The 57,078-nt window shown below is 62.5% G+C and carries 54 protein-coding genes and 2 tRNA genes (2 of these 56 cut by a window edge); 30 read left to right on the top strand and 26 right to left on the bottom strand.

The annotated features are described in order from the left end of the window. Positions 1-1,211: the 5' portion of an ATP-binding protein gene (locus FQV27_RS12490; protein WP_147098953.1), read on the bottom strand. Its footprint begins 142 nt before the window's first position; 1,211 of the gene's 1,353 nt are visible here — the first part of the coding sequence; it begins with the start codon at positions 1,209-1,211; its stop codon lies beyond the left edge, outside the window. Positions 1,212-1,272: 61 nt separating this feature from the next. On the opposite strand from FQV27_RS12490, the gene FQV27_RS12485 reads away from it, so the two are divergent. The 8 genes from FQV27_RS12485 to FQV27_RS12450 all read left to right on the top strand — a co-directional run bounded on the left by FQV27_RS12485 (position 1,273) and on the right by FQV27_RS12450 (position 9,829). Beyond that, entirely contained in the window at positions 1,273-2,112 is an 840-nt protein-coding gene (locus tag FQV27_RS12485; RefSeq protein ID WP_147099017.1) for an MBL fold metallo-hydrolase, read from the top strand. Between the two features lie 60 nt (positions 2,113-2,172). Continuing rightward, positions 2,173-2,247 (top strand) — tRNA-Asn (locus FQV27_RS12480). A 398-nt stretch (positions 2,248-2,645) separates the two neighbouring features. Next, on the top strand, positions 2,646-3,641 hold the full coding sequence (locus FQV27_RS12475) for an ABC transporter substrate-binding protein (protein WP_147098951.1): 996 nt from the start codon (positions 2,646-2,648) through the stop codon (positions 3,639-3,641). A 75-nt stretch (positions 3,642-3,716) separates the two neighbouring features. Continuing rightward, positions 3,717-4,601: an ABC transporter permease gene (locus FQV27_RS12470; RefSeq protein WP_147098949.1), complete on the top strand. Its 885-nt coding sequence runs from the start codon at positions 3,717-3,719 to the stop codon at positions 4,599-4,601. Next, positions 4,594-5,658, top strand: coding sequence for a quaternary amine ABC transporter ATP-binding protein (locus tag FQV27_RS12465; RefSeq protein ID WP_147098947.1), 1,065 nt, complete (start codon positions 4,594-4,596; stop codon positions 5,656-5,658). Before FQV27_RS12470 ends, FQV27_RS12465 begins: the two co-directional genes overlap by 8 nt. Positions 5,659-5,806: 148 nt before the next feature. After that, on the top strand, positions 5,807-6,478 hold the full coding sequence (locus FQV27_RS12460) for an ABC transporter ATP-binding protein (RefSeq protein WP_147098945.1): 672 nt from the start codon (positions 5,807-5,809) through the stop codon (positions 6,476-6,478). Further along, positions 6,475-8,799: an FtsX-like permease family protein gene (locus tag FQV27_RS12455; protein ID WP_147098943.1), complete on the top strand. Its 2,325-nt coding sequence runs from the start codon at positions 6,475-6,477 to the stop codon at positions 8,797-8,799. Before FQV27_RS12460 ends, FQV27_RS12455 begins: the two co-directional genes overlap by 4 nt. Before the next feature lie 10 nt (positions 8,800-8,809). Continuing rightward, on the top strand, positions 8,810-9,829 hold the full coding sequence (locus FQV27_RS12450; RefSeq protein ID WP_147099015.1) for a lipocalin-like domain-containing protein: 1,020 nt from the start codon (positions 8,810-8,812) through the stop codon (positions 9,827-9,829). Positions 9,830-9,847: 18 nt separating this feature from the next. On the opposite strand, the gene FQV27_RS12445 is transcribed toward FQV27_RS12450, so the two are convergent. The 9 genes from FQV27_RS12445 to FQV27_RS12405 form a co-directional block, all read right to left on the bottom strand. Then, positions 9,848-10,537, bottom strand: coding sequence for an ABC transporter ATP-binding protein (locus tag FQV27_RS12445; RefSeq protein WP_147098941.1), 690 nt, complete (start codon positions 10,535-10,537; stop codon positions 9,848-9,850). Then, positions 10,534-11,283: an ABC transporter ATP-binding protein gene (locus FQV27_RS12440; RefSeq protein WP_147098939.1), complete on the bottom strand. Its 750-nt coding sequence runs from the start codon at positions 11,281-11,283 to the stop codon at positions 10,534-10,536. The genes FQV27_RS12445 and FQV27_RS12440 overlap by 4 nt, the downstream gene beginning before the upstream one ends. After that, on the bottom strand, positions 11,276-12,259 hold the full coding sequence (locus FQV27_RS12435) for a branched-chain amino acid ABC transporter permease (RefSeq protein ID WP_147098937.1): 984 nt from the start codon (positions 12,257-12,259) through the stop codon (positions 11,276-11,278). Before FQV27_RS12435 ends, FQV27_RS12440 begins: the two co-directional genes overlap by 8 nt. Position 12,260: 1 nt before the next feature. After that, positions 12,261-13,181 (bottom strand): branched-chain amino acid ABC transporter permease, encoded by a 921-nt coding sequence (locus FQV27_RS12430; RefSeq protein WP_147098935.1) that lies wholly within the window; start codon positions 13,179-13,181, stop codon positions 12,261-12,263. A gap of 66 nt (positions 13,182-13,247) precedes the next feature. Next, positions 13,248-14,399 (bottom strand): ABC transporter substrate-binding protein, encoded by a 1,152-nt coding sequence (locus FQV27_RS12425; RefSeq protein ID WP_147098931.1) that lies wholly within the window; start codon positions 14,397-14,399, stop codon positions 13,248-13,250. Positions 14,400-14,449: 50 nt separating this feature from the next. Next, on the bottom strand, positions 14,450-16,090 hold the full coding sequence (locus FQV27_RS12420) for an AMP-binding protein (RefSeq protein WP_147098929.1): 1,641 nt from the start codon (positions 16,088-16,090) through the stop codon (positions 14,450-14,452). Between the two features lie 375 nt (positions 16,091-16,465). Next, on the bottom strand, positions 16,466-18,553 hold the full coding sequence (locus tag FQV27_RS12415; protein WP_147098924.1) for a S8/S53 family peptidase: 2,088 nt from the start codon (positions 18,551-18,553) through the stop codon (positions 16,466-16,468). 2 nt (positions 18,554-18,555) lie between these two features. Next, positions 18,556-19,662, bottom strand: a complete 1,107-nt coding sequence (locus FQV27_RS12410; protein WP_147098919.1) for a phosphatase PAP2 family protein — start codon at positions 19,660-19,662, stop codon at positions 18,556-18,558. A gap of 20 nt (positions 19,663-19,682) precedes the next feature. Next, on the bottom strand, positions 19,683-21,293 hold the full coding sequence (locus tag FQV27_RS12405) for a hypothetical protein (RefSeq protein WP_222611696.1): 1,611 nt from the start codon (positions 21,291-21,293) through the stop codon (positions 19,683-19,685). Between the two features lie 166 nt (positions 21,294-21,459). Here FQV27_RS12405 and FQV27_RS12400 point away from each other — a divergent pair, with 166 nt between their 5' ends. Next, positions 21,460-21,672 (top strand): hypothetical protein, encoded by a 213-nt coding sequence (locus FQV27_RS12400; RefSeq protein WP_147098914.1) that lies wholly within the window; start codon positions 21,460-21,462, stop codon positions 21,670-21,672. Positions 21,673-21,902: 230 nt separating this feature from the next. Here the strand turns inward: FQV27_RS12400 and FQV27_RS12395 are convergent, their stop codons facing one another. Continuing rightward, the gene (locus FQV27_RS12395) at positions 21,903-22,388 is read right to left on the bottom strand and encodes a hypothetical protein (protein WP_147098912.1); all 486 of its coding nucleotides are present in this window, start codon (positions 22,386-22,388) and stop codon (positions 21,903-21,905) included. 232 nt (positions 22,389-22,620) lie between these two features. Here FQV27_RS12395 and FQV27_RS12390 point away from each other — a divergent pair, with 232 nt between their 5' ends. Next, on the top strand, positions 22,621-23,817 hold the full coding sequence (locus FQV27_RS12390; protein ID WP_147098910.1) for a winged helix-turn-helix domain-containing protein: 1,197 nt from the start codon (positions 22,621-22,623) through the stop codon (positions 23,815-23,817). A gap of 486 nt (positions 23,818-24,303) precedes the next feature. Here the strand turns inward: FQV27_RS12390 and FQV27_RS12385 are convergent. Both FQV27_RS12385 and FQV27_RS12380 read right to left on the bottom strand, forming a co-directional pair. Next, a tRNA-Thr gene (locus FQV27_RS12385) sits at positions 24,304-24,378 on the bottom strand. A 255-nt stretch (positions 24,379-24,633) separates the two neighbouring features. Continuing rightward, positions 24,634-25,206, bottom strand: coding sequence for an SH3 domain-containing protein (locus tag FQV27_RS12380; RefSeq protein ID WP_147099012.1), 573 nt, complete (start codon positions 25,204-25,206; stop codon positions 24,634-24,636). A gap of 389 nt (positions 25,207-25,595) precedes the next feature. On the opposite strand from FQV27_RS12380, the gene FQV27_RS12375 reads away from it, so the two are divergent. Next, positions 25,596-26,585 carry a 2-hydroxyacid dehydrogenase gene (locus tag FQV27_RS12375; protein WP_147098907.1) on the top strand — a complete coding sequence of 330 codons (990 nt, stop codon included), beginning with the start codon at positions 25,596-25,598 and terminating at the stop codon, positions 26,583-26,585. A gap of 113 nt (positions 26,586-26,698) precedes the next feature. Here the strand turns inward: FQV27_RS12375 and FQV27_RS12370 are convergent, their stop codons facing one another. Then, positions 26,699-28,348, bottom strand: coding sequence for a D-alanyl-D-alanine carboxypeptidase family protein (locus FQV27_RS12370; RefSeq protein WP_281290025.1), 1,650 nt, complete (start codon positions 28,346-28,348; stop codon positions 26,699-26,701). A 221-nt stretch (positions 28,349-28,569) separates the two neighbouring features. Between FQV27_RS12370 and clpS the strand changes: the two genes are divergently transcribed. From clpS to FQV27_RS12355, 3 genes are read left to right on the top strand one after another with little or no spacing between them, the layout of a single operon-like run. Then, positions 28,570-28,887: an ATP-dependent Clp protease adapter ClpS gene (clpS, locus tag FQV27_RS12365; RefSeq protein WP_147098906.1), complete on the top strand. Its 318-nt coding sequence runs from the start codon at positions 28,570-28,572 to the stop codon at positions 28,885-28,887. 3 nt (positions 28,888-28,890) lie between these two features. Beyond that, positions 28,891-29,874: a class I SAM-dependent methyltransferase gene (locus FQV27_RS12360; protein WP_147098904.1), complete on the top strand. Its 984-nt coding sequence runs from the start codon at positions 28,891-28,893 to the stop codon at positions 29,872-29,874. Next, positions 29,871-30,674 carry an SDR family NAD(P)-dependent oxidoreductase gene (locus FQV27_RS12355; protein WP_147098900.1) on the top strand — a complete coding sequence of 268 codons (804 nt, stop codon included), beginning with the start codon at positions 29,871-29,873 and terminating at the stop codon, positions 30,672-30,674. The genes FQV27_RS12360 and FQV27_RS12355 overlap by 4 nt, the downstream gene beginning before the upstream one ends. 4 nt (positions 30,675-30,678) lie before the next feature. On the opposite strand, the gene FQV27_RS12350 is transcribed toward FQV27_RS12355, so the two are convergent. Further along, positions 30,679-31,089 (bottom strand): hypothetical protein, encoded by a 411-nt coding sequence (locus FQV27_RS12350; RefSeq protein ID WP_147098898.1) that lies wholly within the window; start codon positions 31,087-31,089, stop codon positions 30,679-30,681. A gap of 186 nt (positions 31,090-31,275) precedes the next feature. Between FQV27_RS12350 and hemF the strand changes: the two genes are divergently transcribed. Continuing rightward, positions 31,276-32,139, top strand: coding sequence for an oxygen-dependent coproporphyrinogen oxidase (gene hemF, locus FQV27_RS12345; protein ID WP_147098896.1), 864 nt, complete (start codon positions 31,276-31,278; stop codon positions 32,137-32,139). A 22-nt stretch (positions 32,140-32,161) separates the two neighbouring features. On the opposite strand, the gene FQV27_RS12340 is transcribed toward hemF, so the two are convergent. From FQV27_RS12340 to FQV27_RS12330, 3 genes are read right to left on the bottom strand one after another with little or no spacing between them, the layout of a single operon-like run. After that, on the bottom strand, positions 32,162-33,466 hold the full coding sequence (locus tag FQV27_RS12340; RefSeq protein ID WP_147098894.1) for an MATE family efflux transporter: 1,305 nt from the start codon (positions 33,464-33,466) through the stop codon (positions 32,162-32,164). Positions 33,467-33,473: 7 nt separating this feature from the next. Then, complete coding sequence (locus tag FQV27_RS12335) at positions 33,474-33,974, bottom strand: PaaI family thioesterase (RefSeq protein WP_147098891.1); 501 nt, start codon at positions 33,972-33,974, stop codon at positions 33,474-33,476. A 1-nt stretch (position 33,975) separates the two neighbouring features. After that, the gene (locus tag FQV27_RS12330) at positions 33,976-34,416 is read right to left on the bottom strand and encodes a PaaI family thioesterase (protein ID WP_147098887.1); all 441 of its coding nucleotides are present in this window, start codon (positions 34,414-34,416) and stop codon (positions 33,976-33,978) included. 140 nt (positions 34,417-34,556) lie between these two features. Between FQV27_RS12330 and FQV27_RS12325 the strand changes: the two genes are divergently transcribed. The 7 genes from FQV27_RS12325 to FQV27_RS12300 all read left to right on the top strand — a co-directional run bounded on the left by FQV27_RS12325 (position 34,557) and on the right by FQV27_RS12300 (position 41,595). Continuing rightward, entirely contained in the window at positions 34,557-34,937 is a 381-nt protein-coding gene (locus FQV27_RS12325) for a MerR family transcriptional regulator (protein ID WP_147098883.1), read from the top strand. A gap of 143 nt (positions 34,938-35,080) precedes the next feature. Next, a complete protein-coding gene (locus FQV27_RS12320) occupies positions 35,081-35,467 on the top strand; it encodes a MerR family transcriptional regulator (protein WP_147098880.1) in 387 nt (128 codons plus the stop codon). A 35-nt stretch (positions 35,468-35,502) separates the two neighbouring features. Further along, a complete protein-coding gene (locus FQV27_RS12315) occupies positions 35,503-37,278 on the top strand; it encodes an acyl-CoA dehydrogenase C-terminal domain-containing protein (RefSeq protein ID WP_147098876.1) in 1,776 nt (591 codons plus the stop codon). 47 nt (positions 37,279-37,325) lie between these two features. Continuing rightward, positions 37,326-37,454 carry a hypothetical protein gene (locus tag FQV27_RS19280; protein WP_281290024.1) on the top strand — a complete coding sequence of 43 codons (129 nt, stop codon included), beginning with the start codon at positions 37,326-37,328 and terminating at the stop codon, positions 37,452-37,454. 90 nt (positions 37,455-37,544) lie between these two features. Further along, complete coding sequence (locus FQV27_RS12310) at positions 37,545-38,171, top strand: glutathione S-transferase family protein (protein ID WP_147098874.1); 627 nt, start codon at positions 37,545-37,547, stop codon at positions 38,169-38,171. Between the two features lie 11 nt (positions 38,172-38,182). Beyond that, positions 38,183-39,394, top strand: a complete 1,212-nt coding sequence (locus tag FQV27_RS12305) for an acetyl-CoA C-acetyltransferase (protein ID WP_147098872.1) — start codon at positions 38,183-38,185, stop codon at positions 39,392-39,394. A gap of 14 nt (positions 39,395-39,408) precedes the next feature. Then, a complete protein-coding gene (locus FQV27_RS12300; protein WP_147098870.1) occupies positions 39,409-41,595 on the top strand; it encodes a 3-hydroxyacyl-CoA dehydrogenase NAD-binding domain-containing protein in 2,187 nt (728 codons plus the stop codon). Positions 41,596-41,663: 68 nt separating this feature from the next. Here FQV27_RS12300 and FQV27_RS12295 read toward each other — a convergent pair whose 3' ends face one another. Together FQV27_RS12295 and FQV27_RS12290 are read right to left on the bottom strand one after the other, a co-directional pair. After that, the gene (locus FQV27_RS12295; protein WP_147098868.1) at positions 41,664-42,782 is read right to left on the bottom strand and encodes an MFS transporter; all 1,119 of its coding nucleotides are present in this window, start codon (positions 42,780-42,782) and stop codon (positions 41,664-41,666) included. Further along, complete coding sequence (locus tag FQV27_RS12290) at positions 42,727-43,164, bottom strand: MerR family transcriptional regulator (protein ID WP_147098866.1); 438 nt, start codon at positions 43,162-43,164, stop codon at positions 42,727-42,729. Before FQV27_RS12290 ends, FQV27_RS12295 begins: the two co-directional genes overlap by 56 nt. 299 nt (positions 43,165-43,463) lie before the next feature. Here FQV27_RS12290 and FQV27_RS12285 point away from each other — a divergent pair, with 299 nt between their 5' ends. From FQV27_RS12285 to FQV27_RS12265, 5 genes are all read left to right on the top strand, one after another. Beyond that, positions 43,464-44,645 carry a toxic anion resistance protein gene (locus tag FQV27_RS12285; protein ID WP_147098864.1) on the top strand — a complete coding sequence of 394 codons (1,182 nt, stop codon included), beginning with the start codon at positions 43,464-43,466 and terminating at the stop codon, positions 44,643-44,645. A gap of 65 nt (positions 44,646-44,710) precedes the next feature. Beyond that, positions 44,711-45,703, top strand: a complete 993-nt coding sequence (locus tag FQV27_RS12280) for a DUF2927 domain-containing protein (RefSeq protein WP_246133089.1) — start codon at positions 44,711-44,713, stop codon at positions 45,701-45,703. 182 nt (positions 45,704-45,885) lie between these two features. Further along, the gene (locus tag FQV27_RS12275; RefSeq protein ID WP_147098862.1) at positions 45,886-47,040 is read left to right on the top strand and encodes an SPFH domain-containing protein; all 1,155 of its coding nucleotides are present in this window, start codon (positions 45,886-45,888) and stop codon (positions 47,038-47,040) included. Positions 47,041-47,129: 89 nt separating this feature from the next. Next, positions 47,130-48,410 carry a TFIIB-type zinc ribbon-containing protein gene (locus tag FQV27_RS12270; RefSeq protein ID WP_246133088.1) on the top strand — a complete coding sequence of 427 codons (1,281 nt, stop codon included), beginning with the start codon at positions 47,130-47,132 and terminating at the stop codon, positions 48,408-48,410. Positions 48,411-48,432: 22 nt separating this feature from the next. Next, complete coding sequence (locus FQV27_RS12265) at positions 48,433-49,344, top strand: carbohydrate kinase family protein (protein WP_147098861.1); 912 nt, start codon at positions 48,433-48,435, stop codon at positions 49,342-49,344. 73 nt (positions 49,345-49,417) lie between these two features. Here FQV27_RS12265 and FQV27_RS12260 read toward each other — a convergent pair whose 3' ends face one another. The 6 genes from FQV27_RS12260 to FQV27_RS12235 form a co-directional block, all read right to left on the bottom strand. Continuing rightward, complete coding sequence (locus FQV27_RS12260; RefSeq protein ID WP_090524829.1) at positions 49,418-49,738, bottom strand: DUF6280 family protein; 321 nt, start codon at positions 49,736-49,738, stop codon at positions 49,418-49,420. Between the two features lie 222 nt (positions 49,739-49,960). Further along, on the bottom strand, positions 49,961-51,043 hold the full coding sequence (gene dinB, locus FQV27_RS12255) for a DNA polymerase IV (protein WP_147098858.1): 1,083 nt from the start codon (positions 51,041-51,043) through the stop codon (positions 49,961-49,963). Continuing rightward, positions 51,040-51,768, bottom strand: a complete 729-nt coding sequence (gene ygfZ / locus FQV27_RS12250; RefSeq protein ID WP_147098856.1) for a CAF17-like 4Fe-4S cluster assembly/insertion protein YgfZ — start codon at positions 51,766-51,768, stop codon at positions 51,040-51,042. The genes dinB and ygfZ overlap by 4 nt, the downstream gene beginning before the upstream one ends. Further along, a complete protein-coding gene (locus FQV27_RS12245) occupies positions 51,765-53,504 on the bottom strand; it encodes an ABC transporter ATP-binding protein (protein WP_147098855.1) in 1,740 nt (579 codons plus the stop codon). Before FQV27_RS12245 ends, ygfZ begins: the two co-directional genes overlap by 4 nt. Positions 53,505-53,545: 41 nt before the next feature. After that, entirely contained in the window at positions 53,546-54,463 is a 918-nt protein-coding gene (locus FQV27_RS12240; RefSeq protein ID WP_342779887.1) for a TIGR02186 family protein, read from the bottom strand. After that, entirely contained in the window at positions 54,460-55,371 is a 912-nt protein-coding gene (locus FQV27_RS12235; protein WP_147098853.1) for a sulfite exporter TauE/SafE family protein, read from the bottom strand. The genes FQV27_RS12240 and FQV27_RS12235 overlap by 4 nt, the downstream gene beginning before the upstream one ends. Positions 55,372-55,515: 144 nt before the next feature. Here FQV27_RS12235 and surE point away from each other — a divergent pair, with 144 nt between their 5' ends. From surE to FQV27_RS12220, 3 genes are all read left to right on the top strand, one after another. Continuing rightward, positions 55,516-56,307: a 5'/3'-nucleotidase SurE gene (surE, locus tag FQV27_RS12230; protein WP_147098851.1), complete on the top strand. Its 792-nt coding sequence runs from the start codon at positions 55,516-55,518 to the stop codon at positions 56,305-56,307. After that, positions 56,304-56,969 (top strand): protein-L-isoaspartate(D-aspartate) O-methyltransferase, encoded by a 666-nt coding sequence (locus FQV27_RS12225; protein ID WP_147098849.1) that lies wholly within the window; start codon positions 56,304-56,306, stop codon positions 56,967-56,969. Before surE ends, FQV27_RS12225 begins: the two co-directional genes overlap by 4 nt. 67 nt (positions 56,970-57,036) lie before the next feature. Beyond that, positions 57,037-57,078 carry the 5' portion of a M23 family metallopeptidase gene (locus tag FQV27_RS12220; RefSeq protein WP_147098847.1) on the top strand. It continues 930 nt past the right edge of the window, so 42 of the gene's 972 nt are visible here — the first part of the coding sequence; its start codon is at positions 57,037-57,039; its stop codon lies beyond the right edge, outside the window.

The following is a 57,078-nucleotide window of genomic DNA, read 5'->3' as shown; positions in this document are numbered from 1 at the left end:
CCAGGATCAAGCCTGCTGAACGGGCGCAATGCGTCTTCGTGGCGATCCTCGGGGATGCCCGGTCCGTCATCCTCGACGCTTATCCGGACGGCGCGGGGCGTTGTGGAAAGCTCGACGCGCGTGTGATCGCCATAGCGGCCGGCATTCCCGATCAGGTTCTCGATCGCGCGGCGCAGGGTATCGGGCCGGAATGTCGCCGCATCGGCCTCGGCGACGCCGTTGCTCAGCAACTCGATCGAATGGCCACCACGTTCTGCATCCTCGATGATCCGCCGAAGAAATGGCAGCAATGCCGTCTGCTCGGCCTTGGTGTCGTCCTGGGCGGCGTCGCGGGCGAATGCCAGAAATGCGTTTATCATCCGCGACATTTCGTCGAGATCGCGGCGCATCGCGGCGATCTCCTCGGCGTCGGGTTCGATATCGGGCGACATCATCGACAGCGAAAGCTGCAAGCGCGTCAGAGGCGTGCGCAGATCATGGCTGATCCCGCTCAGCATCATGCCGCGCTGCTCTGCCAGCCGCTCCAGCCGGTTGCGCATGTCCAGAAAAGCCGCGCCCGCGCTTCGGATTTCGATTGCACCACCGGGACGATACGGTGTCAGCCGTCCGCGCCCGTAATCCTCGGCGGCCTGTGCAAGGCGGCGGATCGGTCGCAACTGGTTGCGCAGGAATATCCCCGCAATCACGGTCATCAGCGCGGCCGTGAAACCCAGCAGCACCAGCAGCTGATGCGGGTTGGACGCGCTGACCCGACCGCGCGGAAAGGTGAGTGTATACGGGCCATAAGGACCTTCCAGCCCAAGCCGCACCTGCTTCAGATCCTTCAGTTCGACCGCGGTCAGCCCCGGCAGGCTCGCGCGCAGCTCATCCGCAACGATCCGGCCCGAGACGTCGTAGAAAACCCGGCTTTCATGAACGACGGGACCGGGCATCGCGAATTCGAACCCGAGATTGCTGGCAATGTCCGTGCCGGCAAACACAGCCGATGCGAGATCCGTGCTTTGATCCACGCTGCGCGTCACGAAACCCGCCTCCAGCGCGACCGAGGCCGTCATCTGCCGGGTCACATCCTCGAAATGGCGTTGCAGGAACATGACTGTCACCACAAGCACCAGCGTGAAGACCGGAAGCAGCAGAATCAGGACCGCGCGACCATACAGCCCGCGCGGCATGAAACGTTTCAACCAGCCGAAATCGGGTCCGAAATGCATGGCGCCCCCAGTTTGACGCCGCTAGGTTAGACGCCGATCCGGACAAGGGAAACCCGTGACAATGCTGCAAACGATCCTCGCGCCGAACCCGTCGCCGCTGACCGGACCGGGCACGAATACCTTTCTGCTGGGGGAGCGCGATATCGCGGTGATCGACCCCGGCCCGGACATCGCCGGCCACCGCGAGGCGATCCTTGCAGCAGGCGCCGGCCGCATCAGCCATATCCTCGTAACACATGCCCATCTCGACCACTCTGCGGGGGCGGCAGCGCTTTCAGCGGCGACCGGCGCGCCGGTGCTGGCTTTCGGAACCGCCGACGCCGGAAGATCGCCTTTTATGGAAAGCCTCGTGACCACTGCGGGCGGCGGCGAAGGGCGCGATACCGCCTTCATGCCCGACCGCCGGATCACGCATGATGAAGAAATCGCCGGGCGGGACTGGAAACTTCGGGCCATCCACACGCCGGGACATATGGGCGGGCATCTGTCCTTTCTGTGGGAGGATACGCTTTTTTGCGGCGACGTGATCCTTGGCTGGTCGTCGACGCTGATTTCTCCGCCGGATGGCGACCTGCTGGATTACTTCCGCAGCCTGGATCGGATCGAAGCGCTGCGGACGTCCGGTCTGCTGCCGGCCCATGGCGATCCGATCGAGAGCCCGGCCGCACGCATTGCCGAACTGCGCGAACATCGGCAAGAGCGCAGCGCCCAGATCCTGCGCGCGTTGGCGAACGGCCCAGCCGATGCAGCAAATCTGGCACGACGCATCTATGAGGTGCCGCCCGCGCTGTTACCCGCGGCAGCGCGCAACGTCCTTGCGCATCTGATCGCGCTGACCCAGCTTGGCGCGACCACGACCCCCGGCCCGATCACCCCGGAATCGCAATTTTCACTTCGGTGAATTTTTTGCGTCAAACCCTCTGGACGGCCACGGAATCGGCAGCTATATCACCCCCCGTGTTCCGGCGTAGCTCAGCGGTAGAGCAGTTGACTGTTAATCAATTGGTCGTAGGTTCGATCCCTACCGCCGGAGCCAAAAATCCCTAGAATTGCCAAGAATTCCTGAGGTAAGTCGCGTGCCAGGCTGGCGCGTTCCGTGTCGGAATCTGAATTCCTGTCGGGCCGTTCGGTGGGCGCGGCGGCGGTCAAGTGGCGAGGCACCCTTTCCCTTCGCCTTGAGGCCTATGAATTGCGGCGGAGAGCGCCGCCCAGACTTGAGCGAGAACGACGATCGGACCTGTTCCGGCGCGCCGATATCCATTAATTATCATTTAATATCATATAGATAAATCTTATTCGCCGGGGCAAGGTGGCAAAAAACCGCTGCTGCCGTTATGCTCCGCGCATGCGAATGTCGGCTTGCGGCTGCATCCGGCCCTGACGGTTGGGGCCTTCTGGCGCGCCGACGACGAAGAAAAGTGAAAGGTATCCACCATGAATTTGATGAAACCCGGACTTGCCCTTCTGGGGCTGATCGTTGCTGCCCCGGCTGCGTATGCGCAGGATGAATGCGGCAGCGTGTCGATCGCCGAGATGAACTGGGCATCGGCCGGTCTCGCCGCATGGGTGGACAAGATCATCCTCGAAGAAGGCTATGGCTGCGATGTGGAGCTGGTGACCGGCGATACGGTCCCGACCTTCACCTCGATGAACGAAAAGGCGCAGCCCGATGTCGCGCCAGAGCTTTGGGTGAACGCAGTCAAGGTCCCGCTTGACGCGGCCGTCGACGAGGGACGCATCGTCATCGCGTCAGAGATCCTGACCGATGGCGGCGTCGAAGGCTTCTGGGTTCCGACCAAGATCGCCGAAGAGAACGGTATCAAGACAATCGAAGATGCGCTTGCCCATCCTGAACTGTTCCCCGGTGCCGAAGACGAAAGCCGTGGCGCATTCTTCAGCTGCCCGTCGGGCTGGGCCTGCCAGATCATCACCGAGAACCAGACCCGCGCGCTTGATATCGCGGACAAGGGCTTTGATCTTGTCGATCCCGGCTCTGCCGCAGGGCTGGACGGCTCGATCGCGCGTGCCTTCAACCGCGACGAGGGCTGGCTTGGTTACTATTGGGCACCGACCGCCATTCTCGGCAAATACGAGATGACGCGGCTGGATCTCGGCGTCGAAAACGACAAGGAGGCATGGGACAGCTGCACTGTTGTCAATAACTGCCCCGATCCGAAGCTGAACGAATGGCCTCGCTCTGACGTGTTCACCGCCGTGACCAAGGAATTCGCCGAATCGAATGCCGTCACGATGGACTATCTGGGCAAGCGCGCGTGGTCGAACGACACCGTGAACGAATTGCTTGCATGGATGGGCGACAATCAGGCGACCAACGAAGACGGCGCGTGGTACTTCCTTGAAAACTATGCCGATGTCTGGACCCCTTGGGTCAGCGAAGACGTCGCGACTGCGGTCAAGGACGCCATCTGATTCCGGACATATCGACCGGCCCGGCATCGCTGCCGGGCCGTTTTGCGTTTCTGACGACAGCATAAAAGAAGACATATGGACCTTATCGACTTTCCCTCCATGAGCCGGGGTGATCTGCGCGGATTGCGCATGGCCATCGATTCCGGCTTTCGCGACTTCACGCGCGCCTATGGCGAGACGCTGGAGAACATCTTCCACCCCATCCAGGTTCTGCTGGTCTTCATCGAGAATCTGCTGATCGACACGCCATGGGTCATCGTGATGGCCGCACTCGCCGCGCTTGTCTGGCTGCTGAGCAGAAGCTGGAAGATCGTTCTCGGCTCTGTCATTTCGCTGTGCCTGATCGGCTATTTCGGCATGTGGGACGACACGATGAGCACGATCGCAATGGTTGCCGTGTGCACGCTCATTGCCGTCGTGCTTGGGATACCGATCGGCATCCTGATGGCACGGTCGGACCGGGCAAATGCGCTGATTACACCGATCCTCGACATGATGCAGACGATGCCGAGCTTCGTTTATCTGATCCCGGTCGTGATGATCTTCGGCCTTGGCAAGGTGCCGGGTGTTATCGCAGTGGTGATCTATGCGATCCCGCCGATTATCCGGCTGACGAATTTGGGTATCCGGCAGGTGCCGGCAGATGTACTGGAAGCGGCCGAGGCGTTCGGTTCCTCGGGTGGGCAGAAGCTGCGCGATGTGCAGCTTCCGCTGGCGCTGCCGACGATCATGGCAGGCGTCAACCAGACCATCATGATGAGCCTTGCAATGGTTGTCGTCGCCTCGATGATCGGGGTGAAAGGCCTTGGACAGCCCGTGCTGCAGGCAATCAACAACCAGTATTTCACGCTCGGCGTGATGAACGGTCTGGCCATTGTCGCGATTGCAATCATCTTTGACCGCTCGACACAGGCCTATGGCAAGCGGCTGCAAAAACATCTGGAGGCCGTCCATGGCTGATGCGATTCATGACATCGAAATCCGCAACCTTTACAAGATCTTCGGACCCGACGGCGCATCCCTGGTCGATAAAGTCAAAAACGGGATGAGCAAGGAAGAGATCAAGTCCCGCTACCAGCATGTGGTTGGTCTGAACGATGTGAACCTGACCATTCCGGCCGGTCAGATTCAGGTTGTCATGGGGCTTTCCGGGTCGGGGAAATCGACGCTGATCCGCCATATCAACCGGCTGATTGAGCCGACCGCAGGATCGGTCATGTTCGACGGCAAGGACATCGTCCAGATGTCGCAGACCGAACTGCGCAACTTCCGCCGGGAAAAGACCGCGATGGTGTTTCAGAAATTCGCGCTGTTCCCGCATCGCACGGTGCTGGAAAACACCACATACGGTCTCGATATCCGCAAGCTGCCCGGCAAAGAGGCCGAGGAGCGTGCGCGACGCTGGATCAGCCGCGTCGGGTTGGATGGTTTCGAAGACAGTTATCCCAACCAGCTTTCCGGTGGCATGCAGCAGCGCGTCGGCCTTGCGCGCGCGCTGACAAACGATGCCGAGATCCTGCTGATGGACGAGGCGTTCTCGGCGCTCGATCCGCTGATCCGCACGGATATGCAGTCTGTCCTTCTCGATCTGCAGGCAGAGCTGAAGAAGACCATCATCTTCATTACCCATGACCTTGACGAGGCGCTGAACCTCGGCGATCGCATCGCGATCCTGCGCGACGGAGAGATCATCCAGCAGGGCACGGGCGAACAGATCGTGCTGCGCCCGGCGAATGATTATATCAGCAGCTTCCTGCGCGATGTGCGCCGCGGCCACGTGATTACCGTTCGCACAATCATGCGCAAGGGCGAGCGCAGCGACACGCCGGTGACGCTGCCGCATACGACCCTGCTGGAAGAGGCGGCGCGCGCGATGACCAACGAAAATACGAACCGCGCCAATATCACGGACGCGAAGGGCAACCATGTCGGAAGCGTCACGCTGGCAAAGACAGTTGCCGAGATGATCGCGCCCGACGACACCGAAGAAGTGTCGCTGGAAGAAGCGGTCGCCTGATGCAATCCGCAGGCGGCGGCCTACCCTGCCGCCGCCTGCGATCGCCGCGCCCCGCCCCGCCAAGGCTGGCATCGCGCGCCCATCGCTGGCAGGCTGGTGCAACCTCGTCCCGTGACGACCGCACCTGCATCAGGAACTGCCCCGCAACATGACCACGCCCGCGCTTGACGTATCGCATCTGCGCAAAAGCTTTTCGCGCCCCGGCTCGGATATCGAGGTGCTGTCGGATACCAGCTTCACGCTTGAGCCCGGCGCGACACTGGCGCTGACCGGCGAAAGCGGATCGGGCAAAAGCACACTTCTGCACCTCATTTCCGGGCTGGACCGACCTGACAGCGGCGACATCCGGGTCGCGGGGCAGAATATCACCGCCCTGCCCGATCATGGCCTCGCCCGGCTGCGGCGCGAGCGCATCGCACTGATATTCCAGCAATACAATCTGATCCCCAGTCTGAACGTCGCAGACAACCTTGCCTTTCACGCCCGCATGGCCGGGCGTCGCGATGACGCTTGGACAAATGCGCTGACGGAGCGTCTCGGACTTTCGGGGCTTTCGGACAGAATGCCTGACGAGCTTTCCGGCGGTCAGCGCCAGCGGGTCGCGATCGGGCGCGCAATGGCACTGCGCCCGGCCCTGCTTCTGGCAGACGAGCCGACCGGAAACCTTGATGAGGGCAGCGCCGATGTCGTGATCGCGGCGATGCTGGATCTGGTGGCCGAGACAGGCTGCGCGCTGCTTCTCGTGACCCATTCCGAACGCATCGCCAGCCGGATGAGCCGTCGCCTTCACCTGAGCCACGGGAAGGTGCGACCGGCATGATCGCCGCGATCCTCTTGGCGTTCTGGTCCCATTGGCGACGAAACAGGTTGCAACTGGCGACGCTGATCACGGGAATAGCGCTGGCAACAGCGCTGTGGACCGGGGTGCAGGCGATAAATGCCGAAGCACGGGCCAGCATGACATCCGCTGCCAGCGCCAGCCGGATCGTCGGCCTGCCACGGTTAGAGCCGGTCGAGGGCGAAACGCTGACCTGGAAGGATTTCGTCGCGTTGCGGCGCGCAGGTGTCCTCGTCAGTCCGATCATCCGGGGCGACTACCGCCTGCAATCCGGCGAGCATCTGCGACTGACCGGCATCGACCCGCTGAGCGCGCCGTCAGACCTTTGGCCGGGGGGCGACTTCATGGGCTCGGCGGGCGCTGCGGACAGCGTTTTTGTTCCGGCGAACACTGCACCCGAATCGGACCTTGTGGCTGATCCGTCAGTGCCGAATGGGCAGGCCGTCGCGGATATACAGATCGCGCAGCGCTTGCTTGGCAGAACAGACCTCGACGCGCTGCTGCTTCTCTCGCCGCAACCGCTTGGCGCGCCCGATCCGCTTGGCGTGACGCCGCATCTCGCCTATGTCCTGCCCGCCGAAACGGCAGTGCCTGCGGCGCTGACCGACAGCTTTCGGCTGAACCTCAGCGCCTTCGGCGCGCTTTGCTTTATCGTCGGGCTGTTCATCGTGCGCGGCACCGTCGGGCTCGCAATCGCGCAGCGACGTCAAAGCATAAGGACGCTGCGCACGCTCGGCGCGCCGGCGGGATTGCTGCGCGCGCTGATGCTGGCAGAGATCGCGATCATCGCGACCCTGTCTGGTCTTCTGGGCGTTCTGCTTGGATATGGGCTGGCGAGCTGGCTGATGCCGGGCGTGTCGGTGACGCTTGACGGGATCTATGGGGCCAGCGTCGGCACGCATATTGCGCTGCGGCCCGTCTGGTGGCTTGGCGGGCTGGCAATGGCTGTTCTCGGGACGCTGCTGAGCGCGGCAGGTCCGATGCTTGCTGCGTCTGATCGCGCGGTCCTGAACGAAAAGCCGCGCAGCTTCGGATATTGGTGGCCGGCGGCGGGGCTGGCGCTTTTCGCGGCGGCAGCGGGGCTGGTCATCTGGGGGCATGGGCTGCTGGCGGCATTCGCAGCCATTGCTGCCTTGCTGTTGGGCGGGGCCGCGACGATGCCTGCAACCATCCGCGCGCTGCTGCGCGCGGCCAGACCGCTTGCGACCGGGCCGCTTGGCGAATGGATGCTGGCCGAAACCGAAACGCAGATCCCCCGCATGTCGCTGGCCATGACCGCGCTGATGATGGCGCTAGCTGCCAATATCGGCGTTTCCACGATGGTCGGCAGCTTCCGCGAGAGCTTTGCCGAATTCATAGATCAGCGTCTCGCGGCGGAAATTTATGTCGCGACGCCCGGCGGTGCAGGCGACATTCGCGCCGAATTGTCGCCGGATGAAAGACTGCTTCCGCTGCGTTCGCTGAAATCCGTGGTGGCGGGCCAGCCTGCGGAAATCAACGGGGTCATCAACGATCCGACCTATCGCGAATGGTCGCTTCTGGAAGCGGTTGATGATCCGTGGTCCACATTGTCCGGGGACGGAGCAATTATCAGCGAGCAGCTTTCATATCGCGCCGCACTGTCGATTGGCGATGTGATCGCGCTGCCGGATGGCCCTGCGACGGTCAGCGGCATCATCGCCGATTACGGAAATCCGCTGGGAAAGGTCTATGTCTCTCACCAGAGACTGGACCGTATCGCGCCCGGCCTTCCGACACCGCGCCATGCGATCCGGACGAGCGACCCGGCCTCACTTCGCGCGCGCATGATCGCGGCCGGGATTCCGGCTGAACGCATCGCCATGCAAGCCGACATGAAAGCCACCTCGATGCGCATTTTTGAACGGACCTTTGCAGTGACCGCTGCACTGAACGGGTTGACCCTTGCGGTCGCTGGCTTTGCGGTGCTGACCTCGCTTCTTGCGGCGGCCGATGCGCGGCTGCCACGTCTCACGCCGCTTTGGGCGATGGGGATTGAGCGCCGTCAGCTTGCAAGGCTGGAACTTCTTCGCGTCGCGCTGACCGCCGCCGCGACCGCATTGCTGGCGCTGCCACTGGGTATCCTGCTGTCCTGGCTGCTGCTGGCCATCGTGAATGTCGAAGCGTTCGGTTGGCGACTGCCTTTCCGCGCAGATCCTGCGCACTGGCTTTTGCTGATCGGCGTGGGTATCGCTGCTTCGGTCCTGTCGGCGCTTTGGCCCGCGCATCGCCTGGCACGGATCTCGTCGCGCGCACTGAGCGAGGTGCTGAGCCGTGACGGATAGACGCGCCTTCATGATCGCGATGCTAGCCGCGCCGGCGGCATCCGCGCAGGGCTTTGCCGGGCTGGGTTCGGATGCGGAAGGCTTCGCAATGCCCGACCCGAAACGGCCGATCCTTTTTCCGCGCGACCATGCGCCGCATCCCGGCTATCGCGTCGAATGGTGGTATCTGACGGCACCGCTGATCTTCGATGACGGAACGCCGCTTGGCATCCAGTGGACGCTGTTCCGCTTCGCCCTTGATCCGCCGAACCTGCTTCAGGACAGCTCTGCGCGGCACGTGTGGATGGGACATGCCGCCGTCACGACGACCGAAACGCACCGCGTTGCCGAACGTTTCGCGCGTGGCGGAACCGGCCAGGCAGGTGCGACCGGGCAGCCGTTTTCGGCATGGATCGACGACTGGCGCATGTCGGGCCAAACGCCTGACGCAATCACGCTGAGCGCGGCGGGCACGGATTTTCGCTATGAACTGGGCCTGACCGCGACCGGGCCGCTTATCCGCCACGGTCGGGATGGCTATTCGGTCAAATCCGGCCTCGGTCAGGCGAGCTATTACTATTCGCAGCCCTTCTACAACGCCAGCGGCACAGTAGATCTGGGTGACGGGCCGCGCGCCGTATCGGGCCACGGCTGGCTGGACCGCGAATGGTCAAGCCAGCCTCTTGCGAAGGATCAGCAGGGCTGGGACTGGTTTTCGCTGGCGCTCGACGATGGGCGCAAGCTGATGGCGTTCCGCCTGCGCGGGCAGGAAGACTTCCGGTCTGGCACGCTGATCGGGGTGGACGGGCGCACGCGCACACTGACGAATGATGAGATCGCGGTGACGCCGGAACAGACCCATCGGGGGGTTCCGGTCGAATGGCGACTGCGCATCCCGGCTGCCGATCTCGACCTTCTCGTGTCGGCACTGAACCGCGATGCCTGGATGGAGACGCGCGTTTCTTATTGGGAGGGGCCGGTGACAGTGTCGGGCAGCGAGACGGGGCGCGGCTATCTCGAAATGACGGGTTATCGCTGGCAGCCGGAGTGACGCGATCACACGCCCCGCTCAGACCCCGAGGTAGCGGTCGGCGAGATCGGGCGTCAGCGCGCCGACATCACCCTGCCAGACACTTTCGCCGCGTTCCAGAATAACTGCATGATCGGCGACCGAGGCGATCTCGCGCAGCGACTTGTCAACCAGCAGGATCGACAGGCCCTGCGCTTTCAGCTCTCGGATGCCGGCCCAGATCTCTTGCCTGACGACAGGCGCAAGGCCTTCCGTGGCCTCATCCAGCACCAGAAGCCGCGGATTGGTCATCAGTGCGCGACCGATGGCCAGCATCTGCTGCTCTCCGCCTGACAGCGTGCGCGAAACCTGCCCCATGCGTTCGCCGAGCCGCGGAAAAAGCGCGCAGACACGCGTCATATCCCACGCGCCTGGCCGGGCGGCAGCGATCAGGTTCTCCGCCACAGTCAGCGGCGCGAAACAGCGCCGCCCCTCGGGAACAAGCCCGATGCCAAGGCGCGCCATGGCAGGCGCGCCAAGCGCCGCGCCGTTCTGCCCCGCAAACCGCAAATGCCCGCCGGTCAACGGCATCAGCCGGCTGATGCAGCGGATCGTCGTCGTCTTGCCCATGCCATTGCGGCCCATCAGCGCGACGACCTGACCCTCTGCCACGGCGAGCGACACACCGAACAGCGCCTGCACCGCCCCGTAAGACGCCGTGATGCCGTCCAGTTCCAGAAGCGCGCTCATGCGTCATCCCCCAGATAGGATCTGCGGACCTCGGGATCGCGGCGGATCTCGTCCACGCTGCCTGACGCGATGATGCGGCCATAGACAAGAACCGAGATGCGGTCGGCCAATGCGAAAACCGCATCCATGTCATGTTCAACCAGCAGGATCGGCGCCTCGGCCTTCAGCGCAGAGAGCATCGCCGTCACCTGACCCCCGCCTTCAGCACCCATCCCCGCCATGGGCTCATCCAGAAGGAAGGCGCGGGGCTTCAGCGCAAGCGCCATTGCGATTTCCAGCTTGCGGCGCTCTCCATGCGACAGCTCGGCGGCCCTTGCCTGCGCGCGTTCGTGCAGTCCCGCCTTCGCGATATGATGATCTGCCGGCGCCGTCAGCTTGGCATCGGACTGCGCCGGGCGCAGAACGCGGAAAACATGGCCCGACGCACCCGCCACAGCGAGCATCACGTTCTGGCGCACGGTAAAATCCGGGATCACCGACGAGACCTGAAAGCTGCGCGCCAGCCCCAGCCGCGCGCGCCCCGCCGCGTCGAGGATGTCAATCGCCCTGCCCTGAAACCGGATCGAGCCGCTATCCGGCCGAAGCTCTCCCGTGATCTGCTTTATCAGTGTCGATTTTCCGGCTCCGTTCGGGCCGATCAGCGCATGGATCTCTCCGCCGCGCAGGGTCAGGCTGACATCATCGGTCGCTTTCAGCGCGCCAAAGCTTTTTGACAGGCTCTCGATTTCCAGAACCGGTTCAGGCATGGCGCTTCCTTCCGCTGAGCATTCCGATCAGCCCGCCGGGCGCGAACAGAACGATCACAAGCAGCATCAGACCCAGCAGGGCCTGCCAATGTTCGCTGACCCCGCCCAGAAGATGTTCGAGCAGAATGAAAATCGCGGCCCCCGCGACCGGCCCGCACAATCTGCCGACACCGCCGAGGATCACGAAAACCATGATCTCACCCGACATATGCCATGACAGCATCGACGGGCTGACGAAGCGGTTCAGATCGGCATAAAGCGCGCCGGCCAGCCCCGTGATCATGCCGGACAGCACGAAAGCCGTCAGGCGGATCGCGTAGGGCCGGATGCCGGCCGCAGTGCTGCGCTGGCTGTTCTGGCGAACCGCCTGCAGGGCCAGCCCATAGCGCGATTGCGTAATGATTGCGGTCAGGATCAGTGCCAGCGCCAGCAGGGTTGCGCAAATCGCGAAATACTGGATCGGCGCAAACGTGTTCAGGCCGGGAAAGGTGTTGCGGACATAGAAGCTCAACCCGTCCTCGCCGCCGTAACGCGGCCAGCTGATCGCGAAATAGAAGATCATCTGCGCGAACGCGAGCGTGACCATAATGAAATAGACGCCCGACGTGCGCAGCGACAGCGCCCCGATCAGCAGCGCGGCAATCCCAGACGCGATCATGGCGACAGGCCATATGGCCAGCATGCTCGTGGTGCCGGCGAAGGACGCGACTAACGGCGCACCACTGGCCGCGTGACTGGCCAGAATGCCCGCCACATAGCCGCCTATGCCGAAAAACGCCGCATGCCCGAACGAGATCATCCCGCCATAGCCAAGGGCGAGGTTCAGCCCCACGCCAGCCAGGGCGAAAATCGCGGCTTTGGTCGCCAACGTGACCGTGAAGCCCTGCCCGGCGACATGTGCGACGACAGCGGTGACCACCAGCGCCGCGAAAATCGCCAGATTGATAAGCGCCTCACGGTCGAAAACCTGCCTCATGTCACGCCCTCGCCCCGAAAAGGCCCTGAGGGCGCAAGATCAGCACCACAGCCATGAGGATATAAATCAGCATCGAGGCCAGCGACGCGCCGATCGTATTTGCGCTCGACGCATCCATGAACCGCGCCAGCACGCCCGGCAACAGCGCCTTGCCAAGCGTGTCCGTCATGCCGACCAGCAGCGCCCCGATCAAAGCCCCCTTGATAGATCCGATCCCGCCGATCACGACAGTCACGAACGCGAGGATCAGCACAGGCTCGCCCATGCCGACCTGAACCGACTGGATGGACCCGACAAGCGCCCCGGCAAGCCCGGCCAGCGCCGCGCCCAGCGCGAAAACGATTGTGTAAAGACGCGAAATATCCACGCCGAGCGCCGCGATCATTTCGCGATCGGCTTCACCGGCACGGATGCGGATGCCAAGGCGTGTGCGCGTTATCATCAGCCAGAGGCCCACCGCGACAGCCCCGCCGACAAGGATGATGACCAGACGGAACAGCGGATATTGCAGCCCGCCCGGCAGCGTCACCGCGCCCGTAAGCGCAGGCGGAAGGCTGAGATAAAGCGGAAACGACCCGAACAGCCAGCGCGTGCCCTCGGAAAAGACGAGTATCAGCGCGAATGTCGCCAGCACCTGATCCAGATGGTCGCGCGAATACAGACGCCGTATGACCAGTATCTCGATCAGCGCACCTGCGGCTGCAGCGGCGATCAGGCTGGCCAGAAGCCCCAGCCAGAACCACCCCGTCGCAGCCGCGATCCATGCGCAGGCAAATGCGCCGACCATGTAAAGCGAGCCATGCGCCAGATTTATCAGCCCCATGACGCCGAAAACCAGCGTCAGCCCCGCCGCCATGAGAAACAGCATCATTCCGTATTGCAGACCGTTCAGCGCCTGCTCGGCCACCAGAAGCACCGGCAATCCTTCCGAGATTCATCAAACTCCGTTCCGGGCCGGTATTCCGACCGGCCCGGTCGCGGGGCGGTGCTACATCTTGCAATCGGCCGCGTAGGCATCGGCATGATCGGTCAGCACCGGCTCGACGATCTTGTTGGTCAGGACATCGCCTTCCTTGACCACCTCGCGGATGTAGAAATCCTGTATCGGATGCTGGTTCGGACCGAACGAGAATTTGCCGCGAACGCTGTCGAAATCAGCCTCGGCCAAGGCTGCGCGAAACGCGTCGGCATCCGTGATATCGGCCTTGGACATCGCTGACAGAAGCAGGTTCGCGGTATCATAGCCCTGCGCTGCATAGAGAGACGGCAGCCGGCCGTATTCGGTCTCGAAACCCTCGACGAAGGTGGCGTTGGCCGGATTGTCGAGGTCCTTCGACCAGTTCGCCCCGTTCATCACGCCAAGTGCCGCATCCCCGGCGGCAGGAAGAATGTCCTGGCTGAAGCTGAAGGCCGGGCCGATCAGCGGGATGTCCACACCGGATTCCGCATATTGCTTCATGAAGGCGATGCCCATGCCGCCGGGCAGGAAGAAGAAGACCGCATCCGCGCCGCTGTTGCGGATCTGGGCGATCTCGGCCGCGTAATCGGTCTGTCCGACCTGGGTATAGACCTCGTTGGTGATCTCGCCGTCATAGAAACGCTTGAAGCCAGTCAGGCTGTCCTGTCCCGCCGGATAGTTCGGCGCCATGATGAACACCTTTCCGATTCCGGCCTTCTTGGCATAGGCGCCAGCCGCTTCGTGCATATTGTCGTTCTGATACGAAACCGCGAAATATTTAGGGTCGCAGCCCGCCCCCGCCAGCGCCGAAGGCGCCGCATTCGTCGAGAGATAGAATTTGCCCTGAGCCGTCGCCGCCGGCACGACCGCCATGGCGAGGTTCGACCACACGATGCCGGTCAGCAGATCGACCTGATCTGACTGGATCATCTTGTCGGCGATCTGTACGGCAATATCCGGCTTCTGCTGGTCGTCTTCGACAAGCAGCTCGACCTCGGATGCGGCGTCGCCCGCCTGTTTCAGTGCCAGCATGAAGCCGTCGCGGGTGTCGATCCCCAGCCCCGCACCGCCGCCCGACAGCGTGGTAATCATGCCGACCTTGACCGGCGCGGCACCCGCTGCCCCGGCAAGCATCAGCGCTGCCACGGCAACCCCGAATTGCAGCCTTTTTCGTGCGTTCATGATTTTTCTCCCTGATCTTGTTTTATCTTATGGATCACAACTGTGCCGATTTACGCGCTGTCTTCAAGCAGTCGAAATCGTTGGATCTTGCCGCTTTCTGTCTTGGGCAGCTTGTCTGTAAAGACGATGCGGCGCGGATATTTATAGGGCGCGATGGCCGCTTTCACATGATCCTGCAGGATCTTCGCCATGGCCCGCCCCGTCTCGGCACCGTCGCGCATGACGACATGTGCCTCGACGATCTGGCCGCGTTCGGGACATGGCGCGCCCACCACGGCGCATTCCAGCACCTCGGGATGGGACAGAAGCGCGGCCTCGACCTCTGGCCCGGCGATGTTATAGCCCGAGGACAGGATGATCCCATCATTGCGTGCGGCGAAGTGGAAATAGCCTTCTTCATCCTGCAAGAATGTATCGCCGGTCAGGTTCCATCCATCCAGGACATATTCGCGCTGCTTCACCGGATCGGACATGTAGCGACACCCGACCGGGCCGCGAACCGCCAGCCGTCCCAGCTCGCCGCGCGGCAGTTCCGCGCCATCGGGTCCGATGACGCGCGCCTCATATCCCTGCAGCGGCCTGCCCGTGCATCCCGGCCGGGAATCGCCGAAGCGGTTGGAGATGAAGATATGCAGCATCTCGGTCGAGCCGATCCCGTCCAGAAGCGGCTTGCCGGTCTTTTCGACCCATTCCTGATAGACCGGCGCGGGCAAGGTTTCGCCGGCCGAAACCGCGGCGCGCAGGCTGGACAAGTCGGCACCTTCGTCCATTGCCTGCATCATGACACGATAGGCGGTGGGTGCGGTGAAGCAGATCGTCGCGCGATGCTTTTCGATTATCTCGATCATATTGGGCGGCGACGCGGTTTCCAGCAATGCCGCCGAAGCACCGAAGCGAAGCGGAAAGACGGCCAGCCCGCCAAGTCCGAAGGTGAAAGCAAGCGGCGGAGAGCCGACAAACACGTCGTCTGACTGAACGTTCAGCACCTCTGCCGCATAGGCATCGGCGATAATCAGCAGGTCGCGATGGAAATGCATCGTCGCCTTCGGCTCTCCCGTGGTTCCAGAGGTAAAGCCCAGAAGTGCAACATCGTCGCGACCTGTCTGCACGGCGTCATAGCGCACCGGCTTCGTCAGCGCGCAACGGTCCAGTTCGGCATCGTGATTGGCGGTGCCGTCAAATCCCACGACAGTTTCCAGAAAGCGGCTGTCCTTCGCGGCACGGGTGAGTTCGTCCATCAGACGGGTGTCGCAAAGCGCGTGACTGATCTCTGCCTTGTCGATAATCTTCGAAAGTTCTCCCGTGCGCAGCATCGGCATCGTATTGACCACCACCGCACCGGCTTTCGTCGCCGCCAGCCAGCAGGCCACCATCGCAGGATTGTTCGGAGATCGGATCAGCACGCGATTGCCGGGCTTCACGCCATAGTCCTCGGTCAGCGCATTGGCGATGCGGTTGGTCCAGTCCGTCAGCTCCTTATAGGTGCGGATGCGCCCATTCCCGATCAACGCCGTATGATCGCCGAACCCCTTGTCGACCATTCGATCCGACAGTTCGACCGCCGCATTCAGAAACTGCGGGTATTCGAACCTGCCAAGGCGAAGCTCCGGCCAGCAATCGGCAGGCGGCAGGTTATCGCGCGCGAAACTGTCGACATGGCCCGACGGGCCAAGCTGAGGCATATGCGTCATCTTCCTCCTCCTCGGCCGTTTGGCGGTTTTAGAACCGCGAAGGGCCACGCACGAGCCTGCCACATGCTTGAAATTTATCAAACCCAAAAATTTTGAATACGAATAATATTGACTGACGCGCAACCAGCAGTCGAAGCGCCGCGCAGCTTGACTCGAATCAGCGGCATGGCCCATGATGACTGCCGACCCGATTTAGCGTTATTTAAGTTTTACAAGGATCTGGACGCGCTGCGCCAGAAAAGGGGCTGTGAGTTATCGCACGCCCCTGAAGCGATTCTGCCCGCGCCAAAACCTCGCCGGGTGGATAGGTGCGCCGCCTTCGCGGTTGGGATTGCCGCAGCGGCGCACCGCCTCTTTCCGGCAGACGCGCGACATTCAGCCCCAGTCCGTCGGCACCAGCCCCTGCCCCAGACGCGCGCGCTGCAGCACGATTGAAACCGGACGGTCTTTCTTTTCCTCTGGCAGTGGTGGAAGCGGCTTCAGCCCATCAGTCATGCCCCGTCCCTCGGCAATGTTCGCGGCCATCCAGCGGGTCGCGATCGCGGTGGCGGCGCTGGTTCCCTGAAGCCTGACGCCCGATCCGCTTATCAGCCCGATCGAGGGAAGCCCCGGCCGGAACTGGCCCTGATCGGCCGCTGCGGCAAAAGCGGGCGATGCGCCCCAGGCGACAACCTTTCCATTGATGCGCTGCACGCCACCCGCCCCGCTATAGCGGCTCGGGATCGCGCTGTGCTGATCGAAACCTGCCACGCGGGTAACGGACGGGGCCGAGGAGATGCCGTTGAACAGGCCATATCCGCGCAGCATTCCAGGTTCATCGTCGTCCTGCCCCTGCTGATCCGCGCGGGGGCGGTCGGGCGCGATCAGGTGGCTTTGACGGCCACCGCTGCGCAGGACACCGGGATCGTCGTCGCGCTGCAGCCAGATGTTGACTGCCTCGTCAGCGCGCAGGAATGGCGCCTCGATCTGAATACGCCATTCGCCAGCCGGTGAACGTCGCCGCGCGCCATGCGCGTAACTCGTTGGGATCAGCGCCAGCATGACACGCCAGCGCTCACGGAAATGCCGGTCGACCGAGAGCTGGCCGACAATATCGCCGCCAATGGCCACATCGGCAAAATCGCGCGGATCGCCGCCCTCATGTTGGCCCGGCCGCAGTTCGATCACCGCCGGGCCGTCGGTCGCAAATCCCGGCGGCGGCGTGACCGTGACGCGGAAGCCCTTCGTGTTGAAACCCTGCGGCAACCAGATTTCAAGATAGCTTGAGGTCATGTCGTCCGGCGACAGCCACCAGCCGATCTCTTGGCGGTCATCGACCAGATCGTCGCGGGTGATCTGGGCGTGCATGCGCTTGGCGAAGTTATTCCCCATCGGCATATTCAGCGATGTCGCGGGCTGGATGGCCTTGCGCCGGCTGACCAGCTCATCAAAGGCGCGCTCCATCGTGGCGCCGCCATCATGTCGGTTCGCGCTCCAGCCATAGCTGAAATTCACGATCAGCGGCAGTTCCTTGGGACCGGGGGCATAATGCCCCGCGATCAGGCGCGCGCGGTGAAAGATATAGTGCAGCGCGCTGAGCATATACATCTCTTTGCCGAAGCCGGACGTGTCCCATGCGACGGTATTGGGAAGCTGCACCGCGATGATCGCGATATCCTCATCGACCTTTTGTCCCGGCAGGCATGGGTCATTTCCGGAACATATCCCGGCGATATGCGCGCCATGACTGGCCCTGCCGCGAAGATGCAGGCCAAGATCCGGCAGGGCAGAATCAAGCGCGCCCGCAGCAAGGTAAAGTGCCGCTTCGCTGAGATGATCCGCCCGCAGAGCGTCGATCTGCGTATTCATCAATTCGCGTCCGAACGGCACGGCAGAGCGCCCGGCCCCGGCTGCCCCCGATTGCAGCCAGCAATGACTGATCCGCGTCTTACCGTGCTGGTTCAGGAACGCGCGATGCGCAAACGGAATGCCGTCATCAATCACCCCGACGATCACCTTAGGCGGTCGCGATGGTTCGGCCCAGTCCGCCAGCCCGAGCGTTTCGTCATAGTCGCTGACCCAGCTTCGATCCGCGACCGGATAGTTAAGGCGATAGCGCGCGCGCAGACCGTCGCGCGCAGGCCCCGGCCCGGATTGTGTCAGGCTGATGCCGGGGGCCGGACCCTCGCCATCTGTCTCGGGCATTTCTTCCCCGTTGCGGTGAACGACGAAGGGCACGGCGGCAAGATCTTCGCCCAGCATATTCCACAGCGGCGGCAACGCGATGGCATTCGGCGGCCGCGCCGCTATTCCATCTGGCGACAAGCCGCCTTCGGCGAGCGCGGCGTAATAGCGATCTGGCCCGTCGGCGATGCTGGGAAAGGCAAAAGGCCGACCGAGATCGCGCGAAAAAATCCAGCGCTCATACGGTCCGGTATAATGCGGAAGATTGCGCGCGGCAGGTCCGCGATCTCGCTCAGCCATCATCAGCCCCCTTGTGGTGCGGGGCCCTGCCGCTCTGCGACTGCGCGCGACCAAAGCCAGCCGAAAGCAGGGCCCGCATCCGCGGCCTCTCCCTCGGCGGCATAGGTCAGGCCACGTTCCGCAGCGCGCGCCTCGTCACTGAAATCGAGGTGGAAGAAGTCATGATCGGCAGCGATATATGTTGCCTCGCGGATCGCTGTCTGCTGGCCGCAACGGTTCAGCACGGCTTTGCCGACCGCCGAGCCAAGCGTCGCACCGCACCAGCTGTCGATGGGATAATGCACGCCCGCGACTGTGCGGTTCACGGCCACACGCTCTGCCAGGCCATAGATCAGCGCGCGCCGTGCGGCTTCATCGGCAAGCGAGCCCCAGCTTTTGACAAGATGATCCAGCACGGTCGCAACCGCATAGGCTTCGGTCGCGTGGGCCGACGGAAACGCAGGGTGGCCGGGTGTCGGCAGCATCGGCTGAACCCGTGCATCTATCTGATCGGGCCGCCTGACCGCGAGCGCGGCCTTGGCGACCATGGCGACATGCGCAGCCACAACCTGCGTCGCGGTAATCAGTTCGAACGTGTGCTTGTGCTGCCCGGAATGCAGCCCAAGAAGCATCGCGAAATAGGGCGTCGGAAAGCCAAGCTGCGACACGATCTCGGTGCCTCTCTCTTCGCGCAGGGCGGCATAGTCGCGGACATAGCGGCACTGGTCCTCGATAACCTGCGATGACGGCCGGTGCAGGACCGCGAGGGGCGCGCCGTCGAAGGACAGACTGACGCGATCAGGCGCCGCACCCGGAACCTGCCATGCCAGCCCGCGCATGAATTCCGACAGATAGAGCGAGCCGCGCACCCAGACCGCCCAGCCAGACATGTTCGCGGGATCGTTCATTTGCAGCACATCGCTTGCAGGCGGGGGCGCTATTCCGGCCAGATGGCCCAATGCCTCGGACGTGGTCAGAAGACCCATCGTCGTTGCTGCGTCATAGGACCCGGTATCACCCTGCCCCAGAAACCCGCCAAGGCCGGTGAAATTCGCAAGCCCGCCGAAGCCGCCGAAACCTCCGAAGCCACCAAACCCACCGAAGCCGCCAAATCCGCCTGATGCCGACATGATACCGTTCCTTTCTCTGTTTACAGAACACCCGCGGCCTTCAATGCCTCGATCACATTTCGGCCGGTCGCCGAGGATGCCGCCGGATGATCGCGTTGATAGTTTTCAAGCCGGAATTCCGGGAAGCGGCGCATCATGTCGCTGGCGGCCTTCCGGCTGCCTTCGATATCCCCGGTGAAATGAAGCGCCGCGATGCGGGTGCGCAATGTGGACAAGTGCCGCTCATTCGCCATCAGCGACCGGTCGGCCAGTTCCAGCGCCCGCGCGTAATCGCACGCAGCCAGATGGGCCGAGGCCGACAGGCTGTCGTAGTAATATCCGAAAGGATCGATCGGAGAGAGATGGCGCGCCCTGTCCGTTGCGCGGATCGCCGCGCCGCCATCATCCTGAAATGCCATCAGCGTTCCGCGCAGCAACCAGGACAGGCTTTCATTCGGATTGATGTCCAGCGCCGCGTTATATCGCGCCTCGCCGCGCCCGAGATCACGCAGCAGATTGACATGCACGAAGCCGTTTATGGTCAGCCCGAAGCTTGAATTCGGGTCCAGATCAAGCGCGCGCCGCGTGCTGTCCAGGGCAAGCTGGGTATCGCGGCTAATATCGGTGGTATAGTTCTTGAAGACATTCAGCACGTGCCATTTGCCCAGCCATGCGTGAATATCGGCCGAGTGCGGCATCCGCGCCGAAGCCTCGGTCAGCAGGTCATAAGAGCGCAGGAAGTCGCGCATGGGCGAGCGGTGCATCAACGAGACGCCAGCCAGCAGCAACTGGTGATCGGCAATCTCTCCGACGCGCCGATCGCTGGCATGCGCAACGGCAGCATCCGCAATGCTTCGCCCCGCCGAGACGACGACATTCACCAGTTTCTCGGGAAGGTCGTCAACAAAGCTCTGCTCGGGGCTGGTGATATGGCGGTTCCACAGGATCGCGCCGCTTCGGGTATCGACAAAATCGAAATCCATGACCAGATCGCCCTTCGCGTGGCGCATGGTCCCGGTAATCATGTAATCGACATCCAGCGTTTTGCGCACATCGGCAATGTCGATCATCCGCGTTGCCATTGCCCGCGCTGACAGATGCGAGATCACCGTGTAAAGCGACGAGCGCGAGAGCGAGCGGCATATCTCTTCGGCCACCCAGTCACCAAGCGTCCGCAACACAGCGTCGCCGCCCAGCACGGTCATCGGCAGCGCGGTGATCCGGGGTCGCGGTCGTGTATGATTTGACGCGTCCTGACAAAGCGCCAAGATGCGCGCGGGGTTACTGGAATGGCTTTCGCGCCAGCTGTCGAATCCCGGCGTGTGCACATTCAGATCGTCAAGAAAGACACCGCGTCGCGCATCGCCCACCATCCGGACATGATCCAGCACAAGTTCGACATCGGTGCTGGTGGTGTGAAACAGGCGGTCGAAATCATCGCCAAGCAGCTTTCGAAGATCAGACAGCGCCCGCCTGAGATTCTGGTGCCCGCTGTCATAACCAGCATCGCCCCAAAGCGTATTCTGCAGGAAGCTCCGCGAACGGCGGCCAAGCGGTGCCGTCGCCAGCAACACGATCAGCGCGCGATGCTTCGCGCCACGCACCTCGACACCCCCCTCGCCCGCGATTTTCACGGCGCAGGTTCCGAACATGGATATTTCCATTTGACAGGACATTACGGGGCGGCCCTCAACAAAGGTTAAGAAAGCTTACGCCACTCAAATCATTACGCAAAGCTGCTCACACCTTATTCACACCGGGTGTCGGGAGGATTTGCGGGAAACTGGGGCAATCGACCTCTAACGGAAGGACCACGACATGAGTGGCGCAGAATCGCACCTTAACATCAGGTCCATAAATGACTTCTATGAACGCTGGCCGAACCTGCGCGAACACCCGCTTCAGCTTCTGGAAAACGATCAGCTTCCGGCCGATCTGCGCATGGTGCTGAACTGGATGGTGGTCGTGATCGACCGTGTCGGCCCGGCGGATCTGGACAGATCGAGCCCTGACGACTTTCCGAATCGCTAGAATACTTTGGGATTTCCGCGCAATGCGCGAATGTTCGGGGGAGCCGCGCGATGGGATCTGCCTTGAATGGCCGGTAATTGGCCTGCCCATCGCGCGGTGCCCGACGACGAAATTTTTCTGGTACTCAAAACCACCGGGATCACCTTTGCCCGAACCCGATAGCTAAAGCTTACGTCAGGTCGCCGAGGAGTGTGCGTGAAACTGCCGTGAAAATTTCGGGCGTCAGATTTTCACCGGCCCCACAGCTGATCGACAACCTGATCTTTGCCCGAAGCGACCCAGTTCGGCTGCACGTAAACCACGTCATCGCGCGCGACAAGCTCGGCTGCAATCGCGGACAACTCGCGATCCACCTCCTCCTCGGCGCCTGCTGACAGAAGCGCATCATAACTGAGACGGTAGATCAGCGCGCCGCCCGGCCTGATATCCGGCGCCCCCTGAAGGCCCAGCATATCTGCATCGCGAAACGGAAGCAGCGGCGGGGTATCGCCGGATGTTCCGCGCAGTTTCACAATGATCTCGCCGGACACCTGTGTGCTTCCCGCCGGAATCGGCAGCAGCTTCGACGCCGCTTGCTGCACCCCATCAGCGGGTGCTGGCTGCGCTTGCGCGACATCCGACACTGTCCAAAGCGTCAGAACGGCGGCCAAAGCCGCCGTTCGACAAACATCAGGAGGAACAGACATGACGAAAACCTGCCCGAATTCACTTGCCACTGTGAACTCTTGGAAAACGGTAACTCGTTAACTGGCTCGGCTTTGAAAGATTTCGCCTGCCTGTTTTCATTAAGCCACATCGCGTCACGATCCGCCTGTGAGTTCGGTGTGAAATTCGCGGATGACCCGCCAGGCTCCACGGCAGGGCAGATTGCCGCCGATGCCGAAACCGGGCAAGCATGTGCCGCATGCGGGTTCCACATGGACATCAACTGCAGGAGAGCATCACCGAATGAGCCGTATCTTCGTGGAAAACCAGCTGGCGCGGCGCATATTTCTGGACCGCCACCTGCTGCTGCGCCCCGGACCGGGAACCGGCAAGGGCCGCGACCTAGAGGAGGTTCTTCATCGTCTGGGCTTTGTTCAGGTGGACAGCGTTAACACGCTTGCACGGGCGCATGACCTGATCCTCTGGTCACGCCGTGGCCGCTATCGCCCGCAGGCGCTAGACCGGCTGATCGCGCGCGACCGAAAGGCTTTCGAACACTGGACCCATGATGCCGCGGTCATCCCGATGGAGTTCTATCCGATGTGGCGAGTGAAATTCGCGAGGGATGAGGCGCGGATGCGCCAGCGCTGGCCACAATGGCAAGGCGAAGCCTGGCATGCCGAGATCAAGAACGTGCTGCGCCATATTTCGGACAACGGTCCCGCAGGCTCGATCGAGCTGCGCGGCGATCAGCCCAAGGGATCGTCGGGCTGGTGGGATTGGCACCCATCAAAAGCGGCACTCGAATTCCTCTGGCGGTCGGGTCGTCTTGCGATCTGCCATCGCGAGGGCTTTCGCAAATTCTATGACCTTTCCGAGCGCGTTATCCCGGACCACCAGCGTCTTGCCCGTCCTGACGAGGTCGAGATCATCGACTGGGCAATGCGCGCAGCGCTTGAGCGGCTGGGATTCGGGACCAGCGGCGAACTCGCCGCGTTCTTCGAGATCGTCACCCGCGACGAAGCGCGCGAGTGGTGCGCAACGGCGCTCGCGTCAGGCCGGATCGTCGAGGCAGATATCGAACTGGCCAATGGCGCGCGACGTCGCAGCTTCACCACGCCTGATATTCTGGACGGCGCGACGTCTCTGCCAGCGCCAGATGCGCGCGTCCGGCTGCTTTCGCCCTTCGATCCGGCACTTCGCGACCGCGCCCGCGCCGAACGGCTTTTCGGTTTCAGCTACCGGATCGAGATTTTCGTGCCCGAGGAACAGCGCCGCTTCGGCTACTATGTCTTTCCGGTGATGCAGGGCGACCGGATGATCGGCAGGATGGACGTGAAGCGAACGGGTAAACTGCTGAATACAAGCGCCTTCTGGCCAGAGAAGGGTGTTCGAATGGGCAAGGCGCGCAGCGCCGGTCTGCAATCCGAACTGGCCCGCGTCGCGACACTTGCAGGGGTGGATTCTATGGAATTCGAACCCGGCTGGCTGCGAAGCTGAGCGCCGAAGATAGCCCCGGCGCACGCATCGCGATGCTGCACTGCGGAATGCTGCTTCGTCAGTCTTGGCTTGGGCCCACGATCCACACCAGTTCTCCCTCATATTCAGGGTGAAGCGGATCCGGCTACGCGCTCAATGTCAGGGGATTGCGCTATGTGCGCTTCCCGACGTCTGGTCGATACCGAGAACTGCACGGTCGCCAAAGCTGGAAGAGCGAACGACGCTCTGGAGCGGCAGAAACTCTTTTTGATCGAAAAGGCCACGAGAGAGCTTCCGAGCTGGCAAGCCAGGGGGATGGTTTGGAACGCTCCGCTTTCCATCAAGACATTGCAATATTTACAATAATTTCAATAATTCAGAGCAGCAGACAATGCTCAGACCAGCCTCGCAGAGCCTCTGAGATACCGCCGAAACAATGGGTATGGAACTATAAGAACTGACTTTCCCTTCAAGGTTTCAGGGATTTTACAGGTCTGAATGGTGAAATGGTGCTGCCGGAGAGATTTGAACTCTCGACCTCTCCCTTACCAAGGGAGTGCTCTACCCCTGAGCTACGGCAGCGCCTGCGATCTTCTGACCGTGGGGGGCGATGTAGACGAGGGGCGCGCGCTTCGCAAGAGGGTTTCGCAAGTTTTTCGGGCGCGCGAATGGCCGCCGGATTCCTGCCGGTTGCTGCCCCGGAAGCGCGACGCTCGCGGCCCCCGAGACATGACGATAACCAAGCTGTTTGCCGATCTGCACCTGGGCAATACGGCTGAAACGAAAGCGCCGCAGACCGGCAGGTCCGCGGCGCTCGCTTGCAATTTCCAGTCGCGATCAGTCGCGGACTTCTGCCGCATCGACACCCCAGATCGCGCTTTTGGGCACCCAGCCTTTCGCGCCACCGCCAGAGATGCGGCACCAGTCCGGCTCGCATTCGCCAAGCCGGACAATCGCCCCGCCCTCTGCCATCGCGATCACGCCAGCATTCAGGTCCGGTCGCGCGCGAAGCTCGACCATGTCCGCTTGCACGATGGCGGTGCGGACGCCTGACAGCAGGCGATAATGAACCCAGCCGCCAGCCCCGTCACGATCCTCGACCCGGCGCCAGTGGCCGAACTCTCCGACGACGCGCAGCGGCATACCCGCATGACGGAAGACCCAGTCGATACGATGCGAAAGCGATGGGCCGCGCCGTGCATTCCCTTCATCGCCCTTCAGCGAAACGAAGCGCGGAAGCGGCAATCTTGTGACCGGGCCGCGCGCGACCTCCGCGACCGGCGCGGCAGGCTGAACGGCGGCCAGCTGCGTCGGGCGGGCCGCCGGGCGCGGGCTCTCGGCAAGCGCTGCCTGAACCGGCGCGGCGGGCGGCGCCGCATCGCTGCTGGCAGTCGCTGCCGGCGATGTCATCGCTGCCGCATTCTCGGGCGTGGCACCGTCATCATTGCTTAGCGCATGCGCCGGCGCGAAGACCGCGAATGCGATTGCAACTGCGCCTGCCCCAAGAACTGTCCTGGCAGGCCAGCCGATGCCGCGCCAGATCGCGCCGAGATCGGTTCGCTCGCCACCATGTACGAATCTGTTCCGCTTCGCCGTGCCAATCGCACGACGCAGTGACGGAGAGATATGTGCCATCTGCTCTACCTGCCCTCGATAGCGGTCGTTGCCGCCGTTTTGTTCCGCGACTTGCGCCGCCTGCCTCTGCCGCGACGTTGCGCGGCTTTCGGGGTCTTGTGCCTGTGCCCCTATCAGGTGCAATTTGCCCCAAGGCGCGGCGACTTGAAAGGGAGGAAGCGTTCATGACTACCGATTCCCGACTTCGTGTGGCCGTTACGCGACGCCTGCCCGATCCTGTGCAGGATCGTATGGCTGCGCTTTTCGACGTGACGCTGAACGAGGACGACCATCGCTTTACCCGCGCCGAACTGTTGGAAGCGATGCGCGACAGCGATGTTATCGTGCCCACCCTGTCCGACCGGATCGACGCCGATCTGCTGGCCGAGGCCGGGGACAGATTGAAGCTGATCGCGAATTACGGCGCGGGCGTCGATCACATCAGCCTGGGCGCGGCGCATGAGCGCGGGATTTCCGTGACCAACACGCCGGGCGTTCTGACAGAGGATACTGCCGATATGGCGATGGCGCTTATCATCGGTGTAACCAGACGACTGGCCGAGGGCGTCGCGGTGATGCAGTCGGGTATGTGGGATGGCTGGTCGCCAACGGCCTTTCTGGGCGGGCGCATTGGCGGACGCAAGCTGGGCATTGTCGGGATGGGCCGTATCGGACAGGCGATCGCGCATCGCGCCCGCGCCTTCGGGATGGAAGTGCATTATCACAGCCGGACGCGCCTGAGCCCAGACATTGAACAGGCCCTGTCGGCAAAATGGTGGGAGAGCCTGGACTGGATGATGGGGCAGATGGATATCATCAGCGTCAACGCCGCGCACACCCCAGCGACCTTCCATCTGCTGTCGGCCCGCCGCCTCAAGCTGCTGAAGCCGAGCGCGGTGGTCATCAACACATCGCGTGGCGAAGTGATCGACGAGAATGCCCTGACACGGATGTTGCGCGCGGGCGAAATCGCCGGCGCCGGCCTGGACGTGTATGAACACGGACAAGAAGCCAATCCCAGGCTGCGAAACCTGCCGAATGTCATGCTTTTGCCGCATATGGGCAGCGCAACGCTGGAAGGCCGGATCGAGATGGGCGAAAAGGTCATCGACAATATCGAGAGTTTCAGCCGTGACGAGCGGCCCGCCGACCTTGTGCTTCCCGACATGCTGTGACGCGCCTGTTGCACCTTATCGGCGCCTGATCCTGCAGATCTTCACAGAAGCGAAAAAGCCACGCCGTGGGGCGTGGCTTTCGTCATTTTGAGTGGTAGTCAGATAACGGCGCGCTACGGCGCGGTCACGTCACAGCGCTGATCCTGCGCGCTCAGATTCGCGCAGGCCTTTGCGGCGGCGGATTGGGACAACCCGACAAAAGTCGCCTCATAGCCCTTGGAGGATTCACGGATGTGGCGGAGCGCACCGTCAAGCGCGTCGGATTCCTGCATGGCAACCTGGATCAGCCGCTCGTCGGCCTGATCGCGGTTTCTGTATCGGCCAAGCGAAACCCCCCATGCCTGCCCACCCGAGGATGAAGCACGCGCGACCTTTTCGGTAGGCTTGCGCTCTGGACCCGAGCCGCCGCCCTCGCCAACGATGACCGTTTCGGAGCGGCGCTGCGGCTTCGGCGAAGCCTCGAGCGCAAGATCATCGGACGCGGCTGCTGGAACGATATTTGCCGTGCTTGCGGCGGCAGCCGTCTGCGTGGCGACCGCGCGGCCGCGCGGTGCCGCGACCGGACGCGCCGATACCGAAAGCCCGCCGCTGACCGACGACGCAGCGGGCGCAGTATCGGCAAGCGCCGTCTTGACTGCCTCATCCGCCGCGCTGGCACGACCGCCGGGGCGACCGGGCGGTCGGGCGCTGCTGGCCAGCCGAACACCGGCGCTGCTTTGCTCAGCGCCAGTTGGCTGCCGTGCGGGCGGCTCGCTCGCCGCGAGGGCCATCGCCTCGTTCAATGCCGAATTGAGGCTTTTCGAAGCAACAGACGCCTTGGCGACGGAAGCCGGCACAGCAGCCTTGGCCGTCGGCCTGGCGGAACTTTTTTGTGCCGCAGCGACCGTAACCTTACGGCTCGACTTGTGCTCGACGATATATTGCGGCGGGGCGGGCTTTATTTCCTTCACCCGCGTCGGCGCCTTGCCAAAGCCCATATCCAGAAGCTGTGCCATGACCGCGTTGCGCTGCGCGGTCGAGGTGCCGCCCAGAACCGTTGCGATTATGCGCTTGGACCCCCGCTGCGCCGAGGCGGTGAGGTTGAAGCCAGCGGCGCGGGTATATCCCGTCTTGATCCCGTCAGCGCCGGCATAGTTGTCAAGAAAGGTCCGGTTCGTCGATCGAACCGTCGCGATCCCGGCATCTGCGGAACGGCGCGAGAAGATCGAGTAATATTGCGGGAAATCATAGAACAGACGACGGCCGAGCGTCGTCATATCGCGCGCAGTCGAGAAGTGCCCGGATTCCGTCAGCCCGTTGGCGTTGCGGAACTGGGTATTCCGCATGCCGAGCGCTTGCGCCATGCCGGTCATCTGGGCCGCGAATTGCGGCACCGATCCGGCAAGGTTCTCGCCGATCACGGTTGCCGCGTCATTGGCGGATTTCACCGCAGCCGCGCGGATCAGATAGCGCAGCTCGATCTGCTGGCCGGCCCTGAGGCCCAGACGCGAAGGCGGTTCGGCCGCGGCGCGCGAGGACACGGTAAAGCGCGTATCCAGACGCACCTGCCCACGTTCGATCGCGGTAAACGCCATATAGAGCGTCATCATCTTGGTAAGCGAAGCCGGATGCAGCCTTGTATCGGCATTCTGCGCATGGATCTGCTTGCCTGTTCGGCCGTCCATGACAAATGCCGCGAAGGGCGCGGCCTGCGCTGCGAGGGGAATCAGGAACGCGAAAAACGTCAGCAGTCCTGCGCGGAACAACGTGCGGAATCTGGTCACTGTCTCGATCTCTTCTGCCTGTTGCGGTCCATTTTTTAGCAGACCGTCGTTAATTTTCTGACAATAGCACAGAGATTCCGGTGCGGGAACCTTGCATTTGACGTATTTTCACATCCGCGCGACTTGCTCGGCCGGAAACCGCTTTATCTGCCGGGGTTACATTCGCGATGAAACGCCTTATATTTGCGCCTAACAGTCAGCTTCACCCGATATCGACCGCCATGCCCCAGGATCCCGTCCACCGCGAGGAGACCGACCTCGCCGTTAAACCGCGCACCAAGACGCAGCGTCCGCCGATGTATAAGGTGCTGCTTCTGAATGACGACTTCACACCGATGGAGTTCGTTGTTCATGTGCTTGAAAGGCTGTTCGCGATGACCCATGCACAGGCCATGGAAATCATGCTGACGGTCCACCGCAAGGGAATTGCGGTCGTTGGCGTTTTCTCGCACGAGGTTGCAGAAACGAAGGTCGCGCAGGTGATGGAACTGGCGCGACGCCAGCAGCATCCGCTGCAATGCACGATGGAAAAAGAATAGCTCATGCGAACTCCGCGGCTGGAACTCGCCTTCCCGGACGGTGCGACGGGGCGCATGCTGGTCATTGGCGCAGACGGGGCCGAGGATCTGACACCATTCGACAAGGCTGAAACGCTGATCGTCGAGACGATGGCGCAGCATCACGGCGCCCTGAAGGCGCGCGGGTTCGATGTCGCGACGCAGATCAACGGCGAATTCGACACAATTCTTGTGACCTTGCCCCGCGCACGCGATGCCGCGAAAGCCCGGATCGCGCAGGCAGCCGCCCATCTTGGACCGGGCGGCGCGCTTTGGATCGACGGGCAGAAGACCGACGGGATCGAGTCAATCCTTAAGGAAATCAAAACTCTCGGTGGAATATCTGATCTTCACTCGAAAGCCCATGGCAAGATCGCCCGTGTCGAGGACCCATCGGCAATCCCCGCAGACTGGGCGGGGGCAGAAATCGAGGTCGCACCCGGATTCATCACACGTCCCGGCGTGTTTTCCGCCGCGAAAATCGACCCCGGCTCTCAGGCGCTGGCGGATGCGTTACCGGCGAAACTGCCGACGCGTATTGTCGATCTCGGCGCTGGATGGGGGTGGCTATCAGCGCAGATCCTGAAGCGGCAGGGCGTCGATCAGCTGCATCTGGTCGAGGCCGAGCTGACGGCGCTTGACTGCGCGAAGGCAAATATAGACGACGCGCGCGCCCGTTTTCATTGGGCTGATGCCCGCAGCTTCCGGCTGACAGAGCCGGTGAACGGGGTCATCATGAATCCGCCATTTCATCAGGGACGTGCCGCCGATCCCGGTCTGGGCAGCGCCTTCATCGGTGCCGCAGCGTCGCTTCTGACCGGAGCCGGCCGGTTGTGGATGGTTGCCAACCGCCACCTGCCCTATGAAGCAGAACTTGCGCGTCACTTTGCCGAAATGTCAGAGATCGGCGGGGATAATCGCTTCAAGATCCTGACAGCATCCGGCGCGCGGAACAGGAGAGTGAAATGAGCAATTCCGTCTCTGGCAAGACTGCCATTGTCACCGGGGCCGGTCGCGGCGTCGGTCTGGCAGTGGCGCGCGCCCTGTTCGAACGGGGCGCAAATGTGATGTTCGCCGATTGCGACGAAGCATCGCTTGATAACGAAATGGATCGTTTCGGCGAGGATCCGCGCGCCAGAAGCTTCTGCGCCGACATGTCCCAGCGTCTGTCGATGGCGAACCTGCTTTCCGCGACGCTCGACGCATTCGACCGCGTGGACATTCTGGTGAATGCGCATCGGCTGGTGAAGCGCAATAATCCGCTTGAATGCAGCGAGGCTGATCTGGAGGAGATGCTGCGCCAGAACCTGCTGGCGGGGTTGCGCATGTCGCAACTCGTGGCCAAGCGCATGATCCAGCAGTCGAAGGAAAGCGACAGCACCGAAATGGCGGGCGCGATCGTCAATCTGACGACGCTTGCTGCGCAGCGTCCCCACCCCGACCTGCTGGCCTATTCCATCGCCTCTGCGGCGCAGGATCAGGCCACGCGCGCGATGGCACTGGCACTGGCGCCGCACCGCATCCGCGTGAACTCGGTCGCCTTCGGCTCTGTCATGACGACTGAGCTGAAAGCGACATTGAAGGACGATCCGGGCCTGAGGGACGGCATCATCAAGGGCACCCCGATGGGCCGCATCGCGGAATCCGAGGAACTGGCCGATGCCGTGCTGTATCTCGTCGGCGACGGGGCCAGCTTCGTGACGGGACAGATCATCAATGTCGATGGCGGGCGCAGCCTTCTTGACCCGGTGCAGGCTGCGATCTTCTGACAGATCAGCCGTCATCCTCTGGATAGGCGCTGCGGCATGCCGAGACGACCTGGCGCGCGCGCTCTGTTTCGGTGTTAAGTTTCCCGGCAAGATAATCGCGCTTGCGCTTCTCGGCGGCGGGGTCGATGGGGACGCGGTACCGCTCGGTATCGACGACATCGCGCCAGCAGCTGTATTCGACAAAGCGGATATCGCCTTCGCGGTCGCGGACGGGCCGGCGGCAGAAACCCAGCTCGGCCCTGACAACCTGACGTTCCTCCCAGGCATATCCGCGCGCCAGATTGCCCTCGCTCTCGGCCAGAAGGCCGCGCAGGGTGCGATATTCGCGCGTGTTGCCGCTTATGCAGCGCTCCTGCGGGGTGCCGCAGGCCGCAAGCAGCGACAGTGGGACGAGAAGGGCAATCTGACGAAACATGCTGACCTCGGCATTGACTGAACGCAGCCTAGCGGTCGTCGCTGGCAGCGGCAATTCAACTTTCACTTGCGGGGCAGATCGCCGCACCCCGCAGGCCGGCAGTTGCGGGCAGGCAGCGCCGCCTTTAAGTCGGACAGCGCGCATAGCACAGCGCAACCCGGGCACCGGATACCGAAGGTGAGCAATATGACTGAGATGACCGCCGAACGCCGCGAAGCCGCTGACTGGTTTCGCACGCTGCGCGATCGTATCACCACCGCCTTCGAGGCGCTTGAGGATCGCGGTCCCGGCGACCAGCCGTCCGGACGGTTCGAGGTCACGCCGACAGAACGGGCCGGAAACGGCGGCGGCGGGATCATGTCGGTGATGCGCGGCGGACGTGTCTTCGAGAAGGTCGGCGTCAACTGGTCCGAGGTCCACGGGACGCTGCAACCGCGCGCGCAGGCCGCAATGGCCGCGCGCGGTGTGCCGGGAATGAAGGATGATCCGCGCTTCTGGGCCTCGGGTATCAGCCTCGTTGCGCATATGCAGAACCCGCATTCGCCCGCCGTTCACATGAATACGCGCATGTTCTGGACGCCGGGCGCGTGGTGGTTCGGGGGCGGCGCTGACCTGAACCCTTGCCTTGAATATGCTGAAGATACGGCACATTTTCACGCAACGCTACAGGATGCCTGCGCTCCGCATGACGCGTCCTATTACGCTCGCTTCAAGGCATGGGCAGACGAGTATTTCTTCATCCCCCATCGCGGGCGTGCGCGCGGCGTCGGCGGGATATTCTATGACGATCTGAATACCGGCGACTGGCGGGCCGATTTCGCGTTCACCCGTGCCGTGGGTGAAGCCTTCCTTCCCGCCTTTCTTCCACTGGCCGAGGCCCGCATGACACATGACTGGGATGAGGCCGACAAGGATGCCCAGCTGATCCATCGCGGGCTCTATGCGGAATATAACCTCGTCTATGACCGCGGCACGAAATTCGGGCTGGAGACAGGCCACAATGCCGATGCCGTGCTGATGAGCCTGCCACCGCTGGCGAAATGGGTCTGAACACCCGGTCAAGGGCTGGCCTTCATCCGTCGGCGGAGGATTCGACCTCTGGGTAGAAACGCGCCATGGTCAGGGCGCGAACCGTGTTCAGCAGCATCAGCGACGCCCAAAGCCCGGCATTGCCAAGAAGGCCCGGCAGAACCAGCAGCGCAGCCGCGTAGATCGCCACCGACTCGATCATCGCGCGTCGCATCCGGTGTGTCAGCGTCGCGCCGATGAAGATGCCGTCGAACATCCAGCTAGCGATCCCGATGGCGGGTGCGACAACCAGCCAGGGCAGATAGCGCCGCGCTTCGACCCGCACCTCGGGCGAGGTGGTCAGCAGGTCGATGAGCATCGGGCCGAACGCCAGGAAAAGGACGCTCAGCAGCAGCGCGCCGCCAACCGCCCAACGCGAGGATACAATGACAGAGCGCCGCAGAAGATCGCGCCTCTGCGCGCCGATTGCCTGCCCGACCAGCGTTTCGGCGGCGAAGGCGAATCCGTCCAGTGCATAGGCCGTTATCTCCAGAAACTGCAGCAGAACCTGATTTGCCGCCAGCGTCAGATCGCCCTCGCCCGCCGCCATGAACATGAAGGTCGTGAACGAGCCTTGCAGCAGAATCGAACGGATCATGATGTCCGTATTGACCCTTGCCAGCCGTATCAGCTTGTCGCGCGCGAAAAGCCCTGCCTTGTGAACGGCTGCCCGCAGCGCGGACCGGCACAGCCACAGGCCCAGGCCAAGTCCCGCAAGTTCGGCGATCAGCGTCGCCGCAGCCACCCCGCCAACGCCGAGCCCAAGCCCCAACACGAACCACAGGTCAAGCGCCACATTCAGCCCGTTCTGCAGAAGCTGCAGCGCCAATACGCCGCGCGTCCGCTCCATCGCGATCAGCCAGCCGGTGATCGCGTAAAGCGCGATCGTGGCCGGCGCACCCCAGATGCGTATCGACAGATACCGGCTTGCGAGGCTCTCGACCTCGGGGCTGGCCGGGGCAAGCCAAAATGCGCCCCCAAACAGCAGCGGGTGCAGGACGATCAGCGCCAACCCGGCAATAAGGGCAATGCTCAGCGCCCGGACCAGATGCGCGCCGCCTTCGGCCATGTCGCCCGCGCCATGCGCCTGCGCGACCAGACCCGATGTGCCCATCCGCAGAAAGCCGAATACCCAGTAGATCGAGGCGAGGATGACCGCGCCCATGCCCACCGCCCCGATCGGCGCTGCCTCACCCAGTTGGCCGATCACGCCGGTATCGACGGCACCCAGGATCGGGATCGTTGCGTTCGACAGCACGATCGGCAGCGCGATCGGCAGCACGCGCCGGTTCGTGACCGCTTTCGTCACGGGCGACCTAGCCCTGAGGCATCAGGAAATGCGCGGTCGCCTGCGCAAAGATCTTCGCGCGGTTATCCTGCCACGCCTCGACCTGAACGCTGGCATATCTGCGCCCGGACCGGACGACTTTCGCTCGCGCATAGGCGTCGCGCGGCAGACCCGAGCGCAAGTAATCCACCGTGAAGTCAATCGTCTTCGGCAGACGCGGCAGGGATTCGGGTGTGGCGGCATCAGGCGCGATGCGACCGGCCTCCAGATCCTCCCACATCGCGGACCATGAAATCTCGATCATCGCGGCGATTTCAAGAAAGGCTGCAGTCGCGCCGCCATGAATCGCAGGCAGGAACGGATTGCCAATCAGCTTGTCGTCGAAGGGCATGATCGCGGTCAACTCGTCCCCGCGCCGGTCAAAACGGATGCCCATCCAGCGGATATAGGGGACCCCCTCGATCAGCACGCGAAGCGCATTGTCGCGGCGCAGCTTGACCTGCTGAAGCGGTTCATTGCGGTCGGCCATGTCAGCGCTCCAGCGTGAATGCGCCCGAGGCCGTGGCGACGGGGTTTTGCGTGTCTTCATCCATCGCTTGCGCGCGCACGAACGCCACCGACCTTGTGACGTGATAGCAGGTGGCGCGCGCCGATATGCGCTGTCCCGGTTTCGCCGCGCGCATATAGTCGATCCTGAGGTCGATGGTCGCGGTCGAACGCGGCCCTGTTGGATGGCTAAGCACCGCCGCCCCGCAGCAAGTGTCCATCAACGCCGAGATCACGCCACCATGAACGGTGCCGCTGCGCGGGTCGCCGACGAAGGCCTCGTCCCATGCCATCGAGATTTCTGCCTCGCCAGCATCCAGGTTGTTCAATGTCATGCCAAGCGCACGCGCATGGGGGATCGCCTCGATAAATTGCCGCGCGATGCGGTCCCTCGTCTCGGGACTGATTTCGTCCTTGCTGCTCATCTTACTACCCCATCTTGCACCGCATCGTGATAGCCCCGCACGCGCAGTCACGGCAAGAGCGCCATTTCTCGCGCATTCGGTTGCGGAGCCTCGCTATCCGGTCTAGCGTAACCCTATTCCCGTAGATGCGCAGGACAGCGATGCCCGGTTCAGAGGAACTCAATTTCAAGGAAATGTGCGCCCGCTTCGACGTCACCCCGCGAACGCTGCGCTATTATGAATATATCGAACTGCTCAGCCCGCGTAAGGATGGGCGCGCAAGATTCTATGGGGGACGAGAGATCGCGCGCATGACGCTGATTCTGCGCGGCCGCCGCTTCGGTTTCAGCCTGGAAGAAATCCGTCAATGGCTGGAAATCTATGACCAGAAGGGCGACCGAGAACAATACGAGGTCTGGATCGACAAGGCGAACCGACAGCTCGCATTGCTGGCCAGTCAGAAGGAAGACATCGAAAACGCGATCATCGATCTGCGCGCGCTTCGGGACGAAACGGCAGAGATACTGCGCAAGATGGGTTGAACCCGATCGCGCTGCTCAGCCTCTGAGCGACCTAACCGGCAATGATGTCGTGACGCAGCGTTTTAGTTTACGTTCGCGTCAACATGAGTCATCCTCTGCCTGACCGCAAGCCGACCTGCGGCAGCGTTTGAGGAGACGCCCGGATGAGCGATGATCTCATGACAATCCGTCAGATGTGCGACGCATTCGATGTGACCCCGCGCACACTGCGCTTCTACGAGGCACGCGAGCTGATTTCGCCCCTGCGTCGTGGACAGCACCGCCTGTATGACCGGCGCGATCGTGGCCGCCTCAAACTGATCCTGCAGGGAAAGCGCTTTGGCTTCAGCCTGGAAGATATCCGTCAGTTGCTGGAGCTTTACGATCCCCGTGAAAACAATGTCACGCAGATCGCTGCAACCATCGAGGCATCCCGCGAGCGGCTTGCCGATATGAAGCGCCAGCAGGAAGAGCTGAAGATTGCCATCGCCGAACTGGCCGAGCAGATCTCGCTGGCCGAGCAGATGCTGTCGCAGCGCCAGCACGCCTGACCCGATCAGAAACGAATTCAACGACAGGACCGACCATGCCGATTTACAACGCACCCGTCCGCGATATGCAGTTCATTCTGCATGATGTGCTGGATGTTTCCGCCTCGGGCTTGCCCGGCCATGACGAACTTGACCGCGACTTTACCGAAGCCGTGCTGGATGCCGCAGGCAAGCTCGCGACCGACGTGCTGACGCCCCTGAACACAGTTGGCGACCACGACGGCTGCGTTCTGGAAAACGGCGTGGTGCGCACGCCCAAGGGCTTCAAAGAGGCGTTCGATCAGATGAAAGAGGGCGGCTGGACCGCGCTTGACTGCGACCCGGAATATGGCGGTCAGGGCATGCCCTATTTGATGGGTCTGGCCACGGGCGAGATTTTCGTGTCCGCAAACATGGCCTTCAACATGTATCAGGGCCTGACCCACGGTGCCTATTCGGCCATTCATACGCATGGCACCGAAGAACAGAAGCAGACCTATCTGCCGAAGATGGTCACCTGCGACTGGACGGGCACCATGAACCTGACGGAACCCCATGCCGGCACCGATCTGGGCATGCTGCGCACGAAGGCTGAACCGCAGGACGATGGCAGCTATCTGATCACCGGGCAGAAGATCTTCATCTCGGCCGGCGATCACGACATGGCCGATAACGTCATCCATCTGGTGCTGGCCAAGGCACCGGGCGGCGGCGAAAGCACCAAGGGCATCTCGCTGTTCATCGTGCCGAAGTTTCTGGTGAACGAAGATGGCAGCCTTGGCGACCGCAACGCGGTCAGCGTCGGCAATATCGAAGAAAAGATGGGCATCCACGGCAACTCGACCTGCGTGATGAACTATGACGGCGCCAAGGGCTGGTTGCTGGGCGACCTGCACAAGGGCATGCGCGCCATGTTCACCATGATGAACGAGGCCCGTCTGGGCGTCGGCCTGCAAGGCTATGCCATCGGCGAGGCCGCCTATCAGAACGCCGTGGCCTACGCCAAGGACCGCCTGCAGGGCCGTGCCGTAACAGGCGCGGAAAACCCGAAGGGTCCGGCCGATCCGCTGATCGTTCATCCCGATATCCGCCGCAACCTGATGGATCAGAAAAGCTTCCTTGAAGGCGCCCGGATGCTGGCCTTCTGGGGCGCGCATCAGATCGACCGCGCCCATGCCGGTCAGGCCGATGCGGAAGGGCTGATCTCGCTTCTGACGCCGGTCATCAAGGGCTTCCTGACCGACAAGGGCTTTGACACTGCTGTCAACGCACAGCAGGTCTTCGGCGGGCACGGCTATATCGAAGAACACGGGATGAGCCAGTTCGTCCGCGACGCCCGCATCACCATGATCTATGAAGGTGCGAACGGCGTACAGGCGCTGGATCTGGTCGGCCGCAAGCTGGCCGCAGACGGCGGCAAGCCGGTCATGGCCTTCTTCGAGACGGTGAAGTCGTTCATCAAGGAAAACGAAGGCAACGAGGCGCTCAAGGCCGATTTTCTCGATCCGCTGAAAGCTGCGTCGAAGGATCTTCAGGCGGCGGCGATGTTCTTCATGCAGAACGGCATGAAGAACCCGAACCACGCGCTTGCCGGGTCTTACGACTTCATGCACCTGTTCGGACATACCGTTCTGGGCTTCATGTGGGCGCAGATGGCGGTTGCCGCGCAGAAACAGCTGGATGAAGGCAAGGGCGACGCGACCTTCCTGAACACCAAGCTGGCGACCGGGCGTTACTATATGAAGCGCCAGCTTCCGGCGACGGCGGCCCATCTGGCCCGCATCGAAAGCGGTGCCGATCCCGTCATGGCACTGGACGCCGAGCAGTTCTGATCGCGTCCCTGGCGGCACGGCAGAATGCCTCCGGCAGGGATATATTGATGAAGAAGAAAAGCGGCCCCGGCCCATGCGCGGCCAAAGGCAAGGCGCACAAGCCGGGGCTTTCTCCTTCAGCGGTCATCGGCTTCCCAGCCTGTACCGCAAGTACGTTTCTAGAGGAGAGCGGTTGAAGAAAGGTTAAACCACTCCTTTCTTCTTACGGAAATATCCCGAGGGGGTCCGGGGGCGCGAAGCCCCCGGTGTGGAAGGAGTTGAGGGGAATGACTGCACAGCTTTACTGCTTCGGTGAAAGTGGCAACGCCTATAAGGCCGCGCTGACCATGGAGCTGGCCGGCTATGACTGGCAGCCGGTCTATGTCGATTTCTTCAACGGCGAGACCCGCAGCCCCGAATTCCGCGAGATCAACGAAATGGGCGAGGTACCCGTCTTCCGCGAGGGTGATCTGACACTGACCCAATCGGCGGTGATCCAGCTGCATGTCGCGGAAAAAACCCGGAAATTCCTTGGCCGCGACCGTAACGAAGTGCTGCGCTGGATCATGTTCGACAATCACAAGCTGTCCGGGCAGGTCGGCACCGCGCGTTTCCTGCAGAACTTCATCCCCGAGGACAAGCGCCCGCAAGCCGCGATCGACTTTCTGAAAGCGCGGCTGAAGTCGACCTATAGAACGCTCGACACCCATCTGACGGGACGTAACTGGGTGGCTGACGATACGTTCACCATCGCTGATGCGGCCTGCTGCGGCTATCTTTTTTACCCGGAACCCTTCGGCTTCGATCGTGCCGACTGGCCCAATATCGACCGCTGGCTGGACGGCATCGCCGCCCTGCCCGGCTGGAAACACCCATACGATCTGATGCCCGGCAATCCATCCGACCGGGCCTGACAGGAGGAACCATGTCTGACGCCTTTATCTATGACGCCGTGCGCACCCCGCGCGGAAAGGGCCGCCCCGATGGCAGCCTGCACGAAGTCACCTCGCTGGCGCTTTCGGCGGGCATCCTGAACGCGCTGAAGGACCGCAACAACCTTGAAGGCCACGCAGTCGAGGATGTCATTCTGGGCAATGTCACGCAGGTCAAGGAACAGGGCGGCTGCCTGGCTCGTTCCGCGGTGCTGGCGTCGGATCTGGACGAATCGATCCCCGGTCTGGCGATCAACCGCTTCTGCGCATCGGGCATGGAGGCCGTGAATCTGGCCGCCAATCAGGTCAAGGGTGGTGCAGGCAATGCCTATATCGCCGGCGGGGTCGAGATGATGGGCCGCGTGCCGATGGGCAGCGACGGGGCGGCGATTGCCGTGGACCCCTCGCTTGCCATGAAAACCTATTTCGTTCCGCAGGGCATCAGCGCCGACATTATCGCGACCGAATACGGTTTCACCCGCGAAGATGCCGACGCGCTGGCGGTGGAATCGCAGCGCCGCGCGGCGGAAGCCTGGGCCGATAACCGCTTTGCCAAATCCATCGTGCCGGTGAAGGACCAGAACGGCCTGACCATTCTGGACCGCGACGAATACATGCGCCCCGGCACCACGGTCGAAGACCTTGGCAAGCTGAAAGCAAGCTTCAAGGATATGGGCGAGGTCATGCCCGGCTTCGACAAGGTGGCGATGCTGAAATACCCGCATCTGTCCGAGATCAATCACATCCACCACGCCGGCAACTCCTCGGGCATCGTGGACGGCGCGGCGGGCGTCCTGATCGGCAACAAGGAATTCGGCGAACAGTTCGGCCTGAAACCCCGCGCCCGCATCCGCGCCACGGCCAAGATCGGCACCGATCCGACGATCATGCTGACCGGCCCGGTTCCGGTGACCGAAAAGATCCTTGCCGACAGCGGCATGTCCATCAAGGATATCGACCTGTTCGAGGTGAACGAAGCCTTTGCATCCGTTGTGCTGCGCTTTATGCAGGCCTTCCAGGTCGATCCGGCACTGGTGAACGTCAATGGCGGTTCCATCGCTATGGGTCACCCGTTGGGGGCCACCGGCGCCATCATCATCGGCACCCTGCTGGATGAGCTTGAGCGTCGCGACCTGAACGTGGGTCTTGCCACCTTGTGCATTGCATCCGGCATGGGTGCGGCCACGATTATCGAGCGCGTGTAAGGGAGGCACCGGATATGACCGATTTCACCATGAGGAAAGACGCCGACGGCGTCGCCATCATAACCTGGGATGTGCCGGGCAAATCCATGAACGTGCTGTCGGAAAACGGCATCCGCGAGTTGGACGGGCTGATCGACGACGCCCTTGCCGATGACGCCGTCAAAGGCATCGTCATCACCAGCGGCAAGCCCGATTTTGCCGCAGGTATGGACCTGAACGTGCTGGGCGGTATGAAGGAATCCGGCGGCGCCGAGGCGATCTTCGGGCTGGTGATGCAATTGCACACCATGCTGCGCAAGATCGAGCGCGCGGGCATGGACCCGAAGACACTGAAGGGCGGCAAGCCGATTGCGGCCGCCCTGCCCGGCACCGCGCTTGGCATCGGGCTGGAACTGCCTTTGTCCACGCATCGCATCTTTGCCGCCGAGAACCCCAAGGCCAAGATCGGCCTGCCGGAAATCATGGTCGGCATCTTCCCCGGCGCCGGCGGCACGACGCGGCTGGTGCGCAAGCTGGGCGCGATGGCAGCTGCCCCGCTGCTGCTGGAAGGCAAGCTGAACGATCCGGCCAAGGCGAAAGCGGCCGGCATCATTGACGAAGTCGTGGCCGATCCTGTGGCAGCCGCTCGCGAATGGGTGCTGAACGCCAAGGACACCGATATCGTCAAGCCCTGGGACGCCAAGGGTTACAAGATGCCCGGCGGCGAGCCCTATCACCCGGCTGGTTTCATGACTTTCGTCGGGGCGAATGCAATGGTTCACGGCAAGACGCTTGGCGTCTATCCGGCAGCCAAGGCCCTGCTGAGTGCAGTTTACGAAGGCGCGCAGGTGCCCTTCGATCAGGCGCTGAAAATCGAAGCCCGCTGGTTCACCAATGTGCTGATGAACCCCTCGTCAGGCGCGATGATCCGCAGCCTGTTCATCAACAAGGAAGCACTGGAAAAAGGCGCGAACCGCCCCGATGTGCCCGATGAAAAGGTCAAGAAGGTCGGCATCCTTGGGGCCGGCATGATGGGTGCAGGCATCGCCTATGTCAGCGCCAATGCCGGGATCGAGGTGGTGCTGATCGACGCCAAGCAGGAATCGGCTGACAAGGGCAAGGCTTACTCGGAAGGCATCCTCGACAAGGGCATCAGCCGCAAGAAGGTGACCGAGGAGAAGAAGGCCGAAGTTCTGGGCCGCATCACCGCGACCACGGATTATGCCGCGCTTGAAGGCTGCGACCTGATCGTCGAGGCCGTGTTCGAAGACCCCGGCGTCAAGGCCGAGGTGACGAAGAAAGCCGAAGCGGTGATCCCCGATACGGCGATCTTCGCGACCAATACCTCGACCCTGCCGATCACGGAACTGGCGAAGGCGTCCTCGCGTCCCGAACAGTTCATCGGCATCCACTTCTTCAGCCCCGTCGACAAGATGCTGCTGGTGGAGATTATCAAGGGCAAACAGACCGGCCAACGGGCGGTGGCCAAGGCGCTGGATTTCGTGCGCCAGATCCGCAAGACGCCCATCGTGGTGAACGACGCGCGCTTCTTCTATGCCAACCGCTGCATCATCCCCTATCTCAACGAAGGGATGCGGATGGTTGCCGAAGGCGTGAACCCGGTGCTGATCGAAAACGCCGCCAAGATGATGGGCATGCCGCTGGGTCCGCTTCAACTGGTGGACGAAACTTCGATTGATCTGGGCGTCAAGATCGCCAAGGCGACGAAGGCCGCAATGGGCGATGCCTATCCCGATGGCGCCGTGGACGAGGTGCTGTTCTGGATGGCGGATGAGGGCCGTCTGGGTCGCAAGTCGAATTCGGGCTTCTATGCCTATGACGACAAGGGCAAGCGGCAGGGCCTTTGGGACGGGCTTGACGCCAAATATCCCGAGGCGGCCGAGCAGCCTGAACTGACGGAAGTGCAGCATCGTCTGATGTTCGCGCAAGTGCTGGAAGCCGTTCGCGCATTGGAAGAAGGCGTGCTGGAAGACATCCGCGAAGGCGATGTCGGCGCGATCCTCGGCTGGGGTTTTGCGCCGTGGTCGGGCGGTCCGTTCAGCTGGCTGGACATGATGGGCGCTGCCCGCGCGGTTGAAATCTGCGATCACCTGACCGCAGAATATGGCGAACGCTTCACGGCCCCGGCCCTGCTGCGCGACATGGCCGGGAAGGGCGAAAGCTTCTATGGCCGCTTCGGTGGGCAGAAAAAAGCCGCCTGAGGCGACCCCGCCTGGGAAAGCCTGACGGACCCGGATGCACGTCCGGGTCCGTTTGTTTCAGGGGCAACTCAATCGGCGCGACGATAAAGCGCGATCAGTGCTGCGCCGATAAGCAGAACTGCCAGTGCCGCAACAAATCCCGCAGATCTTGCGAAAAGTAGCGCCGCGACCCCGGACCATAGTGCGACCCCCAGATTCATCGCGCTTGATCCAAGAGCCATCAGCGCCCCGCGATGTTTTTCGGACAACCCGGCAAGATAGGCCTGCAGGCCCGGCGCGCCGAGCCCGCCCAGAAAGGCCCATACCGCCATGAGAAGGCAGCCCCCAACCAGCCCGACCGGCATTAAGAACAGCGCCGCTATCGCCAGCATCACACCTGCCATGCACAGAAGCATCAATTGCCGCCCATCGCGGACATGCGGAATAAGCCGCGGCATCGCCAGATTGCCCATTAACGTAAGCAGGCCGAAGCCAGCATAGACTAACCCGACCTCGCGCGTGCTTATCGCGTTCAGATCACGAATCCGTTCGCCCGCCAGCGCATAGATCCCGATCGCGCCGCCCAGTCCCAGTCCCATCGCAAGGATTGCAGGCACTGCGCCCGGCACCAGCAGCTTGCCCTGGCCGGCATTGGTGCCGGGCGCGGCGCCCGCGCCTGTGACGCGGCCCGTCACGGGTGCCAGCAGCGCACCGACAAGCGCGAGGCCGAGAAATGCGGAGTGCCAGCCGAAAGCGTCTGTCATGACCGCACCGTAAAGCGGCGCGAGGATGATACCCGAGGTCAGGCCTGCCTGCACGGCAGCGATATTGGCCATGCGCCGGTCAGGTCGGCTGTCGGCAGCCAGCGCAAAGGCAACGGGCAGCATGCCCGCCGCACCCAGCCCGGTTATGGCGCGCGTCGCAATCGCCGTCGAAAAACTGCCCGATACCGCTGTCCCGAGCGAGCCGAGGGCGAATATCGCAACCGAGGGCAGGATCACAGCCTGCCGCCCGATCCGGTCCGATAACCCGCCGAGCAGGGGCGCAAACAGCGCCAGCGGCAGCGCATATGCGCCGATGAACAGGGTTACACGCTCTGGCGCGACGCCCAGATCCGCGCCGATGGGCGTAAGGATCGGGCCGAGCAGGAATTCATCGCTTCCCACCAGAAAGGCGATCAGAAACAGGGTAAGGGTCTTGAAGGTCATGTCCGGATTTTTCCCTTTCGTCAGAACTTGGCGAAAGGGTGCGGCGAAAACTGTCGATCCGGTCCAGCGTGGCCTGACGGCGGTCCCGCAGATCCGCAATGAGCCGGTCCATCTGGTCAAGCTTGTGCTCAAGGTCGGCAAGCCCTGCTGTGCAGGCGCCTGCGCCCTCATCCGTCAGACAGGGTGCCATCGCCAGGATTTCACGCGTCGAGAAGCCGGTCGCGATCATGTCGCGAATACGACCCGCGCGGCGCAGATCGGCTGGCGCGTAACTGCGATAGCCGTTCGCGTCCCGTGACGGCATGATCAGGCCAGCATTTTCGTAATGGCGCAGGATGCGCGGGCTGATCCCGAGTTCGGTGGCCGCTTCGTTGATTTTCATCGCATTTCCCTTTCCCGGACAGGCCTAGGACATTGACACTAGTGTCAATGTCAACGCCGAATCCCTTATGGATCTTGAACGCGGGATGCCGGTCGGGTGCCTCTGTTCCCACAATCGTCGCCCAATCGCGCCGCCACGCCAGTTCCTGCTCGCTGTGCGCGCTATTGCGGCATTGCCGTGGCGGAACAGGCGACAGGACAAACAGCCCGGAACTTTCGTACCCCTATGCTGTTGAACAGGCGTAAATTCGGCCTATTCTGCGCCGCAACAGACCGCGCCAGTCGCAAGGAAGGAAGACCATGACGACCGATACCCAACGCGCCGCCGAGGCCTCGCAGTCTCAGGTCGAGGAGGTGACAGCGGTCGTTCTGCCAGAGCCGCAGGATCAGGTCGTCGCACTTGAAGAAGCGCCGCAGCCCATCGCAGACCAGATTCGCCGCCGTATGGACGAAATAAATCTGCGCGACACCGGTTCCATCGTCAATTTCGGAAGTCGCGCGCAGAACGAATTGCAGGAGATCAGTCAGCAGATGCTGGCCGATGTGAAGAACAAGGATGTCGGCCCGGCCGGCGATTCGCTGCGCAATATCGTGACCACGATCCGCGGCTTCTCGATCAGCGAACTGGACATGCGTCGCGAGCGCAGCTGGTGGGAAAAACTGCTTGGCCGCACCGCGCCATTCGCCCGTTTCGTCGCGAATTACGAGGATGTGCAGGGCCAGATCGACAAGATCACCGAGGATCTGATGACCCACGAGCATCAGCTTCTGAAGGACATCAAGTCGCTTGACGTGCTGTATGACCGGACGCTGAATTTCTATGACGAACTTGCGCTTTACATCGCCGCTGGTGAGGCGAAGCTGCGTGAACTTGATGAAAACACCATCCCCGCGAAAGAGGCCGAGGTGCAGGCCAGCCCCGCCGACGGTCAGGTGATGGAGGCGCAGGAACTTCGCGATCTGCGCACGACCCGCGACGACCTTGAACGCCGGGTGCATGATCTCAAGCTGACCCGGCAGGTGACAATGCAGTCGCTGCCCTCAATCCGGCTTGTGCAGGAAAACGATAAATCGCTGGTGACGAAAATCAATTCGACGCTGGTGAACACGGTTCCGCTTTGGGAAACGCAGTTTGCGCAGGCGGTGACGATCCAGCGCTCGGCGCAGGCGGCCGGTGCTGTCAGGGACGCGACCGATCTGACCAATGAATTGCTGACCGCGAATGCCAGGAACCTGCGCGAAGCGAATGCCCAGATCCGCACAGAAATGGAGCGTGGTGTCTTCGACGTCGAATCGGTTCGAACGGCAAATGCGGAACTGATTGCCACGATCGAGGACAGCCTGCGCATCGCCGATGAAGGTAAGGCGCGGCGCGCTGCCGCCGAGGACGAACTGCTGCGCATGGAAGACGAACTGCGCCGGACGCTTGCCGCCTCTCGCGGCGCGCAGCATCAAGTTGAAAGGCAGGCCCCGAAATCCTGACGCGCGCGCCATACCACCTGAACAGCAGGATTGCCCCCGGCCCTAAGGTGCCGGGGGTTTTGGCGTTGCTCGGGCTGCTCGCGCTGTCGGCCTGTTCGGATATCGGCCGCAAAACCGATGCCCCTCAACAGCCGCCGCCGGTCGCCGAACCCGCGCCCAATCCCCTTGCCGCTGCACCGCCACCGCGTCCGAATTCCGCGTTGCGGGCCGCGCGCGCCAAGCGAGCGACCGATCAGGCGCGCACCGCCGAGCGCGCATCCAGCACACCGGCCAGCCAGACGATGCACGGCTATTTCGTCGGGGTCGAGGATATGCTGACCGCACGCGGGTTGCTGCGCAGCGATGACGGCACCGCAATTTCCCTCACGCCCGAGCAGCTTGCACAGGATTTCGTGAATATCGCGCTTTACGACGAATACAGCCGCGATGGCGCCGATCTGGTCCCCGATGCCCGGCCATCGCGCTTGCGTCGTTGGACGCAGCCGGTGCGGATCGCGGTAGAATTCGGGGCATCTGTCCCCCCGGCGACACGCACGCGCGACCGCGCAGAGGTGCAGGGCTTCGCCGAGCGCCTCGCCGCGCTGACCGGTCACGATATTGCGGCGACGCCCGGCAGCGGGAATTTCACGGTCATGTTCCTGAGCGAAGATGAGCGCCGCAAGATCGGCCCGCGCCTGACAAGCGTCGTGCCGGGCATCCCCGCCAATGACGTTGAAGCGATTCAGTCCTTGCCGCCGCAGAATTATTGCACCGTCTTCGCTTATTCCGTCGGTGACAGCCCGGTTTATTCCGAAGCTGTCGCGATTATCCGCGCCGAATTGCCGCCCCGCTTGCGCAGTTCCTGCATCCACGAGGAGCTTGCCCAAGGCATGGGGCTGGCCAATGACAGCCCGACCGCGCGCCCGTCGATCTTCAATGATGACGAGGAATTCGCGCTTCTGACGCGCCACGATTCGTTGTTGCTTCAAATGCTGTATGACAGGCGGCTTCAACCCGGAATGAATGCCGAGGCGGCGACATCTGTGGTGCGCCAGATCGCCGAGGAACTGGTGCCCTGATGGGTGTCGCGGGACTTCGGGGATCATGGCTTTGACAACCCGCAAGGTGGGGCGGGTCGCATGCGACCAGTTGCAAGACAACTATATCCTTCCACAAGGCCGCCACGCGCCGCTACACTTCAACCCGGAACCGCAACCGATTTCGCGGATTGATCCGAAAGCGTAATATCACGGAGAAACCCATGGCCCTGTTCGATTTCCTTTCGGGCGAATTCATCGATGTCATCGAATGGACAGACGATACCCGCGATACGATGGTCTGGCGCTTTGAACGTCAGGGACATGCGATAAAATACGGCGCCAAGCTAACCGTGCGCGAGGGGCAGTCGGCCGTTTTCGTCCATGAAGGCCAGATCGCCGATGTGTTCGGCCCGGGGCTTTATATCCTTGAAACCAACAACATGCCGATCCTGACCTCGCTTCAGCATTGGGATCATGGCTTCAAATCGCCCTTCAAGTCCGAGATCTATTTCGTCAACACGACACGCTTCAACGACCTGAAATGGGGAACGAAGAACCCGATCATCGCGCGCGACCCGGAATTTGGCCCGGTCCGCATCCGCGCCTTCGGCACCTATTCCATGCGCGTCAGCGACCCGGCCAAATTCATGGCCGAGATCGTCGGCACTGATGGCGAATTCACCAGCGACGAGATCACCTTCCAGCTTCGCAACATCATCGTGCAGGAATTTTCGCGCATGATTGCGTCAAGCGGGATTCCGGTTCTGGATATGGCCGCGAACACCGATCAGCTTGGCAAGATGGTCGCCAAGGCAATCGCCCCGACCGTCGCGAATTACGGCCTCACGATCCCTGAATTCTATATCGAAAATATAAGCTTGCCAGACGAAGTTGAGGCAATGCTGGATAAGCGAACCTCGATGGGCATCGTCGGTGATCTTGACCGTTTCGGACAATACGCGCAGGCCGAGGCGATGCTGAACGCGTCGCAGAATAATGGCGGTGCGGGTGCCGGATTCGGGGCCGGTATCGGCGCGGCAATGGGCATGGGGATGGCCGCTCAGCGCGGTCCCTGGGGTCAGATCCCTGCGCAAAACCCCCAGCATCAGGCTTCAGCTGCGCTGCCGCCGCCATTGCCCGGCACGCGGGGCGAAACGGTCTGGCATATCGCCAGCAATGGCGAAACCGATGGGCCATTCGGGCGCGGTCATCTGGGTCGGCTTGCCAAGGAGGGCAGCTTCACCCGTGACACACTTGTCTGGACGCCGGGACAGGACGGCTGGAAGCCTGCGGATGAGGTCGCGGAACTGGCGCAGCTTTTCACCATCTCGCCGCCCCCGCCGCCGCTTCCGAACGCGGCACCCGGCGAAGCCTGAACTGAATTCGCAGCCGGGCAAGGCGCGATATTGCCCGGCTGCGAAAGCCCGCCCCGCCCGTTCACCGCGTCCCCTGAAAGCCGCGATTCATGCCGACCCCTCCCAGCGAATTCCGCTACCCTTGTGAAAATTGCGGGGCGAGCCTGACATTCTCGCCCGGCGAGCAATCGCTGACCTGCCCCTATTGCGGCCATGTTCAGAAAATCAGCCCCGGTGCGGCGCGCGCACCCGCACGGTCCGCGCGCGAGGGGGCAGACGGCGACCGGGTGCTGCTGGAAGAGCCGGGCACAGGGCGCGCCCTGCAATGGGATGCCAGCCACAAATCCCCTGATCTGTCCGAGATCCCGCTCGAACGAGGGCTGCGGATGGATGCAGGCAGCGATCTGGCAGTGGAACTTCGCACCATTTCCTGTCCGAATTGCGGCGCGAAGTTCGAGCTCTCGGGCGACGGCCACGCCGCCACCTGTCCCTTTTGCGCCACTGCGGTTGTCACCGATACCGGCTCAACCCGACAGATCAAGCCGCAGGGCGTCGTTCCCTTCGTCGTGACAGAAGACCAGGCGCGCGCGGCGCTTGAAGACTGGCTGGGCCGGCTTTGGTTTGCCCCGTCGGGTCTGGTCGCCTATGCGCGCAAGGGCCGGCGAATGACCGGCGTCTATTCACCGTTCTGGACCTTCGATGCGGATACCGCGACCCAATATTCCGGTCAGCGTGGCGACTGGTATTACGAGACGCATTACGTCACCCAGATCGTCAATGGAGAGCGCAGGCGCGTTCCCCAACGCGTGCGCAAAACGCGATGGAGCAGCGCGCGCGGTCGCGTCGGACGTGCGTTCAACGATGTTTTGGTGCTTGCCTCATCGGCCCTGCCCCGGCGTTTCACGGATGCGCTGACGCCGTGGGATCTGTCACATCTTCGCCCCTATGACCCGCAATACCTGGCCGGGTTCGAGGCAGAGGGCTATACCATTCCGCTCGCCTCGGGCCACGACATCGCCCAGCAGGAGATGGCGGGCGTCATCATGATGGACGTTCGCCGCGACATCGGCGGCGACGAGCAGCGTATCGAACGCGCCGAAACCGCCTATGCGTCCGAGACGTTCAAGCATGTCCTGCTTCCTGTCTGGTCAGCAGCTTACAAATACAACGGAAAATCATATCGTTTCGTCGTCAACGGCCAGTCGGGCCGCGTTCAGGGCGAGCGCCCCTGGTCGATCTGGAAAATTGCCGTCGCCGCGATCCTGGCGGCAATCCTGCTGGCGCTGTTCCTGTTCTTTGCCCAGCAGTCCGGCTATGTGGAATTCAACGCCTCGCCGTCAGGATCAGGCAGCTTTCCCTCGACCCCGGACTATATTATCCAAGGTTACTGACGATTTTGGGGGAGAGACGTCCATGATTCTGTGCTGCGGTGAATCGCTGATCGACATGGTGCCCGAAAACGGCATGTATCGTCCCCTGCCGGGTGGCTCGGTCTACAATACCGCTATTGCGCTTGGCCGTCTCGGTGCCCAAACATCCTATCTCTGGCCGCTGTCGCAGGACGCGTTCGGCGACATGCTGCGCGGCCCGCTGGAGGAGGCGGGCGTCGACCTGTCGCTTAGCCCGTCCAGCCACAGGCCCACGACACTGGCATTGGTTTTCCTGAACAATGGCAATGCAACCTACAGCTTCTATGACGATGGCACTGCCGGGCGCATGTTTGAATCCGCGGCCCTGCCCGCCTTGCCGGAAGAGCTTGGTGCGCTGTTCATCGGCGGCATCAGCCTTATTCAGGACCCGTGCGGCGGCGCGGTCGAGGAAATCGCGCATCGCGCATCGGAATCCGGCAAGGTCGTGTCGGTCGATCTGAACATCCGTCCGGGACTTGTGAATGATGAGCGCGCCATACGCGAACGCTACAGTCGTTTGCTTCATATCGCCGATATCGTGAAGATTTCGGATGAGGATGCAGCGTGGCTGTTTCCCGACGCCGCACCGGGAGATACCGCGGCGCGGCTTCTGGATCTTGGCCCGAAGCTTATCCTGCGCACCCATGGTTCGGACGGATCGACCGCGATCCACGCCTCGGGAAGCTTCAATCACCCGGCGCGCAAGGTCGAGGTCGCTGACACGATCGGCGCCGGCGACACCTTCAATGCTGGCATCCTGACCTCGCTTGCGGAAACCGGCTCGCTCAGCAAGGACGGGCTTGACGCGATCACCGAGGAGTATATCCGCGCGGCGCTGGAACTTGCGGCGCGCGCAGCAGCCATCACGGTATCGCGCCCCGGCGCGAACCCGCCCTGGCGTCGTGAGCTGGACTGAAAAGCATACGCATGAAACAAAAGCGCCGCCCTGAAAGGCGGCGCTTTGCTGTTCCGTCGAGGAGATTTGCGGCCTATGCCGCTTCCGCATCCTCGGCAGCCTGACGACGCTCGCTTTCCTCGCGGGACAGCGCGACAGAGGTCCGCACCCCTTTGGAGACGAATTCCATCAGTCCCTTCACGACACGCTCGTTCGGGTCAATGCCGGCGCAGGACAGCACCTCGCGCCCATCGCGCGAGCGTGCCCAGCGGGCGATCTGTTCCGGCCCGTTGCCGTATTTCTTGTCGTCAGCAATGGCATCATCAAGTGCAGCAAGAACCACGGCCGCAAACAACTTGCGGGCGCGCTGACCTTGTTCAAAGTTGAATGCAGATCCATCTACGAAATCACGCATCTTTACCGTCCTGACCAAAAATGTATCATCGCCCGATTGGGGCGCTAGTTATCCCGGACTTGATTCTGGGTGGTGGAACTGTCTAACGCATCGCATACCTGATTCGGTATAGCGCTAACCTCATTACAGCCATGCAACAAACGCATAGCTAGACACCAGAACTCTCGAATCCATGCAGTTTAAACGCCGCAGAGCACTGCCGGTTGCAAACCATGTGATAATTCATTCAAATAAATCAAGCTGTCCCTCGAACATATTATCTTTTTGCCCGAATCCTGACAGTGTGATGCCCAAAAGGCGCACACCGCGCGGATCAGGCATCACACCAGCAAGCAGGGCCTGCCCGATTTCAAGCAGTTCTGCCTCGTTCATGACCGGGCGGTGCAGGGAATGGGCGCGTGTGATCTGGTGAAAATCCGTATACTTCACCTTCAGGGTCACTGTCCGGCCCCGCGCCGCGGCGCGCTCTGCATGGCGCCAGACCTTCGCGGCCAGCGGGGCAAGCGCCTCCTGCCCTGCGGACAGGTCGTGAAGGTCGTCAAAGTAAGTGTTTTCCGCACCGATGGATTTGCGGATGCGGTCTGCACGAACCTCGCGCCGGTCGATCCCGCGCGAAATATCGTGATACCAGCGGCCAGATTTGCCGAAACGTGCCTGAAGAAATTCCAGGCTCTGCGCGCGCAGATCGGCGCCCGTCTCGATCCCGAGGCGCTTCATCTTGGCGGCGGTCGCTGGCCCGACGCCGTGGAACCTGCCGACCGGCAGGCTTGCGATGAAAACCGCCCCTTGTTCGGGCGGGATGACGAACTGGCCATTCGGTTTCCTCTGATCCGAGGCTACCTTGGCAAGGAACTTGCAATAGCTGATGCCGGCACTGGCCGTGAGGCCCGTTTCGGCAAGGATTGCGGCACGAATCTCGGCGGCGGTCGCCGTGGCCGTCATGCCCGCGCGCAACCGGCCGGTCAGATCCAGATAGGCCTCGTCCAGTGAAAGAGGTTCGATCAATGGCGTATAGCGCGCAAAAATCTCTCGTATCTGGGCGCTGACCGCGCGGTAGACGTCAAATCTCGGCTTCACGAAGATCAGGTCCGGGCAGCGCCGCGACGCTGTGACGGAAGGCATCGCCGAGCGCACGCCAAAGCGCCGCGCCTCATAGCTGGCGGCTGCGACCACGCCGCGTTTGCTGGCGCCCCCGACCGCCACCGGCTTGCCGCGCAGGTCGGGATTGTCACGCTGTTCGACCGAGGCATAGAAGGCGTCCATGTCGATATGGACGATGCGGCGAGGTTCCTCGCCCGCGCTCATTCAGCCGCGACCGGCACGCCCCCGGCAGTCATGCCCGGCCCGATACGATCGAAGCGAAGATAGGCGATCGCGCGCCCGCCGGACTGCGTGTGGATCGTGCCCGCCTCTCGTCCGTCGGGCAGCAATATTGCGGTACCGGGTGCGACCTCGCCGTCGATGACGACACGGGCGAGGCCCTTGCGCAGCTCGGTTTTGTGTTTCATCCGGGCTGTCACCTCTTGCCCGACATAGCACCCCTTGCGGAAATCGACGCCGTGCAGACGCTCGAACCCCATTTCAAGGATGAAGCTGTCATTCGGGACCAGTTCGATTCCAGCCTCGGGGACCAGGTTCTCGACCCGGATCGCATCCCAGTCGCTGCCATCATCGTGGCCGACCCCGTAGCCGCGCCAGCCAAGCGCAGGGCCCCGAGGATCGGAAATAGCGCCATCCGGCGCGGGCCCCGTGCCGCGCGTTACCCCGCGCCCGTCAGCCGCGATCTCGACCTTGGCGCGCAGCTTGTACATGCTCAGACGGCGCTGAAGGTCGTCCGACTGATCCGCCGATACGTCCAGCAGCAGCGCATCCTCACCGTCCGGGATTATGAAGAAATCGGCCAGATATTTGCCCTGAGGGGTCAGCAGCGCGGCATAGACCGGCGCACGGCGCACGTCATTGGTCACCACACCCTGCAGGAAATCCACACGATCCGGGCCGGTCACGCGTAAAAGGCGACGCTTGGTCATACGGTCATATCCCCGAACTGCAAACGGACAAGCGCGGCATAGGCACCGCCCTGCGCCATAAGTTGGTCATGATCGCCCTGTTCGACAACCCGCCCTGCCTCCAGCACGATGATCTTGTCGGCATTGCGGATGGTCGAGAGCCGGTGCGCGATGACCAAGGTCGTCCGGTCGTGCGACAACTGATCGAGAGCCTCCTGCACCATGCGTTCGGACGCCGCATCCAAGGCAGACGTTGCCTCGTCCAGAAGCAGGATCGGCGCATTGCGCAGCACCGCCCGCGCGATCGCGACCCGCTGGCGCTGCCCGCCCGACAGTGCCGATCCGCGCGGTCCGACACGGCTTTCCAGCCCAAGCGGAAGCGCATTCGCGAATTCGGCGACATGCGCGGCTTTGGTCGCGCGATCAAGGTCATCATCAGTTGCGTCGTGGCCGAGCGTGATATTCTCAAGCAACGTCTCGTCAAACAACGCGGGGTCCTGTGACACGACCGAAAATTCGTCGCGCAGGGTGGCAAGATCGTATTCCCGAAGCGCGATCCCGCCAAGGGTGATCGCACCTGCTTCGGGGTCGATCATGCGCGTCAGCAGGTTGAAAACCGTGGTCTTTCCCGCGCCCGACGGTCCCACAAGCGCGGTTGTCTGACCGGGCTCCGCCACGAAGCTGAGCCCGCGCAATACCTGTGTATCGCCATAGCTCAGATAGACGTCGTCAAACGCAATGCGCGTCGTCGGTGGCGGCTCGATCCGCGGGCCGGATGTGACCGAGGGCTTCGTGTCGAACACCTGATAGATACGTTCCAGACTGGCGGCTGCGATCTGCCATGACCCGGCCAACCCGCCCAGACGACGCAGCGGCTGGAAGGCCAGCGAAAGCGCCGCGAAGAACGCCATGAAATCCCCGACCGTACGCTCGCCGCTTGTCACCTCGGACCCGCCAAGCGCCAGCACGCCCACGAAACCGATCCCCGTCACCACGTCGATCAGCGCCGGAACAACTGCCCCGGTCGCAGCGATCTTGACCTCCAGCCTCCGGATACGGTCTACGATGGCCGAGAAGCGGGCAGTCTGGCGATCCTCGATCCGGTTCAGTCGCACAGTGCCGATCCCGTGCAGCACCTCGTCGATCCGGTTCGCCCGGTCGGATGCATTCTGCCGCGACCCGCGGGTTTTGCGGCGAACATAGCGCTGCACCCAGATTGTCGGCAGGATCAGAAGCGGTGCCCCGACAAGCGCCGCCAGCGTCCATTCCGCGTCGATCCGCAATGTCACATAGAACAGACCGATCAATGACACGATGTCGCGTCCGGCGCCCGTAATGAACGTTTGCCAGATCCCTTGCACAGCCTTCGTGTCGCCCTGAATCCGCTCGATCAGCGCGCCCGGCGGGTTCTGCTGAAAGAAGTTCATGTCGAGCCGCATGATATGCGACAGAAGATCGACCTGCATCCTCGTGCCGACGGCCTGCTGGATCGAAACCAGCATGCTGCGGTTAATGACCGATGTGATCGCGCGCGTCAGGAACAGCGCGAAGATCATGCCGCCGACCCACCACATCGCCTTGCTGTCGCCGCCGACAAAAACACGGTCGAATAGCGGCTTCAGCATCCAGCTGAGGACAGCAAGGGTCGAGCCCTCGATTATCATGAAAAACAGCGCGACCCCCATCCGCCGCCAGTAGCCCTGCAGATAGTCCTTCCAGATCCGCGCAAAGAGGTTGGTATTGCTCGACTTTGCCATGCCCTGATCTAGCCCGCTCCGCGTACCGCCCGCAAGCCGTGCTAATCGCGCTGGAAGGCACGGAACGCAGCGGAAGCACCCCAACCTGCAAGCGCCGCGATCAGCAGCGACATCAGCCCGTAAAGCAGCGGCTGCGCGAAAGCGAGATGATAAAGCCAGCGCTCAAGGCCGACCTTGCGCACCTCCAGCGGGGCGGAATAGCTGTCGATCACCCTGCCCTGCCGAAGCAGGAAGATGCGCGTCTTGTAAGTGCCTTCGACGAGATTCGCCGGCAGCCGGATATTTGCGCGAAACAGCGTGTCATCGACCAGCTTGACCGCGCCGTCATCCAGCCGGTAAGCCCCTTCGGCAATGCGCATCGCAATCATCGCCTCGGTGAAATCGACCGGATCATCGACATTCACCGGCCGCGCAAAGGCCCGCATCGCCGTCGGGATGGATATGCGATAGATCGCATCCTCGTCCGCATCAAGGATCAGCCGCAGCGGCGCGGTCGTGGCGACGGCATAAAAGCTGGGTGCCGCACCCACGACGACACTTTCGGTATTCACCCAGATACCGAAACGACGCGATTTGCGGCGAATCGTGACGCTGCGCGACGGCCCTTCGACGGTCGCGATCACCTGCAATAGGCTTCCCGACGGCACCGGCGCCTGTCGCTTGACAGCGCCGAACAGCAGGATCTCCGATCCGTCGAAATTCGTCGTGATCGACACCGCGTCCGAGGACATGCCCGCGACCACCTGCTCGGGCGCTTCCGGTGCGGGCGCGCCCGGCATGCCGCGATCGGCCTGCGGCGACGGAAAGGACATGATCGGGGGCACATCCTCGACAACCGGGCTCGCCTCGGTGCCGTTTCCGCGCGTCTCGACCTGCGCCCAGCCAGGACCGCAGACCAGACCGGCGGCCAGAAGAAGAAACGCCAGCCGCGTCATTCGGGAAGGAGAGGCATCGCTCATATGATGCCCGGCGTCAGCGAATAAAGGTTGTCCGGCCGCAGGACCAGGTCCATCGCCAGCTTCAGGCAGACCGCCAGCACCACAAGGGCCAGCAGAATACGCAGCTGTTCCGCACGCAACCTTGCGCCCAGATTAGCGCCGATCTGTGCGCCGGTCACGCCGCCAACGATCAGCAGGACTGCCAGCATGACATCGACGGTGTTGTAGCTGACCGCATGCATCAGCGTGGTGAAGGCGGTCACGAACGTGATCTGAAACAGCGAGGTCCCGATCACCACCTTTGTCGGCATGCCAAGCAGATAGATCATCGCCGGCACCATGATGAAGCCGCCGCCAACCCCCATCATCGCCGAGAGGATGCCCACAACCATCCCCACCGCCAGCGGCGGGATCACGCTGAGATAAAGGCCCGAGGTGCGGAACTTCATCTTGAAGGGTAACGCGTGGATCCAGCCATGATGCCGCCGGACCGAACGTTTTCCCGACCGCGTCCGGCGCAGCGCGCGCAGGCTTTCGGCAAGCATCATCGAGCCGACAATTCCAAGCATCACGACATAGCTGATCTGCACGACAAGATCGACCTGCCCGACCCGCCGCAACAGGTTGAACAGCAGCACCCCGAAGGCGGAACCGACCAGACCGCCGATCAGCAGGATCGTCCCCATACGGAAATCGACCGACCGGCGCTTCACATGTCCAAGCACGCCAGACACCGATGACGCCACGACCTGATTTGCGCCGGTGGCAACCGCAATCGCCGGGGGAATTCCGATGAAGAACAGCAGGGGCGTTATCAGGAAGCCGCCGCCGACACCAAACATCCCGCTCATCAGCCCGACGATTCCGCCAAGTCCGATCAGGGTGAAGGCATTCACCGCCACCTCGGCAATGGGAAGATAGATCTGCATGCGCGGTGCCTGTAGGGTGTTGACCTCATCTAGCCAATTCCTGGGCCCGTCGTCAAAGGCGCTCTGGCAGAAATGTGCGGGTTGCCGCGTGACTCGGCGGGCGATAATCATGGACTGACGACATAGCGGCGCCAAAGGGATGACATGCGGATTCTGATCACCAATGACGACGGCATCAATGCACCGGGGCTGGTTGTCGCACAGGAGATCGCGGCAGAACTTGCCGGTCCGGGTGGCGAGGTCTGGGTGGTCGCCCCCGCGTTCGAGCAGTCGGGCGTCGCGCATTGCATCTCATACGCGCATCCGACGATGGTCGCGCGACTTGACGAGCGCCGCTTCGCCGCCGAGGGCAGCCCCGCCGATTGCGTATTGGCGGCCGTTTACGATGTCATGAAGGACGCACCGCCCGATCTGGTCTTGTCGGGCGTGAATGCAGGAAACAATTCCGGTGAAAATACCGTCTATTCCGGCACCGTCGGCGGCGCGATGGAGGCCGCATTGCAGGGTCTTCCCGCCGTTGCGCTGTCGCAATATTTCGGCCCGGCGATGCGTGATATGGCCGATCCCTTTGAACCCGCGCGCCGGCACGGTGCCGCGATCGTCAGGCGGCTGCTCGATCACGCCGACTGGACCTCGGATGCGGATTTCCGGCTGTTCTATAACGTCAACTTTCCACCCGTTCCGGCAGCAGAGGTCAAGGGCCTGCGTGTCGCGGCGCAGGGTCGCCGCAGCGGTCCCGGCTTCGGGGTCGAGCCGTTCGTCGCGCCGAACGGCCGGCGCTATCTATGGGTCAGAGGCACACCGCAGGACCGCCCGGCAACACCCGGCAGCGATGTCGCGCTCAACCTCGAAGGTCATGTCACGGTGACACCGATGCGCGCTGATATGACCTGCCACGCTTCGCTTGGTTCGCTGCAGAAGGCGCTTGACGGATGAGCGATGAGAATGAAGACGGTGCCGAGGATCTGGCAGAGCGCAAGATGCGTTTTCTGTTTCAGCTTCGGTCGCACGGGGTGACCGATCCCCGCGTCCTCGCCGCGATGGAACGGATCGACCGGGGCGAATTCGTGCGCGGCCATTTTGAAGACCGCGCCTATGACGACACGCCCCTGCCCATTCAGTGCGGACAGACAATCAGCCAGCCGTCGGTCGTGGGATTGATGACACAGGCGCTGAACCCCGCGCCGCGCGATACGGTGCTGGAGATCGGGACCGGATCGGGCTATCAGGCGGCGGTGCTTTCGGGTTTGTGCCGGCGCGTCTATACCGTCGAACGGCACCGCCGTCTCGTGACCGAAGCGGAAACACTTTTTGAGCGTTTGCGCCTGTCCAATATCACCGTGCGGCTTGCCGATGGCAGCTACGGCCTGCCCGAGCAGGCACCCTTTGATCGCATAATCGTCACCGCCGCGGCCGAAGATCCGCCCGGCCCGCTATTGGCGCAGTTGAAAATCGGCGGTATCATGGTTGTGCCGGTCGGCCAGTCCGACGCAGTGCAGACATTGATCCGGGTCAACCGGACAGAAACAGGCTTTGAATATCACGAACTGCGTCAGGTTCGCTTTGTGCCGCTTGTTGAGGGGTTGGGTTCCGGTTGAACCCGCTTGTGACAGGCCGGATGCGTAGAGACGGTCGCAGGCAGTCGCAAAGGACGGGGCAAAGGCGATGAGCAGGAATATCCTTGGAAGCATGGCAATGCTGTCGATG

It is taken from the genome of Paracoccus aurantiacus (assembly GCF_007993065.1).
In the GTDB taxonomy this organism is placed as follows: Bacteria; Pseudomonadota; Alphaproteobacteria; order Rhodobacterales; family Rhodobacteraceae; genus Paracoccus; species Paracoccus aurantiacus.
Note: the sequence above shows the minus strand (reverse complement) of the source record. Positions and strands in the feature narration are given on the sequence as shown.

Bases quoted from the DNA above. Each gene is read 5' to 3' on its own strand.
- FQV27_RS12415 (WP_147098924.1), bottom strand. From the start codon at position 18,553: ATGGCTGAGCGAGATCGCGGACCTGCCGCGCGCAATCTTCCGCATTAT.
- FQV27_RS12420 (WP_147098929.1), bottom strand. From the start codon at position 16,090: ATGACGCATATGCCTCAGCTTGGCCCGTCGGGCCATGTCGACAGTTTC.
- FQV27_RS12245 (WP_147098855.1), bottom strand. From the start codon at position 53,504: ATGGCAAAGTCGAGCAATACCAACCTCTTTGCGCGGATCTGGAAGGAC.
- hemF (WP_147098896.1), top strand. From the start codon at position 31,276: ATGACTGAGATGACCGCCGAACGCCGCGAAGCCGCTGACTGGTTTCGC.
- FQV27_RS12310 (WP_147098874.1), top strand. From the start codon at position 37,545: ATGACTGCACAGCTTTACTGCTTCGGTGAAAGTGGCAACGCCTATAAG.
- FQV27_RS12440 (WP_147098939.1), bottom strand. From the start codon at position 11,283: ATGCCTGAACCGGTTCTGGAAATCGAGAGCCTGTCAAAAAGCTTTGGC.
- FQV27_RS12270 (WP_246133088.1), top strand. From the start codon at position 47,130: ATGCCGACCCCTCCCAGCGAATTCCGCTACCCTTGTGAAAATTGCGGG.
- FQV27_RS12295 (WP_147098868.1), bottom strand. From the start codon at position 42,782: ATGACCTTCAAGACCCTTACCCTGTTTCTGATCGCCTTTCTGGTGGGA.
- FQV27_RS12405 (WP_222611696.1), bottom strand. From the start codon at position 21,293: ATGTTCGGAACCTGCGCCGTGAAAATCGCGGGCGAGGGGGGTGTCGAG.
- FQV27_RS12475 (WP_147098951.1), top strand. From the start codon at position 2,646: ATGAATTTGATGAAACCCGGACTTGCCCTTCTGGGGCTGATCGTTGCT.
- FQV27_RS12435 (WP_147098937.1), bottom strand. From the start codon at position 12,259: ATGAGGCAGGTTTTCGACCGTGAGGCGCTTATCAATCTGGCGATTTTC.
- surE (WP_147098851.1), top strand. From the start codon at position 55,516: ATGCGGATTCTGATCACCAATGACGACGGCATCAATGCACCGGGGCTG.
- FQV27_RS12485 (WP_147099017.1), top strand. From the start codon at position 1,273: ATGCTGCAAACGATCCTCGCGCCGAACCCGTCGCCGCTGACCGGACCG.
- FQV27_RS12390 (WP_147098910.1), top strand. From the start codon at position 22,621: ATGAGCCGTATCTTCGTGGAAAACCAGCTGGCGCGGCGCATATTTCTG.
- ygfZ (WP_147098856.1), bottom strand. From the start codon at position 51,768: ATGACCAAGCGTCGCCTTTTACGCGTGACCGGCCCGGATCGTGTGGAT.
- FQV27_RS12360 (WP_147098904.1), top strand. From the start codon at position 28,891: ATGCGAACTCCGCGGCTGGAACTCGCCTTCCCGGACGGTGCGACGGGG.
- FQV27_RS12225 (WP_147098849.1), top strand. From the start codon at position 56,304: ATGAGCGATGAGAATGAAGACGGTGCCGAGGATCTGGCAGAGCGCAAG.
- FQV27_RS19280 (WP_281290024.1), top strand. From the start codon at position 37,326: ATGAAGAAGAAAAGCGGCCCCGGCCCATGCGCGGCCAAAGGCAAGGCG.
- FQV27_RS12325 (WP_147098883.1), top strand. From the start codon at position 34,557: ATGCCCGGTTCAGAGGAACTCAATTTCAAGGAAATGTGCGCCCGCTTC.
- FQV27_RS12300 (WP_147098870.1), top strand. From the start codon at position 39,409: ATGACCGATTTCACCATGAGGAAAGACGCCGACGGCGTCGCCATCATA.
- FQV27_RS12460 (WP_147098945.1), top strand. From the start codon at position 5,807: ATGACCACGCCCGCGCTTGACGTATCGCATCTGCGCAAAAGCTTTTCG.
- FQV27_RS12425 (WP_147098931.1), bottom strand. From the start codon at position 14,399: ATGAACGCACGAAAAAGGCTGCAATTCGGGGTTGCCGTGGCAGCGCTG.
- FQV27_RS12330 (WP_147098887.1), bottom strand. From the start codon at position 34,416: ATGAGCAGCAAGGACGAAATCAGTCCCGAGACGAGGGACCGCATCGCG.
- FQV27_RS12355 (WP_147098900.1), top strand. From the start codon at position 29,871: ATGAGCAATTCCGTCTCTGGCAAGACTGCCATTGTCACCGGGGCCGGT.
- FQV27_RS12260 (WP_090524829.1), bottom strand. From the start codon at position 49,738: ATGCGTGATTTCGTAGATGGATCTGCATTCAACTTTGAACAAGGTCAG.
- FQV27_RS12320 (WP_147098880.1), top strand. From the start codon at position 35,081: ATGAGCGATGATCTCATGACAATCCGTCAGATGTGCGACGCATTCGAT.
- FQV27_RS12240 (WP_342779887.1), bottom strand. From the start codon at position 54,463: ATGAGCGATGCCTCTCCTTCCCGAATGACGCGGCTGGCGTTTCTTCTT.
- FQV27_RS12285 (WP_147098864.1), top strand. From the start codon at position 43,464: ATGACGACCGATACCCAACGCGCCGCCGAGGCCTCGCAGTCTCAGGTC.
- FQV27_RS12315 (WP_147098876.1), top strand. From the start codon at position 35,503: ATGCCGATTTACAACGCACCCGTCCGCGATATGCAGTTCATTCTGCAT.
- FQV27_RS12400 (WP_147098914.1), top strand. From the start codon at position 21,460: ATGAGTGGCGCAGAATCGCACCTTAACATCAGGTCCATAAATGACTTC.
- FQV27_RS12375 (WP_147098907.1), top strand. From the start codon at position 25,596: ATGACTACCGATTCCCGACTTCGTGTGGCCGTTACGCGACGCCTGCCC.
- FQV27_RS12465 (WP_147098947.1), top strand. From the start codon at position 4,594: ATGGCTGATGCGATTCATGACATCGAAATCCGCAACCTTTACAAGATC.
- FQV27_RS12235 (WP_147098853.1), bottom strand. From the start codon at position 55,371: ATGCAGATCTATCTTCCCATTGCCGAGGTGGCGGTGAATGCCTTCACC.
- FQV27_RS12335 (WP_147098891.1), bottom strand. From the start codon at position 33,974: ATGGCCGACCGCAATGAACCGCTTCAGCAGGTCAAGCTGCGCCGCGAC.
- FQV27_RS12275 (WP_147098862.1), top strand. From the start codon at position 45,886: ATGGCCCTGTTCGATTTCCTTTCGGGCGAATTCATCGATGTCATCGAA.
- FQV27_RS12290 (WP_147098866.1), bottom strand. From the start codon at position 43,164: ATGAAAATCAACGAAGCGGCCACCGAACTCGGGATCAGCCCGCGCATC.
- FQV27_RS12470 (WP_147098949.1), top strand. From the start codon at position 3,717: ATGGACCTTATCGACTTTCCCTCCATGAGCCGGGGTGATCTGCGCGGA.
- FQV27_RS12410 (WP_147098919.1), bottom strand. From the start codon at position 19,662: ATGTCGGCATCAGGCGGATTTGGCGGCTTCGGTGGGTTTGGTGGCTTC.
- dinB (WP_147098858.1), bottom strand. From the start codon at position 51,043: ATGAGCGCGGGCGAGGAACCTCGCCGCATCGTCCATATCGACATGGAC.
- FQV27_RS12265 (WP_147098861.1), top strand. From the start codon at position 48,433: ATGATTCTGTGCTGCGGTGAATCGCTGATCGACATGGTGCCCGAAAAC.
- FQV27_RS12380 (WP_147099012.1), bottom strand. From the start codon at position 25,206: ATGACATCGCCGGCAGCGACTGCCAGCAGCGATGCGGCGCCGCCCGCC.
- FQV27_RS12445 (WP_147098941.1), bottom strand. From the start codon at position 10,537: ATGAGCGCGCTTCTGGAACTGGACGGCATCACGGCGTCTTACGGGGCG.
- FQV27_RS12305 (WP_147098872.1), top strand. From the start codon at position 38,183: ATGTCTGACGCCTTTATCTATGACGCCGTGCGCACCCCGCGCGGAAAG.
- FQV27_RS12455 (WP_147098943.1), top strand. From the start codon at position 6,475: ATGATCGCCGCGATCCTCTTGGCGTTCTGGTCCCATTGGCGACGAAAC.
- clpS (WP_147098906.1), top strand. From the start codon at position 28,570: ATGCCCCAGGATCCCGTCCACCGCGAGGAGACCGACCTCGCCGTTAAA.
- FQV27_RS12450 (WP_147099015.1), top strand. From the start codon at position 8,810: ATGATCGCGATGCTAGCCGCGCCGGCGGCATCCGCGCAGGGCTTTGCC.
- FQV27_RS12350 (WP_147098898.1), bottom strand. From the start codon at position 31,089: ATGTTTCGTCAGATTGCCCTTCTCGTCCCACTGTCGCTGCTTGCGGCC.